General features: G+C 71.7%; 42 protein-coding genes, 2 tRNA genes and 1 pseudogene (1 of these 45 running past the window's edge). 28 read left to right on the top strand and 17 right to left on the bottom strand.

Features of this window, described 5'->3' with window-relative positions:
- A protein-coding gene (locus tag PPSIR1_RS22100; protein ID WP_157595831.1) for a peroxiredoxin-like family protein crosses the window boundary here: on the bottom strand, positions 1–218 show its beginning. Its footprint begins 373 nt before the window's first position; the window shows 218 of its 591 coding nt (coding positions 1–218); its start codon is at positions 216–218; the stop codon falls past the left edge of the window.
- Between the two features lie 34 nt (positions 219–252).
- Between PPSIR1_RS22100 and PPSIR1_RS22095 the strand changes: the two are divergent.
- Positions 253–1,260: pseudogene (locus PPSIR1_RS22095) on the top strand (serine hydrolase domain-containing protein); the annotation flags it as partial.
- Positions 1,261–1,273: 13 nt separating this feature from the next.
- Here the strand turns inward: PPSIR1_RS22095 and PPSIR1_RS43470 are convergent.
- The 3 genes from PPSIR1_RS43470 to PPSIR1_RS22080 form a co-directional block, all read right to left on the bottom strand.
- Positions 1,274–1,912 carry a cyclic nucleotide-binding domain-containing protein gene (locus PPSIR1_RS43470; RefSeq protein ID WP_006973378.1) on the bottom strand — a complete coding sequence of 213 codons (639 nt, stop codon included), beginning with the start codon at positions 1,910–1,912 and terminating at the stop codon, positions 1,274–1,276.
- Positions 1,909–2,613 (bottom strand): AhpC/TSA family protein, encoded by a 705-nt coding sequence (locus PPSIR1_RS22085; protein WP_157595830.1) that lies wholly within the window; start codon positions 2,611–2,613, stop codon positions 1,909–1,911. Before PPSIR1_RS22085 ends, PPSIR1_RS43470 begins: the two co-directional genes overlap by 4 nt.
- A gap of 204 nt (positions 2,614–2,817) precedes the next feature.
- Positions 2,818–3,378 (bottom strand): ATP/GTP-binding protein, encoded by a 561-nt coding sequence (locus PPSIR1_RS22080; protein ID WP_006973376.1) that lies wholly within the window; start codon positions 3,376–3,378, stop codon positions 2,818–2,820.
- A 141-nt stretch (positions 3,379–3,519) separates the two neighbouring features.
- Here PPSIR1_RS22080 and PPSIR1_RS22075 point away from each other — a divergent pair, with 141 nt between their 5' ends.
- From PPSIR1_RS22075 to PPSIR1_RS22035, 9 genes are all read left to right on the top strand, one after another.
- Positions 3,520–6,771, top strand: coding sequence for a serine/threonine-protein kinase (locus PPSIR1_RS22075; protein ID WP_006973375.1), 3,252 nt, complete (start codon positions 3,520–3,522; stop codon positions 6,769–6,771).
- Between the two features lie 115 nt (positions 6,772–6,886).
- A complete protein-coding gene (locus PPSIR1_RS22070; protein WP_045116511.1) occupies positions 6,887–7,603 on the top strand; it encodes a response regulator transcription factor in 717 nt (238 codons plus the stop codon).
- Between the two features lie 151 nt (positions 7,604–7,754).
- Complete coding sequence (locus tag PPSIR1_RS22065) at positions 7,755–8,705, top strand: acyl-CoA desaturase (RefSeq protein WP_232296528.1); 951 nt, start codon at positions 7,755–7,757, stop codon at positions 8,703–8,705.
- A 155-nt stretch (positions 8,706–8,860) separates the two neighbouring features.
- The gene (locus PPSIR1_RS22060; RefSeq protein ID WP_045116510.1) at positions 8,861–9,664 is read left to right on the top strand and encodes a serine/threonine-protein kinase; all 804 of its coding nucleotides are present in this window, start codon (positions 8,861–8,863) and stop codon (positions 9,662–9,664) included.
- A 379-nt stretch (positions 9,665–10,043) separates the two neighbouring features.
- Entirely contained in the window at positions 10,044–11,195 is a 1,152-nt protein-coding gene (locus tag PPSIR1_RS22055) for an imelysin family protein (RefSeq protein WP_157595829.1), read from the top strand.
- Positions 11,196–11,199: 4 nt separating this feature from the next.
- Positions 11,200–12,591, top strand: a complete 1,392-nt coding sequence (locus PPSIR1_RS22050) for a di-heme oxidoreductase family protein (RefSeq protein WP_006973370.1) — start codon at positions 11,200–11,202, stop codon at positions 12,589–12,591.
- Between the two features lie 12 nt (positions 12,592–12,603).
- Positions 12,604–13,719 carry an imelysin family protein gene (locus PPSIR1_RS22045; RefSeq protein ID WP_006973369.1) on the top strand — a complete coding sequence of 372 codons (1,116 nt, stop codon included), beginning with the start codon at positions 12,604–12,606 and terminating at the stop codon, positions 13,717–13,719.
- Between the two features lie 16 nt (positions 13,720–13,735).
- Entirely contained in the window at positions 13,736–15,028 is a 1,293-nt protein-coding gene (locus PPSIR1_RS22040) for an HTTM domain-containing protein (protein ID WP_006973368.1), read from the top strand.
- Positions 15,025–16,329, top strand: a complete 1,305-nt coding sequence (locus PPSIR1_RS22035; RefSeq protein WP_006973367.1) for a hypothetical protein — start codon at positions 15,025–15,027, stop codon at positions 16,327–16,329. The genes PPSIR1_RS22040 and PPSIR1_RS22035 overlap by 4 nt, the downstream gene beginning before the upstream one ends.
- Positions 16,330–16,338: 9 nt before the next feature.
- Here the strand turns inward: PPSIR1_RS22035 and PPSIR1_RS22030 are convergent, their stop codons facing one another.
- Genes PPSIR1_RS22030 through PPSIR1_RS22020 form a run of 3 tightly spaced genes read right to left on the bottom strand, consistent with a single transcriptional unit; the run spans position 16,339 to position 19,047 of the window.
- Positions 16,339–17,142 (bottom strand): LytR/AlgR family response regulator transcription factor, encoded by an 804-nt coding sequence (locus PPSIR1_RS22030; protein WP_006973366.1) that lies wholly within the window; start codon positions 17,140–17,142, stop codon positions 16,339–16,341.
- Complete coding sequence (locus PPSIR1_RS22025; RefSeq protein ID WP_157595828.1) at positions 17,139–18,266, bottom strand: sensor histidine kinase; 1,128 nt, start codon at positions 18,264–18,266, stop codon at positions 17,139–17,141. Before PPSIR1_RS22025 ends, PPSIR1_RS22030 begins: the two co-directional genes overlap by 4 nt.
- A 34-nt stretch (positions 18,267–18,300) precedes the next feature.
- On the bottom strand, positions 18,301–19,047 hold the full coding sequence (locus PPSIR1_RS22020) for a DUF2306 domain-containing protein (RefSeq protein ID WP_006973364.1): 747 nt from the start codon (positions 19,045–19,047) through the stop codon (positions 18,301–18,303).
- Between the two features lie 182 nt (positions 19,048–19,229).
- Here PPSIR1_RS22020 and PPSIR1_RS22015 point away from each other — a divergent pair, with 182 nt between their 5' ends.
- Complete coding sequence (locus PPSIR1_RS22015) at positions 19,230–20,516, top strand: hypothetical protein (RefSeq protein WP_006973363.1); 1,287 nt, start codon at positions 19,230–19,232, stop codon at positions 20,514–20,516.
- 55 nt (positions 20,517–20,571) lie between these two features.
- Here PPSIR1_RS22015 and PPSIR1_RS22010 read toward each other — a convergent pair whose 3' ends face one another.
- Positions 20,572–21,171 (bottom strand): hypothetical protein, encoded by a 600-nt coding sequence (locus tag PPSIR1_RS22010; protein WP_157595827.1) that lies wholly within the window; start codon positions 21,169–21,171, stop codon positions 20,572–20,574.
- Between the two features lie 262 nt (positions 21,172–21,433).
- Between PPSIR1_RS22010 and pyc the strand changes: the two genes are divergently transcribed.
- A complete protein-coding gene (pyc, locus tag PPSIR1_RS22005) occupies positions 21,434–24,895 on the top strand; it encodes a pyruvate carboxylase (protein WP_045116520.1) in 3,462 nt (1,153 codons plus the stop codon).
- A gap of 73 nt (positions 24,896–24,968) precedes the next feature.
- On the opposite strand, the gene PPSIR1_RS22000 is transcribed toward pyc, so the two are convergent.
- Positions 24,969–25,358, bottom strand: a complete 390-nt coding sequence (locus tag PPSIR1_RS22000; RefSeq protein WP_006973360.1) for a RidA family protein — start codon at positions 25,356–25,358, stop codon at positions 24,969–24,971.
- A gap of 49 nt (positions 25,359–25,407) precedes the next feature.
- Positions 25,408–27,102 carry a PPC domain-containing protein gene (locus PPSIR1_RS21995; protein WP_006973359.1) on the bottom strand — a complete coding sequence of 565 codons (1,695 nt, stop codon included), beginning with the start codon at positions 27,100–27,102 and terminating at the stop codon, positions 25,408–25,410.
- A gap of 212 nt (positions 27,103–27,314) precedes the next feature.
- Here PPSIR1_RS21995 and PPSIR1_RS21990 point away from each other — a divergent pair, with 212 nt between their 5' ends.
- From PPSIR1_RS21990 to PPSIR1_RS21970, 5 genes are all read left to right on the top strand, one after another.
- Positions 27,315–28,880, top strand: coding sequence for an SMP-30/gluconolactonase/LRE family protein (locus tag PPSIR1_RS21990; RefSeq protein WP_157595826.1), 1,566 nt, complete (start codon positions 27,315–27,317; stop codon positions 28,878–28,880).
- A 194-nt stretch (positions 28,881–29,074) separates the two neighbouring features.
- Positions 29,075–29,146, top strand: a tRNA-Thr gene (locus PPSIR1_RS21985).
- 104 nt (positions 29,147–29,250) lie between these two features.
- Positions 29,251–29,322 (top strand) — tRNA-His (locus tag PPSIR1_RS21980).
- Positions 29,323–29,452: 130 nt separating this feature from the next.
- Positions 29,453–30,697: a hypothetical protein gene (locus tag PPSIR1_RS21975; RefSeq protein ID WP_006973357.1), complete on the top strand. Its 1,245-nt coding sequence runs from the start codon at positions 29,453–29,455 to the stop codon at positions 30,695–30,697.
- A 9-nt stretch (positions 30,698–30,706) separates the two neighbouring features.
- Complete coding sequence (locus tag PPSIR1_RS21970) at positions 30,707–32,500, top strand: hypothetical protein (protein ID WP_157595825.1); 1,794 nt, start codon at positions 30,707–30,709, stop codon at positions 32,498–32,500.
- Positions 32,501–32,537: 37 nt separating this feature from the next.
- Here the strand turns inward: PPSIR1_RS21970 and PPSIR1_RS21965 are convergent, their stop codons facing one another.
- Complete coding sequence (locus PPSIR1_RS21965) at positions 32,538–33,368, bottom strand: PASTA domain-containing protein (protein ID WP_006973355.1); 831 nt, start codon at positions 33,366–33,368, stop codon at positions 32,538–32,540.
- A 103-nt stretch (positions 33,369–33,471) separates the two neighbouring features.
- A complete protein-coding gene (locus PPSIR1_RS21960) occupies positions 33,472–36,192 on the bottom strand; it encodes an ATP-dependent Clp protease ATP-binding subunit (RefSeq protein ID WP_006973354.1) in 2,721 nt (906 codons plus the stop codon).
- Positions 36,193–36,456: 264 nt separating this feature from the next.
- Here PPSIR1_RS21960 and PPSIR1_RS49505 point away from each other — a divergent pair, with 264 nt between their 5' ends.
- The 5 genes from PPSIR1_RS49505 to PPSIR1_RS21935 all read left to right on the top strand — a co-directional run bounded on the left by PPSIR1_RS49505 (position 36,457) and on the right by PPSIR1_RS21935 (position 40,466).
- Entirely contained in the window at positions 36,457–37,146 is a 690-nt protein-coding gene (locus PPSIR1_RS49505; RefSeq protein ID WP_006973353.1) for a hypothetical protein, read from the top strand.
- A gap of 282 nt (positions 37,147–37,428) precedes the next feature.
- Positions 37,429–38,697 (top strand): vWA domain-containing protein, encoded by a 1,269-nt coding sequence (locus PPSIR1_RS21950; protein WP_157595824.1) that lies wholly within the window; start codon positions 37,429–37,431, stop codon positions 38,695–38,697.
- A 93-nt stretch (positions 38,698–38,790) separates the two neighbouring features.
- Positions 38,791–39,204, top strand: coding sequence for a hypothetical protein (locus tag PPSIR1_RS21945; protein WP_157595823.1), 414 nt, complete (start codon positions 38,791–38,793; stop codon positions 39,202–39,204).
- Positions 39,201–39,656, top strand: a complete 456-nt coding sequence (locus tag PPSIR1_RS21940) for a hypothetical protein (RefSeq protein ID WP_006973350.1) — start codon at positions 39,201–39,203, stop codon at positions 39,654–39,656. The genes PPSIR1_RS21945 and PPSIR1_RS21940 overlap by 4 nt, the downstream gene beginning before the upstream one ends.
- 42 nt (positions 39,657–39,698) lie before the next feature.
- Complete coding sequence (locus PPSIR1_RS21935) at positions 39,699–40,466, top strand: hypothetical protein (protein ID WP_006973349.1); 768 nt, start codon at positions 39,699–39,701, stop codon at positions 40,464–40,466.
- A gap of 44 nt (positions 40,467–40,510) precedes the next feature.
- On the opposite strand, the gene PPSIR1_RS21930 is transcribed toward PPSIR1_RS21935, so the two are convergent.
- Both PPSIR1_RS21930 and PPSIR1_RS21925 read right to left on the bottom strand, forming a co-directional pair.
- Positions 40,511–40,870, bottom strand: a complete 360-nt coding sequence (locus PPSIR1_RS21930; protein ID WP_006973348.1) for a hypothetical protein — start codon at positions 40,868–40,870, stop codon at positions 40,511–40,513.
- 736 nt (positions 40,871–41,606) lie between these two features.
- Complete coding sequence (locus PPSIR1_RS21925; protein WP_006973347.1) at positions 41,607–42,776, bottom strand: vWA domain-containing protein; 1,170 nt, start codon at positions 42,774–42,776, stop codon at positions 41,607–41,609.
- A gap of 250 nt (positions 42,777–43,026) precedes the next feature.
- Here PPSIR1_RS21925 and PPSIR1_RS21920 point away from each other — a divergent pair, with 250 nt between their 5' ends.
- Positions 43,027–45,009: a hypothetical protein gene (locus tag PPSIR1_RS21920; RefSeq protein WP_157595822.1), complete on the top strand. Its 1,983-nt coding sequence runs from the start codon at positions 43,027–43,029 to the stop codon at positions 45,007–45,009.
- The gene (locus tag PPSIR1_RS21915; RefSeq protein ID WP_006973345.1) at positions 44,993–45,697 is read left to right on the top strand and encodes a lipase family protein; all 705 of its coding nucleotides are present in this window, start codon (positions 44,993–44,995) and stop codon (positions 45,695–45,697) included. The genes PPSIR1_RS21920 and PPSIR1_RS21915 overlap by 17 nt, the downstream gene beginning before the upstream one ends.
- Here the strand turns inward: PPSIR1_RS21915 and PPSIR1_RS21910 are convergent.
- The 3 genes from PPSIR1_RS21910 to PPSIR1_RS21900 all read right to left on the bottom strand — a co-directional run bounded on the left by PPSIR1_RS21910 (position 45,694) and on the right by PPSIR1_RS21900 (position 49,670).
- On the bottom strand, positions 45,694–46,824 hold the full coding sequence (locus PPSIR1_RS21910; protein ID WP_157595821.1) for an MYXO-CTERM sorting domain-containing protein: 1,131 nt from the start codon (positions 46,822–46,824) through the stop codon (positions 45,694–45,696). The two genes, PPSIR1_RS21915 and PPSIR1_RS21910, sit on opposite strands and share 4 nt — an antisense overlap.
- A 96-nt stretch (positions 46,825–46,920) precedes the next feature.
- Complete coding sequence (locus PPSIR1_RS21905) at positions 46,921–48,519, bottom strand: vWA domain-containing protein (protein WP_006973343.1); 1,599 nt, start codon at positions 48,517–48,519, stop codon at positions 46,921–46,923.
- 35 nt (positions 48,520–48,554) lie between these two features.
- A complete protein-coding gene (locus PPSIR1_RS21900; RefSeq protein ID WP_045116517.1) occupies positions 48,555–49,670 on the bottom strand; it encodes a serine/threonine-protein kinase in 1,116 nt (371 codons plus the stop codon).
- A gap of 316 nt (positions 49,671–49,986) precedes the next feature.
- Here PPSIR1_RS21900 and PPSIR1_RS21895 point away from each other — a divergent pair, with 316 nt between their 5' ends.
- The 4 genes from PPSIR1_RS21895 to PPSIR1_RS21880 form a co-directional block, all read left to right on the top strand.
- The gene (locus PPSIR1_RS21895; protein WP_157595820.1) at positions 49,987–53,118 is read left to right on the top strand and encodes a serine/threonine-protein kinase; all 3,132 of its coding nucleotides are present in this window, start codon (positions 49,987–49,989) and stop codon (positions 53,116–53,118) included.
- Positions 53,119–53,138: 20 nt separating this feature from the next.
- Complete coding sequence (locus PPSIR1_RS50280; protein ID WP_232296527.1) at positions 53,139–54,500, top strand: ferritin-like domain-containing protein; 1,362 nt, start codon at positions 53,139–53,141, stop codon at positions 54,498–54,500.
- A 14-nt stretch (positions 54,501–54,514) separates the two neighbouring features.
- Positions 54,515–56,977, top strand: a complete 2,463-nt coding sequence (locus tag PPSIR1_RS21885; RefSeq protein ID WP_006973339.1) for a cyclic nucleotide-binding domain-containing protein — start codon at positions 54,515–54,517, stop codon at positions 56,975–56,977.
- On the top strand, positions 56,974–57,671 hold a 698-nt coding region (locus PPSIR1_RS21880), incomplete at its 3' end, for a cytochrome c3 family protein (protein ID WP_006973338.1). The genes PPSIR1_RS21885 and PPSIR1_RS21880, both read left to right, overlap by 4 nt.

Raw genomic sequence — 57,671 nt, 5'->3', positions numbered from 1 at the left:
ACGGCGACGAGCTGGGCCCCGGCGGCCTCGAAGTCGCCGAAGGAGTCGCGCAGCGCCCCGGCGTAGTGGCGGCACAAGATGCAGCCGAAGTGGCGCAGGTGGATGAAGACCACGGCGCGCTCGGCCCACAGGTCGCCGAGGCGATGGGCCTCGCTGTCGGCGTCGACGAGGGTGATGTCGGCGAGCTCGGTCAGCTGCTCCGGCCTGGTCGCAACCACGGGCACGCCGTGAAGGTAGCACGCTCTCCGGGGCCTCGCCGTGGGCCTGGTCCGCGACGGGGAGGTCCAGATGAGCGCGGCCTACGGGTGGTCACAGCTCGGCGAGCTCGAGCCCATGACCGTCGACACCCCGATCTTGCTGTCGAGCGTGAGCAAGACCTTCATCGGGGTGACCGCGATGATGGCCGTCGAGGACGGGGTGCTCGAGCTCGACGACCCCCTCGGGGCGCACCTCGACTTCGCCGTCGACAACCCCAAGCTCGACGGCGAGACCATCACCGTGCGCGACGCCCTGACCCACAACACGGGCCTGCGCGACACCGGCGAGTACGACGACAGCTACGTCGTCGGCGATCCGAGCGTGGGCCTGGAACGCTTCGGCGAGGGCTACGTGACCAAAAAGGGCGAGTTTTGGCGCAGCCGCAATTTTAGCCGCAGCTGGCCGGGGACGCGCTTTCGCTACAGCAACGTCGGGGCGTCCCTGGGCGCCTTGGCAGTGGCCGAGGCCGAAGCGCTCGAGTTCATGGACCTGGTCCGGACCCGGGTGCTCGAGCCCCTGGACATGGACGACAGCGCCTACCTGCTCGCCGAGCTGCCCCGGGAGCCGGCCGTGCCCTACGGCGGCACGACCAAAGCCGGGCGCTTCGAGCCCTGGCCGCAGTACGGCTACCCCACCTACCCCGACGGCATGCTGCGCTCGAGCGCCGACGACATGGCGCGCTACCTGGCGATGATCGGCGGGGGCGGGCGCCTCGACGGCGTCGAGCTGCTCCCCGCCGCGCGCGTCGACGAGATGCTCACCGTCGACGCCGGCGCGGGCACGGACGAGGACGGGCAGTGCGTGGCCTGGGCCATGCGCGAGGTCGACGGCCGGGAGCTGTTCGGCCACAACGGCGGCGACTTTGGCTCGACCACCGAGCTGTGGCTGGACCGCGAGGCGGGCGTGGGCGTGGTCGTGCTCCTGGCCGCGGACGTGCCGGACTTTCGGGCCCTGGTCGAGCTCGAGATGGAGCTGCTGGACCTGGTCGAGGCGGGGGCCTAGCTCAGGATCAGGATCAGCCCGCGCGCAGCTTGGCGGCCATGTCCGTGCCGAGGATCAGCTGCAAGGCCGCGCGGGTGTCCGGGTGGCCGTCGAGGAACGCGCGCAGCCCCTCGCGCGGCCAGCTGAGCACCTCGACCGCCCTGGGCTCGCCGGCGTTGGCGACGACCCGGGCCGAGGTCGGCTCGCCGGTCAGGAAGCTCATCTCGCCCACGAAGCTGCCGGCGTTCAGCTCGGCCACGCTGCGCTCGCCGACGAGGACCTCGAGGGTCCCGGCCTCGATGACGTGGAGCTGATCGAGGACCTCGCCTTCGGCGACGAGCTGCTCCCCGGGGGCGACGCTGCGCCAGGTCCCGAGCTGCGCCAGGGCGAGGAACTCTCGGGGCTGGAGGGTCCGGAACACGCGCTGGTAGAGCTGCTGCTGGCGCTCGTCGAGGTGGCAGGGCCGGCGCTCGATGAGCAGGCGGACCATCTGGTAGACGTTGATGGCCACGAACACCCCGTTCCAGATGATCGGCGGCCACAGGTCGTTGGCCAGGTAGTAGGGGATGAGCGTGGCGATCGCGACGATCGTCAGGCCGCGCAGCCACAGGATGTCGCGGACCAGGTAGGAGACCAGGAACAGGACGTTGGCGACGTGGACGAGGGCGTTCACAGCACGAAACCTCCGGCGCGTTTGTGTCGAACGACGCGCATGGCCAGGGCCGCGGCGACGAGCTCGGAGCCGTCGACGTTGTCGGCGGTGTAGCGCGCGCGGTAGAGCCAGGCGACGCGCCCTTCGTGGTCGAGGAGCACGGCCCCGCCTTGTTGGGTGACCTCGCCCTGGAGGCCGCGGCCGGGGCGGAAGCCGTCCATGATGGCGACGAGCTGGTACCACCACGCGCGCGGCTCGACGGCGGACCACAGCGAGCGGCGCATGTCGGCGGCGGCGTAGCTGCCCAGGGCGGGATCGCAGACCATCACGACGGCCTTGTCGGTCAGGGCGTGGCGCTGGGCGAAGGCCGCCATCTGCTCGGCGTCGCCGCTGCCGATGAACACCGCGCGCACGCCCAGCGCGCTCAGCTCGAGCACGCGCGGGCTGAGCTCCTCGACCTGGCGGCTGCAGCCCACGCAGGCGTAGTGGCGCAGGAACAGCAGCAGGGCCGGGCCGAGCTCAGGGACTGTGAAGTTTTCACAGTCCCTGTCCACTTTAGCCGTCGCGGACGACGCCACGCCCTCCCTGCCCCACGTCCGCGACTCAGCCCCTGCTTCGGGGTCGGGCTCGAAGGTCGAGCGCAGCGACACCTCCCGGCCGTCCTGGGTGCGGACCCGGGCGTCGAGCAGCGCCGACGGGGCGAGGCTCCCGAGTTCGAGCATCGCCGTCATGATAGCGAGATGTGAATGGCGAGGTGCGTGGAGATCAAGAAGCCATAAAGAGGTCGCCGCGCGCGGTTGATCCCGCCGCCATCGCGGCCATGCTGATCGAGGGAGAGCCAAAGAGCAGTTCAACTCGGCGCGCGGGCTGTCCCGAAGGTGCACGGCCCGCGCGTCGAGTCTTGGAACGCTCTGGACCTACACGACCTACAGCAGCGGAAGCTGGGGCTGGAGGTAGCGGCTGCGCGCCTCCTCCTCGACGATGTCCAGCCAGTGCTCGCGCTGCGCCGGGGCCAGCCGCAGGGCCTGGACGCCGCGCCGGTCGAGCTCGCGGAGCAGGCGGTCGTCGATGGCTTGCTGGAAGGCCGCGTCCGTCGAGCGCATGCCGTCGGGCTTGAGCTCGGCGACGACCGGCACGTAGATCAGCAGGTCGTAGGTCCGCAGCCACGAGGCGACGAGGGTGTCGAGGGCGTCGTCGCGCCCGCCCGCGACGAGCAGGTAGACGTAGTTGTCGAGCACGCTGCGATCGCACAGGACCACGGGGTGGCGCGCGGCGGCGAGGAGCTCGTCGGCGATCTGCGTGTGCAGGATCCACGACTGCGCGGCGACGTTGGTGTCCTCGTTGATGCTCAGGGGGCAGCGCCGGGCGACCTCGTGAACGATGTCGAGGACGTAGTCCTGAGCCTTGAGTCGGGCGGCGAGGCCGTAGCAGAGGGTGGTCTTGCCGACCCCGTGGGTGCCGATGAAGCCGAGCTTGAGCTCCTTCACCCGCGGAGCCTACCAGCCTCGAGCAGGGGAGTTGCCCGTTCGAATGCGCGGGTTCGGCGCGGGGGCCTTTGTCTGTCCACGGGTCCGAGCGCAGCGTACCCTCGAAGGGCACCCGCCGATCGGGATCGGGGTCGCGCCGCCATGTCCGGAGAGGATCTCGAACGCACGCTCCTCCTCGAGGAGCACGAGAGAGCCCAGCGGGGCATCCCCGACTACGTCCCGCCTTCCCACGACGCCTTCCAGCTGGGTCGCTACCGCCTGCTCGAGTGCATCGGCGAGGGCGGCATGGGCTCGATCTTCCTGGCCGAGGACCCCGAGCTCGACCGCCACCTCGCGGTCAAGGTCCTGCACACGCCGGGGCGCGGCAACGCCCCGACCCGGCTGCTGCGCGAGGCCCAGGCCATGGCTCGCCTGTCGCACCCGAACGTCGTCGCCATCTACGACGTCGGCCGCATCGGCAGCGAGACCTTCATCGCCATGGAGTACCTCGGGGGCGGGACGCTCCAGACCTGGCTCGAGGCGCGGGACCGGAGCTGGGGGGAGGTGCTCGCCATGTACATGCGCGCCGGCCAGGGGCTCGCGGCGGCCCACGCCGCGGGCCTCATCCACCGCGACTTCAAGCCGGCCAACGTCTTGCTCACCCTCGAGGGCGTCCCCAAGGTCACGGACTTCGGCCTCGTCCGGGTGACCGAGGCCGCGCGCGAGCTCCACGACGCGGCGGCCCCCGAGCTCTACCGCGAGCTCGAGCGCAGCCCCTCGGAGAAGGTCTCGAGCTCGCGGATCGGCAAGGCCCTCGCCCTGCGCCTGACCCGGGACGGGGCGACCCTGGGGACCCCGGGCTACATGGCCCCCGAGCAGTTCCGGGGCCAGGTCGCGGACGCGCGCAGCGACCAGTTCTCGTTTTGCGTGGCGCTCTACGAGGCCCTGTGCGGCGCGACGCCCTTTGGCGGCGACAGCACCCGCTCCCGGGCCAAGGCCGTGTTGAGCAACGATCGCCTGCCCTGGCCCCGGGATCCGGCGCGCCCCATCCCCGACTGGATCGAGCCCATCCTCGACCGCGGCCTCGCGTTCGAGCCCGAGCGTCGGTGGCCGTCGATGACCGCCCTGCTGGACGCGCTCACGGGCGATCGGAGCCGGCGACGGAAGCAGCGACGGCGACGGGCCATCGGCGTGGGCGCGAGCGTTGCGCTGTGCGTCGGGATCGGGCTCGGCTTGGGCGTCCAGCGGCGGGCCCAGCGACGCGCCTGCTCCCGCGACGCGCACACCGTGGCCGGGCTGTGGCGCGACGGCCAGGCCGATCTCTTCGCCGCCCTCGAGGCCGGTGGGCCCCGCTACGCCGAGGCCCACAGCGCCCGGGTCATGGCCGCGACCGCCAATTGGGTCGAGCGCTGGGCCCGGGTCCGGGAGCAGCACTGCCTCGAGCGCGCCGGCCTCGGGGTCTCGGTGGAGGCCCTGCCCGCGACCGCGCAGAGCCGCTGCCTCGACAGCGACCGCGAGGCCTTCGCGGCGCTGCTCGAGGTGTTCGGCGAAGCGGGGCAGCGCGAGGGCGTGGCGGCCCACGCCCTCGAGGCCGTGGAGGCCCTGCCCCCGCCCGAGGACTGCGCGGCCCTCGACGGGGAGGTGCTGGTCGAGGAGGCCTGCGCCCCCGGGCTGTACCGCTCGCTCCACCGGCTGCGCATGCTCCAGCTCGCGGGCCTGTTTCACCAGGGCGCGCGCTTTGGGGCGAACTTGCTCGCGGATCCCGAGCTGCGCGCGTGCCCGGAGCTGCACGACGACGTCCGCGTGATCGCGGCCCAGCTCGACCACGCCCTCGATCGCCTCGACGAGGCCGACGCGGGCTTCCGCGCGGCCCTGCACTCGGCGGGGGTCCGCGACGATCTGCCCACGACCCTCGACGCGACCCTCGGCCTCGCCCGCGTCGCCGAGGCCCGCGAGCAGCCGGAGCTCGCCTTGTTCATGCTCGAGCTCACGGCCGTGCTGGTCGAGCGCCTCGGGAGCCCGCCCGAGCGCCAGGTCGAGCTGCACATCCACCGGGCTCGCTGCCAGTTCAGGCTCGCCGATCCCCAGGCCGCCGACGAGGAGCTGCGCGCGGCCCGGGCTCTGCTCGACGAGTTCCTCGGGGAGCAGCACCCCCTGCGCATCGAGTGGTCCTTGCTCAGCAGTGATCTCCACCACCTGCGCGGAGACTTCGACGCCGCCATCGCTGACTCAAAGAGCGCCCTGAGCCTCGCCAACGCCCTCTACGGCCCGGACCACCCCACGGCCCTGCGCGCCCTCAATGCGATGAGCTCGGCGCTGGACGACATCGACGGAGAGGCCGCGCTCGCCGTCCAGCGCCGCGCCGTGACCATGGTCGAGCACCTCTACCCCCTCGAGCACCCGCGGAACCTCGAGTCCAAGCTGGCCCTGGGCACGGCCCTGGCCACGAGCGGCCGCGCCAGAGAAGGGCTGGAGGTGCTCGCGCAGCTCATCGCGACCTTGGAGGCGATGGACGACCCGGACTCCCTGCTCTTGTCTCGGGCCCTGATCAACCGCGCCTACTTGCTCCGCTCCGAGTTTCGCTACGCCGAGGCTCGGCGCGCGCTGCTGCGGGCCGTCGAGGTGTCCGAGGACCCGGCTGGTCCCTCGCGCTTTTCCCTCGGCTACAGCCTCGCCTTGCTCGGCGACGTCCAGGGGCGGACCACCTCCCTCGACGAGGGCGCGGCGACCCTGGCCCGCGCGGCGGTGCTGCTGCGCGCCCTCGACCCCCAGCACCCGACCCTGGCGAGCCTCGGCGGGGACGCGGGCGCCCTCGAGCTGCGCCGCGGTCACCCGCGCGCCGCCGCCGATCACTATCGAGAGAGCCTGGCCATCGAGCGCGCGAGCAAGGGCGAGCACAGCCCGCGCCTGGCCCACTACCTCATCGGCCTGGGCCGAGCCTACGCCGCCCTCGGTCAGCGCGACGAGGCCCTCGCGCAGCTCGAGCGCGCCCGCGAGCTCAGCGGGCGCGAGCTCGACGAGCGGACGGCCCGGCTCGCGCGGACCAACGGACTGGGCCGCTCGATCGAGGCTGCCCTGCACGCGCGCGCGCTGATCGAGCTCGCGGCCTCGTTGCTCGAAGGCGGCGCGGGCGAGCGGGGAGACGCGGCTCGCGCTGCGGAGCGCGGACGTGCCCTCGAGCTGAGCACGGAGGCCTACGCCATGCGCGAGAGCGTGCGCGATCCCGTGCGTCGGGCGGAGCTGGTGTTCGTGCACGCCCGGGTCTTGGCCGCCCATGGCCAGCGTGAGTCGGCCCAGCGTGTCGCGGGCGAGGCCGCCCAGACCCTCGAGCACGCGCCTTCGAGCTGGATCGACGTCGAGCCGTTGCAGACGTTGATTCGGGACAGCCAGCTGCTGCCGTCGAGGTCGCGCTGAGTTTGGCGATCCACACGCCGACGCGACGGATGACCCATGCGCGAAGTTCTGATGACGTGACAAAGACGCGCGCCCCTTTGCAATCTCCCGGGCTTCGCGCCAAGCTCGGCCCGCCATGTCCAACGGCTCTGCGCGACTGTTGGTCGTCGAGGATGACCGCAACCTCGCGACCGGGCTCAAGCTGAACTTCGAACTCGAGGGCTACACCGTCGATCTGGTCCACTCGATCCGGGACGCGGGCGCGCACCTGATCGAGTCGGGCAAGTACGCGGCGCTGATCCTCGACGTCATGCTCCCCGACAACGAAGAGGGCGGCTTCGTCCTGTGCCGCAAGCTCCGGGACGCGGGCGACTTCACGCCGGTGTTGATGCTGACCGCCCGCGACCGAATCAGCGATCGCGTCCGCGGCCTCGAGGCGGGGGCGGACGATTACCTGGTCAAGCCCTTCGAGCTCGACGAGCTCCTCGCGCGGGTGCGCTCGCTGCTGCGGCGCCGGGGTTGGGAGCAAAAGAGCAGCGAGGGCCCAGCCGAGCGCGTGCACATCGGCGACGTGGAGATCGACTTCGCGGCCCGGGTGACCGCTCGCGGCGGCGAGGAGCTCAAGCTCACGGCCCTCGAGTACGACCTGCTGCGCTACTTCATCGAGAACCCCAACCGGGTGCTCAGCCGGCAGGAGCTCCAGGAGAAGGTCTGGAAGCTCGACAACTATCCGAACTCGCGGATGGTCGACAATTTCATCCTCCGCCTGCGCAAGCACCTCGAGCCTTCGCCCAAAGAGCCGCGCTACTTCGTGTCCGTGCGCGGAGCGGGCTACAAGTTCGTACCCGAGTGAGCGATACGATCCGGCGGCGTGCGACGGCGTTCACGGTGAATCGAGCTCATTCGCGCGAACACCGGCCAATAAACGCTGATCTGACCGTCGCAGACACAACCGAGACACGCTCGGGAAGGGCCCGAGACGGGTCTGGTGGCAGGCTGATCCCGTGGATGCAACCACGAATTCCGTCGGCCTGACCGATGTGTCCCAGGCCCCGAGTGACAGCCAAACCAGCACGTTTCGCCTGTGGCTCGTCGGCGCCCCCTTCATCATCCTGCACTTCGTCCCTCTGCTGGCCCTGCTGCCCGGCATCGAGGTTCGCCCCGTCGACTGGGCGCTGTGCTTTGGCCTCTACTTCATCCGCATGTTCGCGGTGACCGGGGCCTACCACCGCTACTTCTCGCACCGGACCTACAAGACCAGCCGGGTGATGCAGTTCATGCTCGCCTTCCTGGCCCAGACGAGCTCGCAAAAGGGCGCGCTGTGGTGGGCGGCGCACCACCGGCACCACCACAAGTACTCGGACATGCCCGAGGACGTGCACTCGCCGGTGCAGCGCAGCTTGTTCTACGCCCACGTCGGCTGGCTCTACGACAGCACCGAGGGCACGGACTACTCGAAGATCAAGGACCTGGCGAAGTACCCCGAGCTGGTCTTCCTCAACCACTACTGGTGGATCCCGCCGGCCGCCCTGGGCTTTGGCTGCTGGCTGGCGCTGGGCTGGTCGGGCCTGCTGATCGGCTTCGTGCTGAGCACCGTGTTCCTGTGGCACGGCACCTTCACCATCAACTCGCTCTCCCACGTGTGGGGCAAGCGCGTCTACGAGACCTCGGACGACAGCCGCAACAACTTCTGGTTGGCGCTGATCACCCTCGGTGAGGGTTGGCACAACAACCACCACTACTACCAGGCGAGCACCCGCCAGGGCTTCCACTGGTGGCAGCTCGACGTGACCTACTACATCCTCAAGGCGATGAGCTGGGTGGGGCTGGTCTGGGATCTGCGCGAGCCGCCCCCGGAGGTCGTGGCGGGCACCTGGCGGCCCAACAAAAAGCGCAGCCCCAAGGCCAAGGCGGCCGCCAGGGCGCAAGCGGGCGCTGAGCGCGCTGCGGCCTGAGTGCCACGGCTTCATCGGCACCTCGCGGACAGGCTCGCGGCGGCTCTCGGGCCCCGCGGGCCTCGCTCTTTGGTGGCCCCCATCCGCCGCGAGAGCGCATAAATCGTCCTTGCCAAGCGACCGGACTGGGCTCAATCTCGGGGGCTCGACCGTCCATGGTTCGCGTTGGCCAACGACTTGGAAAGTACCGCCTGAAGCGTCGCGTCGCGCGGGGAGGCTTCGGCGACGTGTTCGAGGCCTACGACACCATCGAGGGCATCTCGGTCGCGCTCAAGGTCCCCCTGGGCACGGTGACCGAGGCGCACATCGAGGACTTTCGTCGCGAGGTGCGGATCACCGCCAAGCTCGACCACCCCAACATCTTGCCGATCAAGAACGCCGACTTCATCGAGGGCGTGTTCGTGATCGTGCAGCCGCTGGGGGAGCAGAGCCTCGACGATCGCATGAGCCGGCGGATGACCTTCGTGCAGAAGATGAACTGCATCGAGCAGCTGCTCGCGGGCCTGGCCCACGCCCACGAGCGCGGCGTCATCCACTGCGACATCAAGCCCGACAACATGATCCTGTTCGCCGACGGTCGCCTGCGCCTGGCGGACTTCGGCATCGCCAAGTTCGCGCGCAAGACCGTGCAGGGATCGGCCTCGGGCTCCGTCGGCTACATGGCGCCGGAGCAGGCCCTGGGTCGACCCTCGGCCAAGTCGGACGTGTTCTCGGCCGGCCTGGTCCTCCACGAGCTGCTGACCGGCAAGCTGCCCAAGTGGCCGTTCGAGTGGCCCTTTGAAGAGGGGCGCCAGCGCATGCGGACGCACCACCCGGACCTGCGCGAGCTCGTGCGGCGCAGCCTCGAGGTGTCGACGCGCAAGCGCTACGCCGACGCGGCGGTGATGTACCGGGCCTTTGGTCGGGTCAAGCGCAAGGCCCTGCGCCACGCCGAAGAGCGGCGCGCTCGCAAGCGCTGAGAGTTCTTTTTTGCCCCCGCGGGCGTCTCGAACCGGGGACGCTTCGTCGCTGCCGCTCCTCCTCTTTGGCTTGTCCTCAATGGGGTTCGTACCTGCGAGGGGGCATGCGGTCGCCCCCGCGAGCGGGGGCGTTGTTTGCCGGGGGTGAGGGGCGCTCGAGCGGCCTCGAGCGGTCTCGAAGAGAAGGGGCAGGCGGTTCTTCCTCGACCCTTTGAGCGTGGTGGATCGAGTGAGTGACTAGGTTCCCGTTTCGGGGCGGGCGATCTCAAATTGGATGATAACGAGAGTCTTTTTCGGTGTTTTTGTGCGAATATTTAGCGCTGTACCTCGATTAAATCTCTTTCAATTTGACAGTGAAATCTAATTTCAATATCAGGCGATGGTGACCGCTTCGATCTCACGCTTGCTGATCTGCTCTGCCTTGCTCCTTGGTGCCTGCTCCACCGACGAGCCGAGCGACACCCCCCTGAGCGCCGACGAGGTCGCCCCGGTGGCCGAGAACTACGCCGACATCGTCGCGGCCAACTACGCCGACGCGCGCATGACCGCCGAGGCCCTGGCGACCGCCATCGACACCTTCGTCGGGGATCCCAGCGAGGCCAACCTCACCGCCGCGCGCGAGGCCTGGCTCGCCGCCCGCGAGCCCTACGGCCAGACCGAGGTGTTCCGCTTCTACGACGGGCCCATCGACAACCCGACCGACGGTCCCGAGGGGCAGCTCAACGCCTGGCCCATGGACGAGGCCTACATCGACTACGTCGACGGCATGCCCGACGCCGGCATCATCAACGACCTGGCGACCTACCCCGACATCACCCCGGAGCTGCTCGCCGAGCTCAACGAGGCCGGGGGCGAGACCAACATCTCCTCGGGCTACCACGCCGTCGAGTTCCTGCTGTGGGGCCAGGACCTGAGCGCCGACGGGCCCGGGGCGCGCCCGGCCACGGACTACCTCACCGACGGCAACGGCACGGCCATGAATCAGGACCGCCGCGCGGCCTACCTACAGGCGGCGGTGACCTTGCTGATCGAGGACCTCGAGGGCCTCGAGACGGCGTGGGCCGGCAGCTACCGCGACAGCTTCGTGGGCGAGGCGCCCGAGGAGATCGTGCGCCGCATCCTCCTGGGCATGGGCAGCCTCAGCGGGGCCGAGCTCGCCGGGGAGCGCATGGAGGTCGCGCTCGAGACCCAGGAGCAAGAGGACGAGCACTCGTGCTTCAGCGACAACACCCACCGCGACGTGGTGACCAACGCCCTGGGCATTCAGAACGTGTACCTGGGCCGCTACGGGGCCCTCGACGGGCAGAGCGTCTACGATCTGGTCGCGGCCCGCGACGCGGATCTGGCCGATCGCCTGCGCGATGAGATCGCCGCCAGCGTGAGCGCGGCCGAGGCCATCCCCGCGCCCTTCGATCGCGCCATCGTCGACGACGTCGAGTCGGTCCAGGCGACCATCGACGCCCTGCGCGTGCAGGCCGATTCGATCGCCGACGCGGCCGCGCTGTTCGACATCAACCTGGCCCTGGAGTAGCGCCGTGTTGTCTCGCCGCCACATCATCTGGGCCTCGCTGTTCGCCTGCGCCTGCGCCGAGCCCGAGCCCGGCTCTGGGATCGACGAGGCCCTCGCGGGCGGCGGGACCACGGTCTTCGATCAGGGCTCCCGAGCCTTCTCGCTCTCGGCCCGAAACATCGAGGACGAGCACCTCTCGGGCTTCTTCGTCGGCAACTCCTTTTTCAACAAGAACTGGGTCATCGCGCCGGCCTCGACCACGGCCCGCGACGGCCTGGGGCCGACCTTCAACGCGACCTCGTGCTCGGGCTGCCACTTCCGCGACGGCCGGGGCCGGCCGCCGCTGAGCGCCGACGAGCCCATGCTGTCCATGCTCTTGCGCCTGTCCATCCCGGGGCAGGCCGAGGACGGCGGGCCCTTGCCCGAGCCCAACTACGGCGGGCAGCTCCAGCCCCAGTCCATCCCCGGCGTGCCCGCCGAGGGCCGGGCGGTGGTCAGCTGGACCGAGCTCCCCGGCACCTACCCGGACGGCGCGGCCTACTCCCTGCGCGAGCCGAGCTACGCCTTCGAGGACCTCGCCTTTGGGCCGCTGGCGGACGAGCTGCTGTTCTCGCCCCGGGTCGCGCCGCACATGATCGGCCTGGGCCTGCTCGAGGCCATCGACGAGGACACCATCTTGGCCGCGGCCGATCCCGACGACGAGGACGGCGACGGCATCTCCGGGCGGCCGAACTATCCGCTGGACCCGATCTCGGGCGAGCACCTGCTCGGGCGCTTTGGCTGGAAGGCCAACCAGGTCGGTCTGGTCCAGCAAAACGCCGGCGCCTTCGCGGGCGACATCGGCATCACCTCGATGGTGCACGGCGAAGAGAACTGCCCACCACCTCAGGTGGAGTGCGCGAGCGCGCCGACGGGGACCGACGCCGAGGGCCCGGAGCTCCAGGACGACCTGCTCGACGCCGTGACCGTGTACAGCCGCCTGCTCGCGGTCCCGGCCCGGCGCGAGATCGACGACCCCGAGGTCCTGCTCGGGCGGGAGCTGTTCCGCGACGTCGGCTGCGACGGCTGCCACACCCCGATGATCGTCACCGGGACCCTCGCGGGCTTCCCCGAGGTCAGCGAGCAGACGATCTTCCCCTACACCGATCTGCTGGTCCACGACATGGGCCCCGGGCTGGCCGACGGGCGCCCGGACTACGACGCCGACGGCTCGGAGTGGCGCACGCCGCCGCTGTGGGGCGTGGGCCTGTTCGACGTCGTCAACGACCACGCGCTCTACCTCCACGACGGACGGGCCCGCGGCCTCGAGGAGGCGATCTTGTGGCACGGCGGGGAGGCCCAGGCCAGCCGCGACGCCTTTACCGAGCTCGACGCCAGCGACCGCGCGGCGTTGGTGCGCTTTGTCCATAGCCTCTGAGAGCCAGCCCCCATGCCCACGCGTCGCACCCTGATCCTCGCGCTGACTCCCGGCCTCGGGCTGGGCTTGGCCGCGGCCGCGCTGCTCGTCCAGCAAGGTTGCGCCGAGCCCGAGCCCGACCTGCGCCCGGCGATGCTCGCCGACCTCGGCCCCTCGGCCCTGCTGCCGCCTCTGGCTCAGGCCCGGGAGCGGGCGGCGGCCTTGTCTGCCGCGACCTTGGCGCTGTGCGAGGCGCCCGACCCGAGCACCCTCGACGCCGCGCAGGCGGCCTGGTGGGCGCTGCGGGAGCCGTGGCGTCAGTTTCGGGCCTTGCCGTTCGGGCCCCTCGTCGACGAGGGCTTCGACAGCGCCGTCGACTTTTGGCCCGCGCGCCCGTCGAGCATCGAGGGCGGCGTGACCGGAGGCTCGAGCACGGTCGAGGAGGTCGGTGCCCTCGGCGTGGCGAGCAAGGGCCTGCCGGCCGTCGAGTACCTGCTGTGGGACCCCGAGGGCGGCGACGAGGCCGTGCTCGCCGCGCTCACGGCCGAGGAGCCGAGCGGGGCCCAGCGCTGCGCCTACCTGCACGCCGTGGTTGGCGACGTGGGCGTGCAGCTCGAGGCCCTCGAGGCGCAGACCGAGAGCTTCGCGGACACCCTGGCCACGGCGGGCTCGAACGCGCGCTACCCGACGGTCAGCCTGGCCGTCGACGAGCTGCTCAACGCCGCCATCGCCGGGCTCCACGACCTCAGCGAGCGGTCCATGGGCAAGCCCCTGGGGCTGTCGACGGCGGAGCCCGACCTCGAGCAGCTCGAGTCGCGCTTTTCCGATCGCAGCCGCGCGGACATCCTCGACGCCCTCGCGGGCTTCTCGGCCTTTTACCTCGGCGGGGCCGACCGAGACGGCGAGGGCTTCACGGTCATCGTCGCGGCCTCGAGCGCCGAGATCGACGCGGCCGTGCGCGCCGACCTCGACGTCGCCCTCGCGGCCGCTGAGGCCCTCCCCGACCCCTTGCGCACGGGCCTCGACACGGACCCGGCCGCCGTCAACGCGGCCTGGGAGGCGATCCGAGCGCTGCGCCTGACCCTGGCCGCCGACGTCGCGGGGCTGCTCGGCGTGACCGTCTCGCTCAGCGACAACGATGGCGACTGAGGGGGAGGCAGGGCGCGTGGACGCGGCCAGCTTGGTCGCCCTGCGCGTGATGGTGGGCGTGCTCGTCAGCGTGTCGGCGGGGCGCTACTGGGCCAAGGGCTGGATCGACAGCTTGCTGCTCGCGCCGCGCTTTCACTTCCCCTATCCGGGCTTCGAGTGGGTCCCGATCCCCGGTCGGCTCGGCTGCCACCTGCTGTTCGCCGCCGTGTTCGTGGCCGGGCTCGCGCTGGCCTCGGGCCGAGCCACGCGGGCGAGCGCGGCGGTGGCCTTCGCGTGCTTCACCTGGCTCGAGCTCATCGACCTCAGCTACTACCTCAACCACTACTACTTCCTCAGCTGCCTGCTGCTGACCTTCGCGCTCGCGCCCCCCGACGCGGACGCCGACGGTCGAGCTCCGCGGACGACCCTGGATGTCGTTCGGGTCCAGGTCGCGGTGGTCTACGTGTTCGCGGGCGTGGCCAAGATCGGCGGGGACTGGCTGCTCGCCGGGCAGCCGCTGACGATCTGGTTTGGCCGCCACGCGGACTGGGTCGTCCTGAGCTTGCCGGTGGGAGGGTGGCTGGCCGATCCGCGCGTGGCCCTGCTGGCCTCGTGGGCGGGCATGGTCTTCGACCTCTGCGTGGTCCCGGCGCTGTGCTGGGCGCCGACGCGGGCCGTCGCCTACCTGGCGCTGCTCGCCTTCCACGGCCTGACGGGGTGGCTGTTCCCCATCGGCCTGTTTCCCCTGGTGATGATCGCGGCGGCGACGGTGTTCTTCGAGCCGGACTGGCCGCGGCGTTGGTGGCCGGCGAGGGCGTCGACGCCCGACGACGCGGCCCGCCCCGCGCCGCCGCACCCTCTGGCCACCTGGGCCCACCGCCTCGCGTGGCTGAGCCTGGCCGCGCAGGCGCTGCTGCCCTTGCGCCACTGGCTCTACCCCGGCCCGGTCAACTGGACGGAGGAGGGCGGACGCTTCGCCTACCGGGTCATGCTGGTCGAAAAGGGCGGGGCGGTCGACTTTCGCGTCGTCGATCGGCGCTCGGGGGCGCGCTGGCGCGTCGACCCCAGCGAGGAGCTGACGGTCTTGCAAGCCAAGATGATGAGCACCCAGCCGGACATGATCGCCTGCTACGCCCGCCACCTCGCCGCGCGCCTCGAGCACGAGCGCCCTGGCGCGGAGCTGGCGGTCTACGCCGACGCCTTCGTCGCCCTCAACGGCCGCCCGCGGGCGCGGCTCATCGACCCCGACTTCGACCTGACCCAAACCCAGCCGGGGCTCGCCCTGCGCCCGGCGCCCTGGATCCTCCCTGCCCCGGAGTTCGCCCCATGACCGCGCTCGAGACCCTTCGCATTTTTGTTCACCCACGTCGCGGCGCCCTGATCGCGTGCCTGGCCGTGTCCGCCCTCGCGTGCATCGACGAGGGCGGCGAGGCGGGCGACGAGAGCGTCGTGGACGAGGTCGCGCCGGAGCTGGGCGACACGCCGCTGCCGGCCTGCGACGCGGCCTTGTTCGCCCACGAGCAGCTCCTCGCCGAGCTCGCCCTGCCCGAGCCGGACGTCGAGTACATCGCCCAGCTCTACCGGGGCGAGGACACGGACCTGTCGGGGGAGTCGCCGATCCCCGGGGGCTCGCCGCTGCAGCGCTGGGTCCGGGAGGTCGACGCGCGCCTGGGTCGGGTCGAGGGCGGCCTGCTCGTCGACGACGCGGCGATCGAGGGGGCCATCGACCTGGCGCCGATGATCGACGACGTGGACGAGCGGCGGCGCCTGCTGCTGACGATCCGCGACGTCCTGCGCTTGGTCGCGAGCCTCGACGTGCGCGCGCGCCTGGCCACGGTCGCCGACCAGCTCCCCGACCCCCAGCGCGACCCCGCGCTGACCTTCGCCGAGTGGGACACGGCGTGGTGCTACTGGGGCGGCGTGCTCCGACCGCTGGCCGCGGAGGCCGGGAGCGAGCCGGCGCTGGTCGAGAGCCTGGGCAGCTGGGAGACGATCATCGTCGACGCCTTCGGCTCGGGCCACGCCGGCATCCTCGGCCCCGAGCAGGCCTGGGCCCCGGACGAGTACGCGACCAAGGCGAGCAAGCAGATCATCGAGAAGACGACCTTCACGACGATCCACCGGGTCCTGCTCGCCCGGGCCAGCGCGGCCCAGGGGGGCGATCAGGCCGCGGCCGACGAGGCCCTGGGGCTGCTGCGCGTGCTCGAGGACCGCGTCCTCGGGCGCAACTCGCCGGCCGTCCCGGCGATCGAGGCCATGCTCGAGGGGGAGCTGCCGAGCGTCGATCCGGCGTGGATCGAGGCCGAGCTGGCCGTCGCCTTCGTCAAGCGGGCGCGCAAGTACTGCGACGAGGCCGTCGTCGCCGGGACCCTCGGCACGCCCGACGGGGTCAAGGGCGCGTGGGAGGGCATCGTCTACACGGCGGTGGTCTTGCCGGTCATGGAGCAGCGCCTGCCCGGCTTCGACGCGGCCGCGCACATGCAGCTGTGGCTCGACTACCTCGCCGCCGTCGAGGCCGAGGACGGGGGCGCGGCGGTGGCCTTGACGCAGGAGCTGGTCGCGGTCAACTGCGCGACCCAGGCCGAGCTGGGCATCGCCGCGTGCACGGCGAGCGAGGACGAGAGCGAGTAGACGGCGCGCTCACAGCCCGAGGCGGCGCTTGATCTCCGCGACCATGCGCCGGCTGACGGCGACGCGCTGGCCGTCGCGCAGCTCGAGGGAGGTCGCGCCGGCTTCGCTGTGCACGGCGCGGACCCAGCCCAGGTCGACGAGCTCCGAGCGGTGCACGCGGACGAAGCCGTGGGCGCCCAGGCGCAGCTCGAGCTCGCCGAGGCCCTCGTCGAGGACGTGCTCGGCCCCGCCGTGGTGGAAGCAGGTGTACTTGTCGGCGGACCAAAAGCGCCCGATCTCGGCGAGCTCGAACAGGCGCACGCTGCCGCCTTCGCGGGCGGCGATGCGCGGCGGGGTCGGAGAGGCGGGGGCCGGCTCGGCGGCCACGAGCCGGCGCAGGGTCGCCTGGAGCTCGTCGAGCTCGCTGGCGCCCTCGCCCTTCGCCGAGGCGTCTCGCTGGGCCTCGATGCGTGTCCGGGCGCGCTCGAGCGCCAGCTGCAGGCGCTCGCGCCGGATCGGCTTGAGCAAGTAGTCCGCCGCCCCGACCTCGAAGGCCGCGAGGGCGTGCTCGTCGAAGGCGGTCACGAAGATGAAGGGCGGCAAGCTGGCGTGCTGGGCCAGGGCGAGGCCGTCGAGGGCGGGCATCTGGATGTCGAGGAGGACCAGGTCGGGCTCGAGCTTGGTCAGCTGGGTGAGGGCCTCGACGCCGTCGGCCGCCTCGCCGACCACCTCGATGGCCTCGGCGCCGTCGTTGGTCAGGCGCTCGAGCATGCGCCGGAGTCGTCGGCGCGCGGGGGCCTCGTCGTCGACGATCAGCACGCGCAGGGCGGTCACGGGCGCACCTCGCTGGAGGTGGGGCAGGATTCGAGGCGGGCCGGCATGGACAGGGCCGCCCGGTAGCCGCCGCCTTCGACCACGCCCGCCTCGAAGCGCGCGGCCTCGCCGTAGAGCAGGCGCAGGCGCTCGCTCAGGGTGCGCAGGGCCGTACCCGTGCCCTCGCTGCCCGTCGAGCGAGGTGTCGAGCCGGGCCCGTCGTCGCGCACCTCGAGCGCGATCTGGTCGCCGACGCGGCGGGCCTGGAGGCGCACGGTCACCGGCGTGCGGCTGCGCGAGACCCCGTGCTTGACCGCGTTCTCGACCAGGGGCTGGAGGCTCAGCGGGGGCACCCACGCGCCGGCCTCGACGCCCTCGTCGAGGGCCCACTCGACGCGCAGGCGCTCGCCAAAGCGCAGACCCTCGATGGCCAGGTACTCGCGCACGCACTGCAGCTCGTCGGCTAGCGGCACGGTGCTCGCGGCGTCGCGCTCGAGGGTGTAGCGCAGCAGGTCGGACAGGCGCTCGACGGCGTCGACGGCCGCCTCGGCGTCTTCTTCGATGAGCGCCGCGACGGTGTTGAGGCTGTTGAACAGAAAGTGCGGGTTCATGCGGCTGTGCAGGGCGTCGAGCTCGGCCTGCAGGGCCTCGCGCCGGGCCTGCTCCTCGCGCAGCTCGACGGTGCGAGCGTGGGCGCGGAGGCGGTCGTAGGTCACCCCGATGGTCGCGACCGCCGCGGCCACGGAGCCGCCGATGGCCCACATGCCCCAGCGCATCGCGCCGCGGTCGAAGGTCGCAAAGGTGCCGAGGACCAGGAAGGTCAGCTCCGTGCCCACGAGCACGCCCAGGAGCACGAGCAGGCCGTAGTGGAGGTTCCAGGGCAGGGACCAGCCGCGGCGCTCGGAGACCACGAGCAGGGTCTGGATGGAGCCGCCGATGCACAGCGTCGCGCACAGGTTGACGATGTAGGTGATCCCCCAGTCCGAGCCGCTCGTGCCCGCCCGGAACACGGTCAGCAGGGGAGGGACGAGCACGTAGATCCACCAGGCCTCGCGGAGCTCCTGGCGGATCAGGGCCGGGAGCCGGGCGCGCTTGGTCGGGGACTCGGCGCCCTTCGAAGGCGCGGCGGTGGTTGGCGCAGGCATGGGCGCGGCGTGCATGGCCATGGTACGGCGGCCCTCAGCGCATGCCCAGCTCGCGCTCGGTCGAGCGCGTCCAGCCGACCGAGGCGACCACGCCCGCGACGACCGGGAGCAGCCAAAAGGCGATGTCGAAGGCGTGCTCCGAGGACGCGTAGCTGCGCAGGGTGAACGCCGAGAACGCGGTCAGGGCCGCCGTCGCGCCGCCGAGCATGGCCTGGAGGTGACGGATGATCCACGCCTTGTTCTCGGTGCTCGAGCGCCAGATGGCGCGGGCGTCCCCGAGGCCGCCGGAGAAGGCGAGGGCACCAAAGGCGATGAACAGCGCCATGCCGAGCTTCAGCCCGAGCAAGGTGAGGGCCAGGCCAAAGCCGAGGGTCAGGGCGTAGGCCAGGTGGTCGCCCACGCCCCGCCAGCCCCCTCGGCGCCCGCCGGACTTGTTGCGCACGGCCGCGACGCCGTGCCAGACCGCGGCGCCGGACATGACCCCGACGGTCGCGAAGAACAGGCTGAAGCGGCGGTAGCTCTGGGTCATGGCGGCGATCTGCTCGGCGCTCCGGGGGCCCTCGGGGGGCTTGACCGTCAGCGGGATCGTGGCCCAGGCCAGGGCCAAGAGCGCGCCCGTGACCGCGACCACGGCCATGGCGACGGTGAACACCCAGCCGGCGCGGGCGTGGACCCGCCCGCCCTTTTTGGCGATCAGCGGCACGGCGAGGACGAGCACGGCGGTCAGCCCGGCGATGGCGTGGACGGCGAGGTTGATGTCGTAGGCGAGCTTGATGGCCACGGCTAGACCATGGCGGGCTCTCGGGGGCGTGCTCGCGGCGTCCGACGAGCGGCTGGCGCTCCGGCGCGAGCGGTCGACGGTCGGGCGCGAGCGGTCGGCGTGGACGGAGCGCTCGCGGGGCCGGGGTTCGCGCACTCGCCCGCTGCGTTGACAGGGGAGCCGGGGCCAGCAAAGGATGGCGCATGTTCGAGCGCCCCTCGCCCTTGCGTGCCCTCGTCGCGGTCTCTTGCGTGGCCTTGCTCGCGCTCGGAGGGGCCTGCGGCCCGAAGGCCGAAGACCTCGAGACCGACGGCAGCAAGGCCGACGAGGGCGCCGCCGATGGGAGCGCCCCGGCGAAGCCCGAAGCGCCGGCGAAGATCGACCCGACCCTCGGCGCCCTCGCGTCGACGGAGTGCCGCGACGCGATGCGAGCCCTCGGCGGCCTCGAGGCCCTGCGCACCAAGGGAGGCCGGCCCGACGCGAAGGCGGCCCAGGCCCACTGGCAGACCCTCGAGCCGTGGGTCAAGGCGATGGATCGCAACCTCGGCCGGGTGCCCGTGCGGACCCAGGGGCGCGACGTGGCCCTCGCGGGTCAGCACGCCGCGCAGATGGGCGCGGCCGAGCGCGACGAGGACGTGCAGCGGGCCCTCGTCGGCCTGACCACGCAGATTCGTCTGGTCGCCTTCCTGGAGGCGCGGCGGCTGCTGACCGTGGCCAGCGACGCCAAGCCCGACGAGGCCCGAGAGCCCGAGCTGCTCGCCAGCCAGTGGGACACGGCCTGGTGCCTGTGGCAGGGGGCCGTGCAGCCCCTGGCCAGGCGCGTCGACGCGTCGCCGACCCGCGGCGGCGAGGACTGGGAGGCGACGATCACCGCCGCGTTCACCGAGGGCCGGGCGGCGATCGACGGCTCGACCCACGACCCGGCGATCACCATGGCCCGGCGCCAGGTGATCGAAAAGGGCAGCTACGCCCTGATTCATCGGCTGATCCTCGATCGCGCCGCGGCGGGCGAGGACCCCACGGGGCCCTTCGAGGCCGGCGCGCTCCTCGATCTGCTCGAGGACCGCATCGAAGACCGCAACGGCCCTGGGCTCGCGCGCATGCGCAAGGCGGTCTACGGCCCCGTCCGCGATCTCGAGGTCGCCGAGCTCGAGCGCGACCTGGCCGTGGCCTTCATCAAGCGGGCTCGCAAGTACTGCGACGAGGCCGTCACCGGCGGAAGCCTCGGAACCCCCGAGGCGATCAAGGGCGCGTGGGAGGGCCGCATCTACTCGCAGGTGGTGATCACGACCATGGGCCCGGCGCTGAGCGACGCGGGCTTCGACGCCGACGCCTACCTGGCCGACTGGGACGACTACATCGAAGCGGTCACGGCCGCCGACAGCGAGGCCGCGGCCGCCATCTCGGCGCGCCTGGTCGAGTGGAACTGCGCCTACCAGGACCGCCTGGAGATCGCGGCGTGCACCTCCTCGGCCAACGAGACCGAGTAGGGGGGACGTGGCGATGGCCCGCCAGAGCCCGGGCGCCCAGGCTCTGGCGAGGTGCTCAGCCCTCGATGACGTGGCAGCCGCCGCAGCCGAAGCCGTCGGGGTTGTCCATCGAGAAGGGCTCGTAGCCCAGGGTCGCCGCGGCGGTGTCGGCGACCTCGGCCATCGGGCCCATGAAGGTCATGCCGTCGATATAGGCCGGGTCCCAGTTGGCCGCGTCGGCGAAGCTGATCGGGGTGGTCGCCGGCATCGCGAAGGTGCCCCCGCCCAGGTCGTCGCCGTGGCAGTCGGCGCAGCTGAAGTTCTCGTAGAGCACGGGATCGATGCCCTGCATGATCGGCGCGATCGTGGGGACCATGCAGGCCGCCATCCAGGCCGACTTCCACTGGGTATCCATGGCGATGTCCCAGGCGTCGACGTCACAGTCGATCATCGGCGCGCCGGTGTCGGTCTCGGTCTCCGCGTCGGCGGTGGTGTCTTCCGTCGTCTCGGCGTCCGTCGTGTCTTCGGTGGTGGTGTCGGTGCCGTCCTCGGTGGTCGAGTCGGACTCGCTCGTGTCGTCGCCAGCGGTCTCGCCGACTTCGTCATCGCCACCGTCGTCGGCGGGGCAGGCGACGAGGATCAAGGCAAGGGGGAGGTACTTCACACGTTCCAGCATGCTGCGATGCTACGGCAGCCGTCCCATCCATGGGAAGGATTGCGGAGTCCCGGCGATCTCCCGCAATGTTTCGGGACCATCGAACGAAAGTTCCGATGAGACGTCACGGGTGAGGGGATGGGTGGGCTCGGGGGCAGCCGCGAGGGCGGGGCCCCGGAGCCTCCCGAGAGTCCCCGGGGGCTGCGATCGAGTACGGCCCACGTGAAGGCCATTCCACGCCACACCCTCGCAAAACGCCGGTTTGAACTTCTACACTCGGCCCGTGCCGAACCGCCAGATCCGCAAGCTGCTGTGCGCCAACCGAGGTGAGATCGCCATCCGAGTGTTTCGGGCGGCGACCGAGCTTGGGATTCGCACCGTGGCGATTTTCAGCCGTGAGGACCGGGTCCACCTGCACCGCTACAAGGCCGACGAGGCCTACCTCGTGGGCGCGGGCAAGAGCCCCGTCGCGGCCTACCTCGACATCGACGGCATCATCGAGATCGCCAAGCAAAACCACGTCGACGCCATCCACCCGGGCTACGGCTTCCTGTCCGAGCGCGCTGACTTTGCCCGGGCCTGCGAGAAAAACGGGATCCGCTTCGTGGGCCCGAGCGCCGAGGTCATCGAGGTGCTCGGCGACAAGACGCGCGCGCGCGCCCTGGCCATCGAGGCCGGGGTGCCCGTGGTCCCCGGCACGGACGGGCCGGTGGCGAGCTTCGAGGCCGCGGAGGCCTTCGTCACCGAGCACGGCTTGCCGGTGATCATCAAGGCGGCCATGGGCGGCGGCGGCCGGGGCATGCGGGTCGTCCGCGAGGCCAGCGAGCTCGCCGAGGCCTTCGAGCGCGCGCAGTCCGAGGCCGAGGCGGCCTTCGGCGACGGGACCGTGTTCATCGAGCGCTACGTCGACCGGCCCCGGCACATCGAGGTCCAGATCCTCGCCGACGGGAGCGGCGAGGTCATCCACCTGTTCGAGCGCGACTGCTCCGTGCAGCGCCGCCACCAAAAGGTCGTCGAGACCGCGCCGGCGGTGCACCTCGACGAGGGCGTTCGCGAGGCCCTGACCCGCGACGCCGTGACCCTGGCCCGGCGCTGCGGCTACCGCAACGCGGGCACCGTGGAGTTCCTCGTCGACGGCCAAAACCGCCACTACTTCATCGAGGTCAACCCGCGCATCCAGGTCGAGCACACCGTGACCGAGCAGGTCACCCTCGTCGACCTGGTCCAGACGCAGATCCGCGTGGCCGGGGGGGCGACCCTCGCCGAGCTCGGCCTGCGCCAGGACGCCATCGAGACCCGCGGCTTTGCGATCCAGTGCCGGGTGACCACCGAGGACCCGCTGGCCAGCTTCCAGCCCGACACCGGGCGCATCGAGGCCTACCGCTCGGCCTCGGGCATGGGCATCCGGATTGATGGAGGCTCGGGCTACGCCGGGGCCAAGGTCTCGCCGCACTACGACTCGCTGCTCGCCAAGGTCACCGCTCACGCCCTGACCTTCGAGGGCGCGGCCGCCAAGCTGCACCGCGCCATGGCCGAGTTCCGCATCCGCGGGGTCAAGACCAACATCCCGTTTTTGCAGAACGTCCTGCGCCACGACACCTTCGTCGGCGGGGACGCGCGCACGGACTTCATCGACACCACGCCCGAGCTGTTCCAGTTCCCGCGCCGGCGCAACCGGGCCCAGCGAGTGCTCCGCTTCCTGGGCGAGGTCGCGGTCAACGGGCCCACGGTCTCGCCGGCCTCGGACGCCGCGCCCGGCCCCGACCCGGTGCTGCCCGAGGGCTTCATCGAGGATCACGGCCAGCGGCCGCCCGAGGGCTGGCGGCGGATCCTGCTCGAGCAAGGGCCCGCCCCCTTCGCCAAGGCCGTGCGCGCGCACGAGGGCCTGCTGGTCATGGACACGACCTGGCGCGACGCTCACCAGTCGCTGCTCGCTACCCGGGTGCGCACCCGCGAGCTCGCGGCCATCGCCCCGAGCACGGCGCGGATCCTCGCGCCCTGCTACAGCCTCGAGATGTGGGGCGGGGCGACCTTTGACGTCGCGCTGAGGTTCCTGCGCGAGTGCCCCTGGGATCGGCTCGAGCGCCTGCGCGCGCTGGTCCCCAACATCCCCTTCCAGATGCTTTTGCGGGGGGCCAACGCCGTCGGCTACACCAACTACCCCGACAACGTCGTGCGCCGCTTCGTCCGCCTGGCCAAGCAGCGCGGCGTCGACATCTTCCGGGTGTTCGACTGCCTCAATTACCTCGACAACCTGCAGCTGGGCATCGACGCCGTGGGCGAGGCCGGGGGCGTGATCGAGGCCTGCCTGTGCTACACGGGCGACGTCAGCGACCCGGGGCGGACCAAGTACTCGCTGCAGTACTACGTCGACCTGGCCGGTGAGCTCCACGACCGCGGCGTGCACGTGCTGGCCATCAAGGACATGGCCGGGCTGCTCAAGCCGGCGGCCGGTCGCCAGCTCGTCGGGGCCTTGCGGGAAGCCTTCCCCTACCTGCCCATCCACGTCCACACCCACGACACCGCGGGCACGGGCGTGGCCTCCATGCTCGCCTGCGCCGAGGCCGGGGCCGACGTCGTCGACCTGGCCCTCGACGCGATGGCTGGGCTGACCTCGCAGCCGTCCATGGGCGCCGTCGTGGCGGCGCTGCAGAGCGGCGAGCGGGACACGGGCCTCTCGCTCGAGAAGGTCGGCGGCCTCAACGGCTACTGGGAGCAGGTCCGGGGCCTCTACGCGCCCTTCGAGTCCGGGCTCAAGAGCGGCAGCGCCGACGTCTACATGCACGAGATGCCGGGCGGGCAGTACACCAACTTGCAGTTCCAGGCCCGGGCGCTCGGGCTCACGGGGCGCTGGCCGGCGATCAAGCGGGCCTACGCGGCCGCGAACCGCCTGCTCGGCGACATCATCAAGGTCACGCCGAGCTCCAAGGTCGTCGGCGACCTGGCCCAGTTCATGGTCCAAAACGACCTGACCGAAGAGGACGTGCTCGCCCAGGCCGAGACCCTGTCCTTCCCGCGCAGCGTCGTCGAGTACTTCCAGGGCTACCTGGGCGTGCCCGTGGGCGGCTTCCCCGAGCCCCTGCGGACCAAGGTGCTGCGCGGGCAGCCGGCCCTCGAGGGCCGCCCCGGGGCGAGCTTGCCGGCTCTGGACTTCGAGGCCCTCAAGGCCCAGCTGAGCGCCAAGTGGGGCGCGCACATCCGCGACGTCGACGTGGCCTCGGCCGCGCTCTACCCCAAGGTGTTCGCCGAGTACATGGGCTTTCGCCGGGACTACTCCGACGTCTCGCTGCTGCCCACGCGCAACTTCATCGCGCCCATGAGGCTCGGCGAGGAGATCAGCTTCGAGATCGAGCGGGGCAAGCTGCTGATCGTCAAGCTGACCGCGCTCGGCGACGTGCGCGAGGACGGCCTGCGCGAGGTCTTCTTCGAGCTCAACGGCCAGCCGCGCTCGATCCTCGTGTCCGACGCCTCGGTGACCACCGAGGTCGTGACCCGCGAGCAGGCCAAGCCCGACGACGAGCGCAGCGTGGGCGCGCCCATGCCCGGCGTGGTCGTCGAGCTGCGCACGCAAAAGGGCGCGACCGTCGAGCTCGGCGACGCCCTCGTGGTGCTCTCGGCCATGAAGATGGAGACCATCGTCGCCGCGCCGGCGGCCGGGGTGGTCCAGCGCGTGGTCGTGGCGGCGGGGGACTCCCTGGCGGCGGGCGACCTGCTCGTGGAGCTCGCGCCTGCGCCCGAGGCTTGAGCTCTGCTTTGCCCCCACAGGGAGCTGTGGGGGCGGGCCCTTCGACTATCGGGACATCCGCTTGTGGTGCCGCCTAGCCGCAGAGCGCGACGGCGTCGATCTCGACGAGCACGTCCTTGGGCAGGCGCGAGACCTCGACGGTCGCGCGGGCCGGGGGCGCCTCGTTGAAGCGCTCGGCGTAGATGCCGTTGACCGCGGCGAAGTCGTCCATGCTCTTCAAGAAGATGGTGATCTTCACGGCGCTGTCGAAGCTCGCGCCGCCGGCCTCGAGCACGGCGCCGAGGTTGTCGAGGACCTGCCGGGTCTGGGCCGCGACGTCGCCCTCGCCGACGAGCTCGCCGGTCTGGGGGTGGAGGGCGACCTGGCCCGAGCAGTAGAGCATCCCGCCCGCGCGGATCGCTTGGGAGTAGGGCCCGATCGCAGCCGGGGCGCGGTCCGTGGCGATGACTTCTTTGGCCGTCATGGCCGCCGATGTTGCCCGACCCGCGCCCCGATTGACAATCGGGAATCGACTACTCGCCGAGCTTGAGGATCAGCGCCGTGGCCAGGGCCGGCTCGCCGTTGCCCGAGTCCGGGTACATCAGGCGCATGTCGTAGGAGCTGTTCGGGTCGGGCTTGTCGATGAGCACCAGGGGGTTGGCGTCGGGGGCGGTGTCGGCCTCGCTCGCGCCCGAGTTGGCGTCGATGATCTCGAGGTCGATGTTCATGTTGGGGTCGTGGGCGACGCCGGTGAACACGGCCGACTGCGGGTCCAGCTGGAGCCCGCGCTGGCGGATGGTCTCGCCGGGGTAGAGCACCGTGCCCGACAGGGCCCAGTCGTTCTCGTGGAACACCAGGCCGCTGCCGAAGCCCATCTCGATCACTTTGCTCGAGGCCGCCGTGGCGTTGTCGAGCAGGCTCTGGAAGGCGCCCTGGAGGATGTCCGTGTCGATGCGCAGGCCGCCCTCGCGCATGATCACCATGGCCCCAAATTCGTCGCTGCCGCCAGTCAGGACCAGGCGGATCTGGTAGCCGCCGTCCTCGGGGGCCTGGAAGCTCACCGCGGGGTTGTTGTCGTCGGCTTGATCGACGGCGACCTCCTGGCCGCTGGGGCCGGTGATGATGATGTCGAGGTTGGCGGTGTCCGTGGCCCCGGTCGCGAACACGGCGTACTTGGCCCCGGCCTCGAGCGGGCGGTTGAGGGAGTGGGACTGCCCGTTGCGCAGGTAGCCGGCGACGACGGTGCTGGCCTTGTCGTCGAAGCCGTAGTTGGAGCTCTCGTTGACGCGCTGGGCGACGAGCAACACCTGCTCGAGGGCGTGGGCCATGAACGAGCCGGGGCGCCAGACCTCGGCGTCGACGCCCAGGGACAAGTCGACGGAGGCCACGCCCGCGGCCTCGCGCTGCTGCTGCTGCTGCTGGACCTGCTCGCGGCTCGGGCCGGTGTAGCCGCTGCCGTCGGACTCCTCGACGCGGACCACCTGGGTCTCGTGGCCGTCGACCCAGTTGCGCTCGGGGATGGGCGTCATCATCAGCTGCAGCGGGGTGAAGCAGTCGAAGAAGGCCTGGTTCTCGTCGAGGCAAGAGTCGAGGTCGCCCGTGGACGTTCCCGAGGCTTTCTTGCGCGACGCGTCGAGGCCCGCGCCGACGCCCGTGGTGGTCTCTTGGCCCGCGATGCCGCCCTCGACCGAGACCTGCTCGGCGAACACGAAGGCGCCCACGCTGAGGGTCGACACGTAGTGGGTGGCCTTGGCGCAGTCGGGATCGCCCTTGGGGATCTTGAACGCGCCCATGAGCTCGTAGGCGCCGATGGTGACGTAGTGGAAGTCGACGGCGTTGCCGGCCTTGAGGTAGCCCTGGAAGCGGGCGTAGTTGACCGGGACCTTGGCCTGGAGTTCAGCCTCGTTGCTGATGTGGATGGTCTCGACGCGGCGGCCGGGGGCTGCGTGGTACTTGTACTCGGCCGGTACCGGGCAGTTGATCCACTCCATCGTGTTGGGCTTTTTGGGGTCGTAGGCCACCAAGAACACGTTGCGATGCAGCTCGACCGTGTTGTTGATGTGGTGCAGCTCGCTCTCTTCGAAGCCAAAGAGGTTGATCGTCGGATGGTTGTCCGCGACGAGGACCATCACCTTTTGCTTGGTGCAGCCCGAGCCAGCGACGAGTCCGGCGAGGGCGAGGGGGGCGGTCCAGCGCGTCAGCTTTTGCAGTCGAGAAAGGGGGCGCATCGGTGCGGCGACGATAGCACTCTGCGCAAAGTCCGTGCGGACGACCTCTCTCGATTCAGCGGGCGTTGGTCGGGGCTCGGGCGCGCGGGGGAGCGCGGGCTTCGGAGTGGGCTGAGGCCGGGACAGCGGCCCTGCTAATCTCTCGGACCTGGAACAGCGGGGCGCCCGCGCGGGCGAAGTCGCGCTGTTCATGCAAAGGAAGTTGGATCTCCGTGCACCCACATCTCGCCCCTGTCCTCTCCCTGTCCCACGTCTGCACGCATCGCTTCGCCTCGACCCCGCGTTGGCTCGGAGCTGGCCCGGCGGTCGGCCTCGCCGTGGTCGCGGCCCTGGCCTCGGGCTGCTCGGTCACCGTCAACATCGTCGATGAGGACAGCGAGACCGACTCCGAGGGCAGCAGCGACGACGAGGTCGGGACGACCGAGACCACGGAGACGGACACGGACACCACCGAGTCGAGCTCGGAGACCGCGGACACGAGCTCGGAGACGGGCGAGCAGGCGCCGAGCCTCGGGGGCGACTGGCAGCCCGGCGCGGGCGTGGTCCAGGGGCTGTGCGGGGGCGAGGTGTTGATTCGGCCCATGCTCACCGACCCCGTGGCGATCGCCGACCTCGGGGAGGGCGAGTACCTGCTGAGCTTCACCAGCGGCTGCGACCTGAGCTTCACCTGGGAGGCCGAGCTGGGCGAGGCCGTGATGACCCCAACCACCTGCCGCATCGACGCCGAGGGCGAGCCCGGGATCCTCGACGCGACCTACGGCGCGTTCACGCCGCGGGGCGCCGACCCGAGCGCGGACGAGGCCGAGCTGCTCATCGCGTACACCGTCGACGTGGGCAGCTGCGAGCTCGAGTACGACGTCCAGCTGACCCTCGACGCGGGCCCCGAGCCCGTCGAGGAGCTCGCCGCCTTCGTGCCCGGGGACTTCCTCGAGTCCGTCGAGCGCGACCTCGACGGCAACACCTGGATGGTCAACCGCGGGCCCTCGGGGACCGGATTGTTCCTGCACGAGGGCGGGCAGCTGTTCCTGGTCGCGCAGTACCCCGCGGACACGCTGGGGACCATCGTCATCGACGAGCTCGGCGACCTCTACGGCACCCTGGTCGCGCCCGAGGACCCCAACGGCGAGCGGGCGATCATCGCCGTCGAGGACGGGATGGTCGTGCCCCTGGCCCTCCTGCCTCAAGACACCCTGCCCAACGGCATCACCGCGGACCTCGACGGGAACCTCTACGTCGCCGACAGCCTCGGCAAGGTCTGGCGGCTCGAGCCGGGCTCGAACACCGCGGAGATCTGGGCCGAGGACCAGCCCCTGGTCCAGGAGCCCGGGGGCTTCCCGGGCCCCAACGGCATCAAGATCTTCGAGGGCGAGGTCTACGTCTCCAACCCCTCGCAGCTGTCCATGGTCCGCACGCCCATCCTCGACGACGGGAGCGCGGGCGAGTCCCAGCTCTACGCCTACGGCGTGGGCATCGACGACTTCGCCATCGACGTCGACGGCAACGTGTGGGGGACCACGCACCCCTTCAACGGCCTCGTGCTCGTGCGCCCCAATGGCGAGGTTCGCCTGCTGCACGACAAGGACGACGACTTTTGGGGGCCGACGGCCGCGATCTTCGGGCGGGCCGAGGACGACCTGAACAACCTCTACGTCGTGACCGACGGCAACGCCTTCGGCTCGGTGCTGCCGCCTCACCTGAGCCAGTCGATGGAGGTCTCCGCGCCCAAGCTCTTGCGCCTCGACGCCGGGGTGATGGGCGCGCCGATCCCCGGCGATTGAGTCGTGGACGTGGGGCAGGGAGGGCGTGGCGTCGTCCACGACGATTGAGACAGACAGAGGGTTGGCCAAACTCGGTTTGGCCGACCCGCTGAGCGGTGAAGATTTTTTTTGGCCCTGCCTTGACCGGGCAGGGCCCTTTGCTATCTCTATTCGCGTAGGTAGTGGGGCGGGTCCCTAGACCCCCGCCCGTCCACGCTGGCGTCGTCCAACGGCAAAGACGCTGGTTTCGTAGTCCAGAAATGTCGGTTCGATTCCGTCCGCCAGCTCAACCCCCTGAAGCCTCGGTGAGCATCATGTCTCGTCTCTCCCATCCCCTCGTTCGCGTCCATATCGCCCGGTTGACCCGGAGCGCGCTGACGCGCAGCACATGGGGAGCGGAGCTCGGTGGTTGAGTAGCGGATTGTGATTCCGATGGCCGCGGGTTCGAATCCCGTCGCTCCCCCAATGGAAGAGGAGCCCTCGTCGAGGGCTCCTTTTCCATTGGGGCCTCTTCTCCGGCCCTCGGTGTCGGAGCCAATCGCCCTGAGCACCGTTGCGGTTCGGGGGCGTAGGTGCTTTGCTGGCGCCGGTCCATGAGCACGCTGCAGACCACGCTCAGCCCGCACCTCGGCCGCGCGACGAAGATCGTGCTGATTCACCGGCGCAGCTCCGAGTTCCGCATGCGCGGGGTGTGGGAGGTGCTGCTGATGCTGTTCGCGCTGCCCTTCGTGGTCGTCTACATCCTCGGCGTCGGCATCCTGATGATCGGCGGCGGGGCCTTTGGCGGAGGCGGCGGAGGCTTCGAGTCGGACGGCGGGGGAGGGGGCTCCGGGCGCTCGTCGGGGAGCGGGCGCGGCGGGGCGGAGGTGAAGGTGTCTCGCTTTCGCCGCTACTTTGCGACCCTCGAGGTCCGCCTGCTCGACAAGGCGGGGACCTGCCTGGCCCAACACTCGACCCGCATCGACGACGCGGGGCAGGCCGATCGCTTCGTCGCCGAGGTGCTCGAGCTCGCCGCCGGGGCGCGCTTGCTGGTCGAGGAGCGGGCGGCGGTGTCCGACGACCCCCACGCGGCGGGCCTGCTCGCGGCGCACTGGTACGGCGGTCGGCCGCTGATGGCGGCGCCGCAGACCCGGAACGTGGCGGAGCTCGAGGAGGCCCTGGCCCTGGGCGGCTTCGTCGTCGAGCGCGACGGCAGCTCGGTCGTCATCTCCCGCCAGGACAAGATCATCGAGTTCGGCGCGGCCTTGTTCCAGCTCATCCTCGTGCCCGCGCTCATCGGCCTGGGGGCGCTGGCGTTCACGGCCCAGTTCGGCCCCTTCGCGCCCTTCGTCGCCGTCGCGCTGATCCCCATGGCTCTGGTCGCGCTCGTGGTCAAGTGGGCGGAGGTCAAGACCTTCCTGCTCGAGATCATCGCGGGCTTGCTGTTCGCCAAGGAGCGCCACCGCCTCGAGCTGCGGCCCGACGGGGTCCACTACCGCGGGCGCGTGCTGTGGTCGATGCAGCGCATGAGCACCAAGGGCAGCGCGCTGATCGGCCTGCAGCTGCGCGGGACCCTGACCCACGATCGCGCCGTGGACTACGAGCCGGCGCACATCTACCTGGTCTCGCAGCAGGGCACGATGGTGCTCCCCGAGCGCTTCGCTGGGAACCACGGGCCGCTGCTGCACGCGTGGTTGCTCGCGGTGCTCGGGCAGCAGCTCGAGGCCCAGCGCGCGGCCGACCCGAGCTCGCGCTGCGCGTACTGCGGATCGCTCTACGACTGGGCGACGACGCCCAACTGCCCGGGCTGCGGCGCCGCCCATCCCATGGCGCACGCGCCCGCCTGGTCCCCTGGCTAGACTTCGTGGGTGCGTGCGCTGGCGCGTCGGTTGAGAGCCTTCCCCAGGTCGCGGCTGTGGCCGCTGCTCGCGGCGTTGCTCGTCGTCGCGCCCACGCTGAGCGCGGGGCTGGCCCTCGACGACGTGCTGATGCGGGTCCGCCTGGTGGGCGCCGACACGCCCTGGGGCGATCCGGCGTGGTGGGAGCTCTACACCTTCGCCCGGCCGGAGCTCAACGCCGAGCTGCGCGACGCGGGGCTGCACCCGTGGTGGTCCGACCTCGGGGTGAAGATGCGCTTTTTCAGGCCGCTGTCGGCGGCCACGCACGTCCTCGACTACACCCTGTGGCCTGACCGCCCCGGGCTTCACCACGGGCACAGCGTGCTCTGGTACCTGCTGTGCGTCCTCGCCGTGCGCGGGGTGCTGCGCCTGGCATCGGGCGTGGCCGACGAGGAGGTCCGCGAGCGTCGGGCCAACCTCGGCGCGCTGATCTTCGCGATCTCGGCGCCGCACGTGACCACCGTCGCCTGGCTCGCGGCGCGCAACACCCTGATCGCCTTCGTGCTCGGCTGCGGAGTGATCGCCCTGCACATCCACGGGCGTCGGCAGGAGCGGGGGCGAGGGTGGTGGCTCGCGGGGGCCGTCGTGTTGACGGCGATCGGGCTGCTGGCGAGCGAGGCGGCCTTGGGCGCGCTGGCCTACGTGGGCGCGTGGCAGCTGTGCGCCGACGAGGGGCCGCTGCGTCGGCGCTTGGCGGCGCTCGTGCCCTACGCCGGCGTCGTCGCGGTGTGGCGGGCGCTCTACGTGCGCGCGGGCTTTGGCGCGGCGAACACGGGCATCTACCACGACCCGAGCACCGACCTTCCCGACTTCCTCCGAGCCGTGGCGACCAACCTCCCGGCGCTGTTCTCGTGCCGCTGGGCCCTGGTCCCCGTGGACGGCTGGGTGTTCGCGCCCTCGGCCCTACACGCGGCGGCGGCGGCCCTCGGCGCCCTGCTGTGCCTGGGCCTCGCAGCCTTTGCCTGGCCCCTGCTCGCGGGCGATCGCCGGGCGCGGGCGTGGGCGCTCGGCTCGACGCTGGCCCTGCTGCCCTTCGCCGCGACCATGCCCATGGATCGCCTGGTGTTGTTCGCGGGCCTCGGCGCGGCGGCTGTGCTGGTTGAGGTTGGGACCGGGCTCGGGGACGCGGGCTGGGTCGCCGAGACCCCCGCGCGTCGCCGAGTCGGGGCCGCGCTCGTGGTCGTGCACCTGATCTTCGCCGGCCCCTTTGGTCTGCTCCGCGCGCTGACCCTGGGCCCGGGCATGGCGATGATGCGCAGCGGCTACGCCCAGGCGCCGCGGGACGAGGCGGTGCCCGAGCAGACCTTCGTCTACGTCCTCGGCACCTTCCACCGCGTCCACTACACCACCCTCATGCGCGCCGCCGGGGGCGAGGCGGGGGTGCCCCGGCGCGCGGTGGTGCTGTCCTCGATGTTTCAGGGCGCGACGATGTACCGGGTCGACGCGGACACCCTCGAGGTCGCGCCGGAGGGGGGCTTCATGGCCGTGGACATGGACCGCATCCACCGGCGCGACGCCGCGGGCCTGGCCGTGGGTGATCGGGTGCGCTTGCCCGAGCTCGAGATCGAGATCCTCGAGCGCACGGACGACGGGCGCCCGTCTCGGGCGGCCTTCCACTTCGACCGGCCCCTCGAGGACCCCTCGCTGCGGTGGTTGATCGTCGCCCCCGAAGCGGCGGGGCCGCTGCCCTTCGGCGCCGAGACGCAGGCCTTCGAGCTCCCGGCGATCGGCGCGACGGTGGTCGTCGAGGGCGTCGGGCCCTGAGCGCTCGAATCAGCCGGCTCCGATCAGTCCGTTCCGGTCAGTCTGGGGCGACGACCACGAGGTTGACCGCGCTGCCAGGCTCGACCATGTTGCCGGCGCCGGGGCTCTGCGAGAGCACCCGCGAGTTGCCCAGCTCTTCGTGCTCGCGCTCGGTCACCTTGCCGACGACCAGCCCGGCGTTCTCGATCTTCGAGCGGGCCTGCTTCAGCTTCATGCGCAGCACCCGGGGGACGGGGACCTCGGCGTCCTCGCTGCCCCCGGTCTCGCCGGCCTCGGCTGCGCCCGCCTCGGCCGCGACCACGAGGCGGACCAGCGAGCCCTTCTCGGTCTTGCTGCCGGCGTTGGGCTCTTGACGCAGCACGCTGCCCGGGGGCTCGGCGGAGGCCTCGGTGGTGTGGGCGGGGACCTCGAAGCCGGCCTCGACGAGGGCCTCGGTGGCCTCGGTGGCGTCCTTGCCGAGCACGCTGGGCACGGTGACCATCTCGGGCGCGGCGGCCACGACGACGCGGATCTCCTTGGTCTGGAGGGGGGCGCCGCCGGCGGGGATCTGCGAGAGGATCGTGTCGGCCTCGACGCTGGTGTCGACGCGCTGGCTGTCCTCGATGATCACGATGCCCTGGGCGCGCCACTGCTCCCGAGCCTCGCGCAGGTCGAGGCCCTGGAGGTTGGGCGCGGTCAGCTGGGCGCTCTGATCCGGCGGGGGCTCGGCGCTGGGGGCCGGCGTGGCCTCCTCGACCTGCGCCCGAGGCCCGCGCTTTTCTTGGAGCTTGAGCATGGTCGGGCCGAGGGTGAACAGCACCACGACCGAGGTCACGAGGGAGATCAAGAAGATCTTGAGGTAGTCCTGCACGCCGCTCGTCGATTCCATGGTCGGGGGTCCAGCCAGGCGTCGCCGTCGAGGCGCGCGCCCGTTCGCGCAAACAGGGTAGCGCGACGACGGGCGCGGCGAAACAAAGCGGCTGTCGGGGTGTTCAGCTGACCGAGCGCAGCGCCTTGGCCGAGCGCAGGCCCACGCGCAGCTGCTCCGTGGCCTCGTCGTACTCGACGAGCACCGTGTCTCCGGCCACGGCCTCTCCCGCGAGCAGGGTCCGCGCGAGGGGGTCGAGGATCGAGCGGCGGATCAGCCGGGCCAGCGGGCGGGCGCCGAACTCGGCGTCGTAGCCACGCTCGGCCAGCCAGCGGCGGGCGCCCTCGTCGAGCTCGAGCTCGAGCTCGCGCTGGGCGAGGCGGGCCCGGAGACCGCGCAGCTGGACCTCGAGGATGGCCAGCATGTCCTCCGCGCGCAGGGCGTGGAACTGGAGCACGCCGTCGACGCGGTTGATGAACTCGGGGCGGAAGTGCTGGCGCAGCAGCGCCTCGCGCTGGCGCAGGAAGTCCGGCTCGCTCAGCTCGCCCGTGGCCACGGCGCCCGCGAGCTGGGAGCCGATGTTCGAGGTCATGATGATCAGCGTGTTGCGGAAGTCGACCGTGCGGCCCTGGCTGTCGGTCAGGCGCCCGTCGTCGAGGACCTGCAGCAGCAGGTTGAAGACCTCGGGGTGGGCCTTCTCGACCTCGTCGAGGAGCACGACGGAGTAGGGCTTGCGGCGCACGGCCTCGGTCAGCTGGCCGCCCTCGTCGTAGCCGACGTATCCGGGGGGCGCCCCGATCAGCCGGGACACGGAGAACTTCTCCATGTACTCGCTCATGTCGATGCGGACCACGCTGCGCTCGTCGTCGAACAGGAACTCGGCGAGGGCCTTGGCGAGCTCGGTCTTGCCCACGCCCGTGGGCCCGAGGAACAGGAAGGAGCCCATGGGGCGCTCGGGGTCGGCGAGGCCGGCCCGGGCCTGGCGGACGGCGGCGGACACCGCCTCGATGGCCTCGGCCTGGCCGATGACGCGCTCGTGGAGCTTGGCCTCCATGGTCAGCAGCTTGGCCTGCTCGCCCTGGAGCATCTTGGCCACGGGGACGCCCGTCCAGCGGCTGACGATCTGGGCGACGTCGTCGTCGGTGACCACCTCGCGCAGGAAGGAGCCCTCGCCCTGGGCGCGGTGCAGGGCCTCCCGGGCCTGCTGACGCTGGAGCTCGAGCTCACGCAGGGTCCCGTAGGTCAGCTCCGAGGCGCGCTCGAGGTCGCCGGCTTGCTGAGCCCGCGCGGCCTCGGCCTTGGTGTGCTCGAGGGCCTCGGACAGCCGCTTGATCTCGGCCAGGTGCTCGCGCTCGCTCTGCCAGCGCCCGCGCAGGCCCGCGGCCTGCTCGCGCAGCTCGGCCAGCTCGGCCTCGACGCTCGCCAGGCGCTCGCTCTGGCGCTCGCTCTTTTGCTGGGCGCCGGCGCTCTTGGTCGCGCGCTGCCCGAACACCGCGTTGCCCCCGCTGGCGTCGAGCTCCCGGCTCAGGGCCTGGCGCTCCATCTCGAGCCGGGTGATCGCCCGCTCGAGCTCGTCGATGGGCAGGGGCACGCTCTCGATCTCCATCTTCAGCCGCGCCGCGGCCTCGTCGATGAGGTCGATGGCCTTGTCGGGCAAGAAGCGGTTTTGGATGTAGCGGTGGCTCAGCTGCGTGGCCGCGACCAGGGCGGCGTCCTCGATGCGGATGCCGTGGTGGGCCTCGAAGCGGTCCCGGAGCCCGCGCAGGATCGACACGGTGTCGTCGATCGAGGGCTCGTCGATCATCACCGGCTGGAAGCGGCGCTCGAGGGCCTTGTCCTTCTCGATGAACTTGCGGAACTCGTCGAGGGTGGTCGCGCCGATGCAGCGCAGCTCGCCGCGGGCCAGCGCGGGCTTGAGCATGTTGGCCGCGTCCTGGGTGCCCTCGCTGCCGCCGGCGCCCACGAGGGTGTGGAGCTCGTCGATGAACAGCAAGATCTTGCCGTCGGCGCTGGCGATCTCGTCGAGCACGGCCTTGAGCCGCTCCTCGAACTCGCCGCGGTACTTGGCCCCGGCCACGAGCGCGGCCAGGTCGAGCTGGAGCAGGCGGCGGTCGCGGAGGGACTCGGGCACGTCGCCCGCGGCGATGCGCAGGCCGATGCCCTCGGCCAGGGCCGTCTTGCCCACGCCCGGATCGCCGATCAGCACGGGGTTGTTCTTGGTCCGCCGCGACAGCACCTGGATGGCCCGGCGAATCTCCGCGTCGCGGCCGATGACCGGGTCGAGCTTTTGCGAGCGGGCCAGCGCCGTCAGGTCGCGGGTGTACTTGTCGAGGGCCTCGTAGGTGCTCTCGGGGTCCTGGGTGGTGACCCGCTGGCTCCCGCGCATCTCGTCGAGGGCCGCGCGCAGCAGCTCCCGGGACGCGCCGAGCTCGACGAGCACCTTGGTCGCGAGGGCGAACTCCGAGCGCCCGCCGAAGCCCTTTTTGGGCTCGGGCAGCATCGCCAGCAGCAGGTGCTCGGTGCTCAAAAATTTGTCTTGCAGGGCCTCGGCCTCGCCCGCGGCGCGGTCGAGGGTCGCGGCGAGCTCCCGAGACGCGCCGAGCTGGCCCCCGGCGACTTGGGGGCGCTTGGCCAGGGCGTCGCGGATGGCTCGCTCGGCGGCGGCCCCGTGGACCCCGGCGCGCTCGAGCAGGGGCCGGGCCAGCCCGCCCTCTTGCTGGAGCAGGGCCTGGGTCAGGTGCAGGGTCGTGACCTCCGGGTGGCCGAGCTCGCGGGCCATCGCCTGGGCGTGGGCGAGGGCGTGGCGGGTCTTGACGGTGGACTGTTCGGCGTTGAATGCGGGCATGCGATCTCCTTGCGCTCGTCCGAGCGCGGGGCGCCTCGACGCCTCCTCGAGGGAGCTCGGGGCGTGGGTGCGGGGGCGCCGTACGGCTCCGTGAGGCTTGGAGCGGGTCGAAGCGCCGACTCGCCCAACCTGGGTCGCCTGCGCCGGGCCGCAACCCCTGCCAAGTCCGAGGGAGAGCAAAAGTGGGTGAGCTAGCGCGCCCCGACGCGGGGAGAGGCGCGGAGGATTTGCGCCGAGCCCTGGCACCATCCATGCTCGGCCTTCGTGGTGCTCGAGACCCTCCTCGCGGCTGTCCTGAGCGCCGGCTCAACCTCGCCCGAAGCCGAAGCGGCTCCAGAAGCCGAAGCGTCGCCCGAGCAAGCCGAGGCAGCGCCCGAAGTCGACGCGGCGCCCGAGGAGGCCGAAGCGGCGTCCGAGGTCGAGGTCGAGCCCGAGCCCAAGGTCGAGGTCGAGCCCGAGCCCGAGGTCGAGCCCGAGCCCGAGGTCGACCCTGGCCCGCCGACGCTGCCGCCCGGTCCGCCTGGGGGGTACTGGTCCATCGCCGAGAGCCACGAGCGCGCTGGCGAGCCCAAGGACGGCGAGGAAGCTCTGACCATCGGTTCCGTGCTTCTCCCCCTCGGGCTCATCCGCGGGGGCGCGGGGGCCATCAATGTCTGGATGGCGGGACGGCCGGACCTGTGTCCGGCGTCGGATGAAGCGGGTTGCAACTCTTTCGCGGCCTTCGGCTGGTCCGGCGTCGCCGAAGGCGGGCTGATGGTCGTCACGGGGATCGTCTACCTCGCGATTGGTGCCAGTCAGAAACAGGCACATCAGCGGTGGAAGTCGGGTTCGGCGCGGCGATTTGATGCGGATTGGCAACACGTTCGCGTCGACGTGGCGCCGTGGCTCGCCAAGCCCCTGCCAGGCCGCGGCGTCGCTGCGGGCGGAGGGCTGCGTTTCGACGTTCGATTTTGAACCGAGACTCGAATTCCCAACGTCACACATTCCAATTCAAACCCCGAGTGAATGACGTTTTGCTACCGCCCAAAGCAGGACAGGCGAGAGCCGATCGGGTATGGTTGGTTGTCGGCGGTCCCCCAAAAACCCTGCTGTGTCGCCGATTTTTACGTGACGCAAATTCGCTCGGAAATCTCCAGCTGACCGGTGTCTAACCCACCGGCGCCCCCCCGTGCTGAGCGACCACGCGCCTCGATTTCGACTCAAGGAGCCTTCAAGACAATGAACCGTAGCCTGCTCATGTGCCTCACCCTTCCCATCGCGGTCGCGCTCACGGCCTGCCCGAGCGACGACGGCTCTGGAAGCGGTGCCGACGAGAACGATAGCGACACTGGCATCGGAAGCCTGGGGACGGAGTCCTCCTCGGGGGACACCACGGCCGGCGACACCACGGCCGACGACACCACCACGCTCGACGAAGACACGACGGCCGACGGTACGGCCGAAGAAGAGTCGTCGACGACCAGCGACCCGAACTGCGGCGAGGTCTCGATCGTCCCGACCTACGTCCCGCCCCAGGTCATGCTCGTCGTCGACGCGTCGGGCTCCATGGTCAACAACTCCTGGGACCACGACCTCGACCCGAACACGCCCCAGGTGACGCGCTGGAACACCCTGCACGGCGTGGTCAGCACGGTCATGGATAACTTCGGCCCCGCGATGTACGCCGGCATCCAGCGCTTCCCCTCGGAGGAGGCCTGCCCCGACGCCACGCCGATGAGCTCCAACTGCTACAACTCCGGCTCCTGCATCGTCGGCACCCAGCCCGAGGTCGGCGTGTCCCTCGACAACGGCGCGTCCGTGATCGCGGCCATCCCCGGGCCCACGGCGGGCAACACCGAGATCGTCGGCGGTACGCCGGCGACCAAGGGCATGAACTCGGCGGTCAGCCACCTCGAGCAGCAGCCCGAGGCCTTCCCGCGCTACGTCCTGCTGATCACCGACGGCGCGGCGAACTGCGACCAGGCCCTGTCCTTCCCGGACTACATCGAGCAGTACGACGAGACCCTGCCGACCACGGTCCAGGCGGCCTTCGACGGCGGCATCACGACCTTCGTCGTCGGCATCGACATCGAGGACATGCTGCAGGGCGTGGGCACCGACGGCTCGCCCGAGGCCAACCCCTTCGAGCGCCTCAACGACGTGGCGATCGCTGGTGGCGCGCCCAAGAACGAGGGCATGGACCTCGAGAAGTTCTACAACACCACCAACCAGCAGGAGCTCCTGGACGCCATCCAGGCCATCCTCGGCGAGGTCACGGACTGCACCATCGACCTGACCATGACCGACGAGGGCCCGCCGGACGAGAGCCAGATCCCCTACGTCACCTTCACGGCCAACGAGGAGCTCGTGCCCTTCCTCGAGGACCCCGCCGACTGCGACACCATGGACGGCTGGACGTGGATCGAAGAGGGCCTGATCATGACCTTCTGCGGTCAGTACTGCGAGGACTTCAAGAACGGCATGGTCAGCTTCGACGGCGAGTACGGCTGCCCGCCCGCCGGCTGAGCGCCCAGTCAGCAGCTCTGGGCGAGCAGCCCAGGCCCGAGGGAGGGGACCGAGAGGTCCCCTCTTTTGTTTGGCATGTGCGATAGTTCGGCCATGGAAGAGACCAGATCGACGGCGATGGATCTCGACGAAGAGGCCGTGGGCCTCGTCGAGCGCCTCGGGAAGTGGCTCCGCGTCACCGGCAGCATCCAGCTCGCGCTCGGCAGCATCGGCTTGGTGCTGATGTTCCTGACCATGGGCTGCGGGATGTTGGCGGCGGGCCTCGAGGGGGCGGGCCTGGCCATGCTCATCACCTTGCTGCCCTTCGCCTTCGTCGCGGTCTACGTGCTCCAGGGTCTGCGCACGCAGACCGCGGGCGAGCAGTTCAAGAACCTCGCCCTCGAGCCCGACGTCGACTACCTCGAGCTGGCCTTCGCGCGCCTCAAGGTCGTGTTCCTCATCGACGTGATCCTCGGCGCCCTCTACTTCGGCCGCGTGGTCTTGCAGCTGTTTGGGGGAGAGCTGTGAACGAGCCCGAGCACAACCCCTACGCGGCGCCGACGAGCCACGACGCGACAAGCGGCGGCCCGGCGGTCAACTTTGCGCTCTCGGACGAGCAGCGCCAGCTCATCGCCAAGGCGGCCCTGTTTGCGATCATCGCGGGCGGCCTGAACATCTCGGCGACCCTGCTCTCGCTGCTCGGCGACGGCATCAACGCGTCGATCTTCACGGCGAGCAACCTGGTGATCGTCGGGCTCATGGGCCTGGTCCCCGCGTTCATGATCGTGGCGGGCGTCTCCCTGCGCCGCCTGGCCAAGGCCGACGACGATCGCCAGGGCCTGGTCTCGGGCCTCCGGGCGCTGCACGTCGCCTTCCTGATCAAGGGCACGGCGATGATCATCGTGGTGTCACTGGGGCTCCTGACCATCCTCGCGGTGTTCCTCGGCTTGGGTCGAGGCCTCGGCGACATGATGTTCTGAGCGCCCGGGAACAAGCGCCGCCCCCTGTGGTAGGAGGCGGGCGTGACCTCGGACAAGCGGGCCAGCCTCGAGCGCTACGACGCCGACCAGGTCGGGCTCATCCTCGAGCGCGCGGCGGAGCTTCAGGCCGCCAAGGGCTCGGCGATCTCCCGACGCATGTCCATCGACGAGGTCGAGGCCATCGCCAGCGAGGCGGGCATCGACGCCGCGCTCGTGCGCCAGGCCGCCGGGGAGCTCGCGCGGCCCAAGCCCGAGGCGCAGACCCACAACGCCTTCATCGGCGGCCCCTCGGCGCTGCGTTTCGAGCGGCGCCTCGAGGGCGAGGTGTCCGAGGCCTGCTTCGACGAGATCGCCCACGAGATTCACCTGACCCTGGATGAGCCGGGCACCGTGACGCGCTCGAGCCGGAGCCTGGCCTGGCGCACCAACGTCGCCTCGAACACGCCTGGGCGGCGCATCAGCGTGTCGGTGTCGACGGGTCGGGGCGAGACCTCGATCCGCGTGGACGAGCAGCTGCAGACCCTGATCGGCTCGATGTTTGGGGGCATCCTCGGGGGCGTGGGCGGAGGCGGCATGGGCCTCATCGTGCTCCCGGCGATGTGGAACCCGGCGCTGATCCCCGTGTTCATGGTGGGCTGGATGGGGGCGAGCTACGCCCTGGCTCGAGGGCTCTTCCGGCGCCAGTCCAGGCGCCGCGCCGAGGCCCTGCAGGCCGTGTTCGAGCGGATCGTGACGCTGTGCGAGGACGATCTCTACGCCAAGCGCCGCCTTTTGCCAGCGTCGGAGTCCGGTCCCGAGTCGGACTCCTGAGCGGCGAGGGGCGGCGCTGCGTCGGTCGTGTCAGCGGCGGAGAGTCAGCACAGCGGGGTGCGCTCGTCGGCCGCGCGCGAGCTGTCGTGGGAGCTGCTCACGCCTTCGTAGGCGCGCATGATGAAGGCCCGGAGCAGCTCGTAGGTCGGCCCGTAGATCTCCGGCTCGCGGCTGGCCGCGAACTCGAGGGCCATGCAGGCGTCGGCCAGCCGGGGCTCCTCGCAGCGCAACAGCAGCTGCACCTCCGCCGCCGCGCGTCGCGCATTGGCGTTCACCGTGCCCCCATCGCGCTCGCGCTCGTGGATCTTGAGCTCGATGTAGGGAAAGCTACCCTCCTCGAACACAGTCCACAGGGACTCGAAGAAGGCGTTGGCGTGGAGGCGAACCTGGTCGGTCAGAAGCATCGGCTGAACTCGGGACGGGAACCAATGGTGGTGTGTGGTTCCGTGCCGTGCTGATCACGACTCAGCCATTGATATTTCTCACTTAAAATGTGGCCGAGAGTGACATCGAGGGCGGAAAAGCGAAGAGACGGCCTGAGCCGCCTCTTCTGAGTGTGTCTCGAACGTGGTGGCAACATCCGAAGCAGGCGGCCGAAGCTGCCGCCCGCAGAATTAGTGGCCCATGATGCCCGTGATCGTCATCGTTTTTTTCGAACTTGCCGCCAACGCCGTTAGAGGGGGCCTTCCGAGCGCTCTCACCAGATCCTGAAAGTGGGAGGTCAGTCGCACGCGCGTTGCTCGCATGTGCGAAGACCTCCCACCTTGGAGCGACCATGCCCCCGCTCGCGGGGGCGACCGCATGCCCTCTCAGAGGCACGAACCCCATTGCCCCACGGCCATGGCGGAGGAGCGGGCAGCGACGAAGCGCCCCCTGTCCCGAGAGGCGACTGTGGGGGCAAAGCAGTAGTCAGAGGCTGTGAATGAATCCACAGCCCCTGACTATTTTAGCCGTCGTGGACGACGCCACGCCCTCCCTGCCCCACGTCCACGACTCAATGACTGTCCACGCCCCCGCTTGCGGGGGCGACCACGGGCCCTCTCACAGGCACGAACTCCATTGCCCACCAAGCCAAAGCGGAGGAGCGGACAGCGACGAAGCGCCCCCGGTCCCCAGCTCCCTGTGGGGGCAGAACAGAGCTCAGGGCTGGGGCGGGCAGGCGAACTCGGCCGTCACTTCACCCTCGGCGAGGAGCAGGTCGCACGAGGCGTTGCACAGCTCGATCTGGGTGAGATCTTCGCTCGTGTAGATCCACCCGTCGCCCTCGTCGCAGCTGTCGAGGCGGGGCAGGTACTCGCCGTCGATGGCGATGTAGAGCTCGTCTTCGCTCACCGGGGCCTTGCCCAGCTCGATGCCGCAGCTGACCGACGCGGCGATCTCGTCGAGGGCGGCCGTCAAGGCCTGGGCGTCGCCGGCGTCGTAGAAGCCGACCTCGCCGTCGCTGCGCGCGACCCCGCCGGCCTCGGCGACCTCGTGGAGCTTCTCGCGCGGGTTGGTGAAGGGGTGCTCGCTGCTCTCTTGGATGTCGATGCCGACGACGTAGGTGGGGATGCCGGCGCGATCCCAGGCGTCGGCGACGACGAGGGGCAGGTCCTCGTCGTACTGCGAGAACTTGGTGATGTCGTTGGCGCCGGCGGAGCAGTTGGCGGCGCCGTCGGTCACGAGGATCATCGCCGCCGGGCGGCCGTCCTCGAGGGCCTCGAGGTGGGCGAGGGCGGTGGCGATACCCGCGGCGGCCGGGGTCGCGCCGTGCAGGTCGGTGTCGTCTGCGGCGGGGATGGCCGCGAGCAGGGCCTCGGCGTTGCCGAGCCCGACGCCGACCTCGGGGACCTCGTTGACGGGGCAGGCCCCGTCGAAGCTCGACTCGGCGTCGACCGAGGGAAACAGGGTCAGGCCCAGGCTCATGCCGTCCTGGTACTGGTGGCCGACGGTGTCCACGGTGTCGTGGAGGCTGTGCCAGCGGGTCACGTCCTCGGTGTCGGGGTTGCCGTCGTCGTCCCAGGCGTTGACGACCATGCTCCGGGACTTGTCGAGGACGAGCACGACGTTGGGCGGGATGTTGTTGACGGTCGCGGTGGTGGTCTCGCAGGTCGGCATGCCCTGGTCGCCCTCTTCGCCGCCGCTCTCCTCTTCAGAGGTGCTGTCTTCGAAGCCCCCCTCGTCCTCTTCGCTGATGCCGGTCTCGTCGCTGATGCCGATGCCCTCCTCCTCCTCGCCGAAGTCCTCCCGCGGGTCCACGCAGGCGGACATCAAGGCGCCGCAGGCCGCGAGGGTGAGCAGGGAGGTCAGGGACAGTCCACGTCGCGTCATCACGCCCTCGTCATGAGCAAGGTCCAGGCCACATCTCTCGGCGTCGCTGATCGCCCCGCGATCGGGGCTCGGGCCGATGCAAAATGCGCCAAGATCGATGCAGCGACGCGTTCTCGCCCCTGCTCCAGATCGGTTTTGTCGGTTTGTCTCCACGGGCGGCGGCCGCGAACGGCAAGGGTCATCGCCAGGGCTCAGGCCAGCCATGGCTAGGACAGCGGTCGCGGCAAAAGGGGACAGCTATGCTCGGGGCGTGTCCTCCTCCTGGGTCAGGCGAGCGGTGTTCGGCGTTTCCATTGGGCTCGGCTTGGGCGCGTGCAAGGCGGGCGATCCGGGCGTCGAGCAGCCGAAGCAAGGCGCGGAGCTCGAGGCGACGGACGAGGCCAGCGCCGCGCGACCCTCCGAAGCGAGCGCGCCGCAGCCGAGCGAGCCGCCCGAGCCGGGCCCGCCGGCGGCGCTGCTGCTCGACGATCCCGAGCTCATGGCCACGCTCGAGGGCGCGGGCCTGAGCTTCGCGGCCTTGCTCCACGAGCACCCCGACGCCGTCGTGACCGCGGACTACGGCGCGGGCCCCCTCGAGGCCATCGCGCGCAGCGTCGACGCGACCATCGCGGCCAACAAAAAGGAAGACCCGGAGCGCACGGGCGTCGGCTTGCGCTACGTCCACCGCCAGTTCGATCCGGACTGGCTGCGCGCCGAGGACACGCGCTTCGAGCTCATCGCCGTGGTCAACCGCATGGATCGCCACGCCTTCGTGGCCGCGGACGCCCCCGATCGAGGGGAGCGCGGGGCGATGGGCGAGACCCGGCTGCTCTACCGCCTGGCCTACACCCGAGAGCAGCGCGGGGTCGACGTGGACTCGCGGCTGCCGATGACCGTCAACGTGGTCTACTGGCAGCCCGCGGCGGCGAGCCACGCCGAGGCCCTGGCTCGCTGGCAGCTCGATCCAACGCTCGAGGGCGCGGCGCTGGGTGAGGCCTTGCGGGCCGAGGGCGCGCCGCTGAGCGCCGACGCCCTGAGCCTCGCGCGCCTCGAGGCCGTGGAGATCAACGTCCAGACCGAGCGCTGGCCGGCGACGATTCGCCCGGACATGGCGGGCCACGCCGAGTACCTGCTGCAGGTCTTCCACCGCGACCCCGAGGCGCGGGCGGGCTGGCGAGCGGTGCCCCTCGAGAACGTCCCGGCGGTCGATCGGCTGCGCCGGCGCGACGGGGAGCGGGCCGAGCTGCTCGCCTGGCTGCTCGCGCCCGAGCAGCGCGAGGCCCTCGACGGCGGCACGCTGGTCATCCCGCCGCGCTTTTCGACCACCGCCTCGACCTCGGTGACGCCGCGGGGCCTGGCCCGCGTGGCCAACCGGCCCTTCTCGCAGCTGTTCTCCGAGTCCGACTTCGCCGACTACGACTTCGAGGGCATGGCCAAGGTGCGCACGGCCAAGGCGGCGCTGCGTCGCCTGGACGGGCTGAGCTGCCAGGGCTGCCACGAGAGCCGGAGCATCGCGGGCTTCCACCACCTCGGGGTCGAGCGCGATCGAGCCAAGCGGGTCGACGCCCTCGCCGTGGCCACCTCGCCGCACCTGCAGGGCGAGCTCGAGCGGCGCGCGGCGTGGACCGAGGCCGTGCTCGCGGGCGAAGCGGGCAGCGAGGTCCGGGAGCTGTCCGAGTACGAGCGCGGGCGCGGAGCCTGGGGCAGCCACTGCGGCCTGGGCGATCCGGGCTTCGCCGACTGGACCTGCGACGCGGGCCTGACCTGCCGGGACCTGGGCGACGGAGAGCTCGGCACCTGCCTCGAGGAGCGGCGCGGGACCGCGGGCGGCGTGTGCGAGATCGGGACCGTCCGCTCCAAGGCCGACCACACCCGCGATCGCGTGCGCCGGCTGCCCGCCGAGGACCAGCCCAGGTGCGTCAGCGGGCTGATCTGCAACGAGAACGCCGTGGGCTTCCCCGACGGCATGTGCACCGGGGGCTGCGCGGGCGCGGCCGAGGACGAGACCCGGGCGTGCGGGGTGATCCCCAACCTCATCGACTTCAACAACTGCCTGGCTGCCAAGCGCCCCTTTGCGACCTGCATCGTCGAGACGGTCAACCCGGCGGGCATGCGCGAGTGCTCGGCGGACGCGCCTTGCCGCGACGACTTCATCTGCGCCCGCTCCCCCGAGGACGAGCTCGGCGAGGACGCGGGCGCTTGCCTGCCGCCTTACTTCCTGTTTCAGTTGCGCGTCGATGGCCACCCCAAGTGAGCCCATCCCCCGGCCCAAGCCCTCGGCTCGCGCCGAACTGCGCGGGGTCGGGCGCGGGCTGATCACGCTGCCGACCCTGGCCCGGGGCTGGTCGGAGCTGCCCCGCGGGGAGGGCCGGCCGGTGCTGGTGCTGCCGGGCTTCATGACCAGCGACCGCAGCACCGTGGTCCTGCGCGCCTTCTTGTCGCGCCTGGGCTATCGGGCCTACGGCTGGGGCCTGGGCCGCAACCACGGTCAGGTCGGCGAGCTGCTCCCGCCCGTGCTCGCGCGCCTCGAGGCCCTCGCCGAGCGCCACGGTCAGCCCCTGGGTCTGGTCGGCTGGAGCCTCGGCGGGGTGATCGCCCGGGAGAGCGCCCGGGCCCAGCCGGGCCGAGTCGCGCGCGTGGTGACCATGGGGACGCCGGTGGTCGGCGGGCCCAAGTACACCGCCGCGGCCGCGCGCTACGAGCAGCGCGGGGCCGACCTCGACGCCCTCGAGCGCCACGTCGCCGAGCGCAACGCCGTGCCCATCCCCGTGCCGATCACCTGCATCTACAGCAAGCGCGACGCCGTGGTCTCGTGGCAGGCCTGCCTGGACCCCAACCCCGCGAACGCGGTCGACTACGTCGAGGTCGACCGCGAGCACGCGGAGCTGGGTTTTTCGGCCGAGGTGCTGCGGGTCGTCGCCCAGAGCTTGGCGCGATCTTAGCTCCGGCGCCGACGCAGGGTCGTGAGCCCCAGCAGGCCCAGGAGCGACCACAAGGCCGCGCGCCCCGGACCATCCTCGGCCTCGGTCGAGCAGTTGCAGCCGTCTTCGAGGAGCTCGCCCTGGCTCGGCCCGTCGCCGGTGTCCCCCTCGGTGTCGCCGACCTCGTCGCCGATCTCGTCGCTGTTGCCCTCGTCCGACTCGGACTCGCCCGCGGACTCCCCGGTGTCCTCGGGCTCCGGCGGCTCCCAGCGCGGGAAGGCCAGGTCGATGGTGTCGAAGCTGATCTCCTCGTCGACGACGGGCAGGTCGATGGGGATCTCGATGCCGCCGACGTCGTACTCCGTGAACAGGATCTCCATGACCAGGTTCGGGTAGATGATCAGGATCGGCATGGTCTGGAGCAGGCAGTGGGCCTGGGCGGGGAGCACCAGGTCCTCGTCGAGGCTGCCCTCGCCCGGATCGATCGGGAGGCTCTGACCCTCCTGGGTGAACTCGACGACCTCGCCGCCGGGGGTCGTGACCTCGATGCGGTTGCACTGCAGCTGGGCCTCGATCTCGACGAAGAGATCGATGTCGAGGTTGCCCTCGGCGACGACCACGTCGGGGATGATCGGGACCGAGACGAGGGTGAAGGCGCCGCTCTCATCGGAGATCATCGCCGGGCGGTCCGGGTTGCCCTCGAGCAGGTAGGGCGTGAACATCTCGATGGCCTCGACGCCCCAGTCGTAGGGCCCGAGGATGTCCGACTCCCACTGGGCGATGCCGACGTCGAACTTGACGCTGGCCTGGAGCTCGAGGCCGACGTCGTACTCGAAAAAGCCCGCCTCCTCGTCGCCCTCGAAGCGCAGGGACTCCGTGCGCCAGTCGTAGTGGGCCTGGCCCGGGAGCGAGATGGTGATGCTGTTGGCCGCGTCGGCGAAGAAGCGCATCTGGACCGGGGAGCCCCCGGGGATCCAGCCGGTGTCGACGGCGGCGTCGTCGAAGCCGAGCAAGAGCAGCTCGAGGGCCGGGAAGAACTCGGCGCTCTCCTCGGGGCCCTCGGCGTGGGCGGGCGCGACGACGGTCAGGGTCGAGGCCGCGAGTGCGAGGCAGGTGAGGGCGGCGCGGGTGCGCAAAAGACAAGCCATGGCCGGAGTCTACAAGAGCGACTCCTGCGTTTGGCCCGGTCTGGGCTCGGCCTCGGCGCGGTTTCGGCGCGTGCGCGACTTCGTTGGAGGGTCGAGCTACAGACTCAGCAGGTCGGCCTGTTCGGCGTTGCGCCGGACCTGCGCCTTGGCCGGGCGACTGGTCGCGGGGGCGGGCTCCGCCGCGGCATCTTCGAAGGCTCCCGACGCGCCCTCGAGCACGGAGGCCTGGTCGTTGAAGGCCTCGTCGAAGTCGCGGTTGAAGGGATCGATGAGCCCGCCGCTGGCCTTCTTCTTGCGGGTCTTGCGGTGGCGCTCGCGCACCGTGCCGAGGTGCTCCTCGACCAGGCGCTGGGCCTCGTCGGCGCGGCCGAGGGCGAACAGCGCGTTGGACTGCTGCAGGGTCTTGGCGGTCTCGCTCTTGGTCAGGCGCGCGAGCACGATGGCATCGAGGGGCGAGACCTCGGCCGGGGTCGCGGTCATGACCGTGGCGAGCTCGCCGAAGCACTCGCCGGGCTCGCGGGTGCTCAGGTCGTCATAGCTCAGCGAGACGTGGGCGAGGGGCCGGCTGCCCTCGGGGCTGGGCGGGACCTCCAGGCGCATCAGCAAGGTCTTGTCCTCGCCCGCGCTGAAGGTGCCCATGGGCACGATCACGCGGCGGTCGACCTGCTGGTAGCTGCGGTCGAAGACCTCGACCACGCGCACGCCCGGGGCGAGCTCGACGATCACCTGGCCGTCCTTGGCGATGGCCTGGATCAGGCTGTCGAGCTCCTGGTCGAAGATCGCGTCGAGGTTGGAGCCGGTCTCGGAGAAGTAGTGGCGGCCGTTGGCCTCGCGGGCGATGGCCGACATCAGGACCTCGTTGTAGTCGACGTCGACGCCGATCGAGGAGATGGACACGCCGCGGTTGCGGGCCTCTCGGGCCAGGCGGCGGATGCCCGGCTCGTCTCGCACGCCGCGGTTGGCCTCGCCGTCGCTCAGCAAGAGCATGCGGTCGATGCCCGGGCGCCGGCCCTGGAGGGTCTGGAGGCCGGCCTCGACCCCGCAGGAGACGCAGGTGTTGCCGCTGGGCCGCGAGGCCACGCCGACGCGCAGGTCCGAGATGACGCGGTCGCGGTTGCGCGCGTCGAGGGTGGTGACCGGGACGATGGTGTGGGCCTTGGTGTTGTAGCTGACCACCGAGACCGTGTCGCCGTCGCGCAGGCGGCTGATCATCCCGGCGGCCGCGTCGAGGGCGTTGCGCTCGCGCTGGCCCTTCATCGAGCCCGAGTGGTCGATGACGATGGCGAGGTTGAGGGGCTCGGCGCTGGTGCGGGCGACGGCGTCGCGGAAGTTGCCCCGGGCGTCGAGGGTGTTGGAGCCGGCGGCGCTCAGCTCGTTGCGCACGTCGACGTAGAGGAAGGTCTCGCCCCGGGCGTCGGCGAGCATGCGCCCGTGGCCGACGCGGCCCTCGACCATGAGGGTCTTGCCGGCGAGGAAGGTCGACTGGTCCAGGGGCGGCGCGTCGGCCTCGACCTTGGTGTCGCCGCCGTCGGCGGTCGGCCCTGGCTCTTCGGCGGCGACGGGATCGGTGTCGCTCGCGTCGGCGTCGCTGGCATCGGCGACGACCTCGTCCGCGGGCGCGGTGATCTGCCAGACCGCGGTGCTGGTCAGGGTCATGGACAGGGCGGCGAGGGCTCCGAGGGTGGTGATGCGCATGGTGTCCTTGGTGTCCTTGGTGGTCCTGGGTGCGGTCAGGCGGTGAGCAGCCGGACGAGGTAGGTGAGCAGGCCGGCGGCCACGGTCAGGCCGGCGAGGATCATCGCGGCCTTGGTGTTGGCGATCTCTTTGGGTCCGCGGGAGGACTCGACGAGGGCGACGGTGTCGAGGCGCCGGGCGGTGTCCTTGGCTTTGAGCTCGACCTTGGCGCTGGCGCTCGCGGCCGGGGCGGGCGTGGGCGTGGGCGTGGGCGTGGAGGTGACGCGAGCCTCGGTCGTGCTCGAGCGCTCGTTGTCCTTGGCGGGACCCGGCGCGGCGGGGCAGAACACCTCGAGGCGCTCGCGGACCTCCGCGGCGCTCGCGGGTCGAGCCTTGGGGTCCTTCTCCAGCAGCTGCTCGAGCAGGGCCTCGACGCCCCGGGGCAGGCCGCGACGGGCCGCGTCGGGCAGGGGCGGCGCCGGCTGGGTGCACAGCATGTCGAGGAGCTTGCGCGGCGACTCGGACTCGAAGGGCAGGCGCCCGGCCAGGGCCTCCCACATGATCAGCCCGAGGGCGTAGAGGTCCGAGGCCGTCGTCAGGGGCTGGGCGTCGATCTGCTCCGGGCTCATGTACTGGAGCGTCCCGACGCTGTGGGTGGTGTGCGGGCTGGCGGCGGCGAGGACCTTGGCGATGCCGAAGTCCATGACCTTGAGGCCGCCGTCGTCGAGCAGCATCACGTTCTCGGGCTTGAGGTCGCGGTGGATGATCGGCTCGTCGCCGGCGTGGGCCGCCTCGAGCCCCGCGGCGATGCGCGCGGCGATGCCCACGACGGTATCCCAGGGCAGCCCGGCGCTCCCCGCTTCGCTCATGCGCGCGCGCAGGGTCTGGCCTTCGAGGTACTCGAGGGCCATGACCAGCTCGCCGTCGACCTCGGTGCAGTGCAGGCAGCGGACGACGTGGGGGTCATCGAGGCGCGCGAGGATCCCCATCTCGTTGACAAAAGCGCGGCGCCCCGACTCGCTGCGGGCGAGCTCGGGGCGCAGGATCTTCAGGGCGACGCGGCGACGGGAGAGGCGCTCTTCGGCCTCGTAGACCTTGCCCATGCCGCCCTCGCCGATGAGCCGACGGATGAGGAAGTCGCCTACGCGACGGGCTTCGGATGACTCGGACATGCTGGCTGAACCCTCTTCACCCTCCCCTTCTTTGTACAACACCAGGGACGGGGTGGTGTCCTCGGCCTCGGCTCCAGCGCGCGAGTTCGCCCGGTCGGGGGAGGCGTCGGCGGCGGGGAGGGGCAGCAGGGGGGCGGCCATCGAGGGCCGCAACGGCCGGTCCGGGTGATCGACTTGCACCGCTGGCGATCAAATTATCCGAGTCGAAAGCCTTCGCCCCCAGCCGGCGTTTCCGGCCGGCGTGCACGAGGACAGGGACGGCGACGTGGCGAGCTCGGCCTTGCCGGGAGAGCGTGAGCTTGGGGACACTGAGGGCGTGGCCGTGGATGAGGCGGGTCTGAGCGTCGAGGCGCTCGAGGACGGGCGCGAGCGCTGGCGGCTCCCGGCGGTGGCCGACGAGGATGGTCGATCGGTCGAGCTCGAGCGCTGGCTGACCCTGGGCCGGGCGGGCGTCGGGGGGGTCGTCGAGCTGGGTAGCGACGCCGAGGGGCCGTGGCTGATCCGTGCCGGCTTCGAGGGAGCCCGCCTCGCCGATCGCCTGAGCACGCGGGAGCCCTGGCCCCACGAGCAGGCCGTGGGTGTGGTCCGGGGCATCGCCGCGCTGCTCGTCGCGGTCGAGGCGGTCGAGATCGTTCCGGGGCTCATCGAGCCGACGGCGATCGTGCTCGCCGAAGGGGACGGGCAGCTCTCCCCACGTTGGCCCGCGGACGCGGGGCTGCGCCAAAGCGCGCTCGGGCAAGGGTCGGCGGCGGTGCCGGTCGTGACCCACCTGCCCCGGCAGTGGCTGACGCCGAGCGTCGCGGCCGGGCGCGCCCCGACGGCGGCCGACAACCGCTGGCTGCTCGGCCTGATCCTCTACCGCATGCTCGCCGGGGAGAGCCCGCTGGCGGGGCTGGGCCTGCGCAGCGCCATCGATCGCCTCGAGAGCGGGGTGCCGCCGCTGCCCGAGTCCATCGCGCGCGGGCTCCCGCCAGGGTTGCACAGCGGCCTGCTGCGCCTGCTCGACGGCGATCCTCAGCGCCGCCCAGCCTCGGCTCAGGCCATCGTCGAGTGGCTCGACGGGCTCGGCGAGTCGAAGCGGGCGGAGCCCGAGCCCCCTCCGCTCGAGCCCGCTCCGGTCGCGGCGCCCGAGCCCCCCCCGCCCGCGCGCGCCCTGGCGACGGGAGCGAGCTCGCGTCGTCGCGCCCGTCGAGGGCGGCCGCTGCTCTTCGTCGCGGCGGCGATCGGCCTGGGTCTGATGGGCTCCGCGTGGATCGTGAGCCTGCTCGACGGCGCCACCGAAGACAGGGCGAGCGATGCGTCCCCGGAGCCGTCCGCGAGCAAGCCGACCATGCCCGCCCGCGCCCCCCTCGACGCGGCGCACACCAGCCCCGAAGACTGCGCCAGCTGCCACCCGCGCCAGAGCGCCGAGTGGAAGCGCTCGGTCATGGGCCACGCGTCGAAGAGCCCGCTCTTCCAGGCCCTCGAGATCCTCATCCAGGAGCAGGCCGGGCGCAGCGACGACTGCCCGGGCGGCGCGGGGATCTTGCGCGAGGCGGACCCGCGCACGGCCTGCCGCGACCCCAATACGAACCTGGCGATCACCGGGGCCGGCGGCGCGCTGTGGTGCGCCAACTGCCACACGCCGCGGGAGAACCTGCTCGCGGCCCTGCCCGCGTGGGACGGGCTCTCGTCGAGCTCGCCGACCCGCCGACCGCTGCGCGACCTCCAGCCCGAGTCGACCTCCGAGGGCATCGACTGCGGCTTTTGCCATCAGGTCCACGGCCCCGTGGCGGCCGGGCTCAACCCGACGCCGGGGACCTTGCCGGGGGTCTACGCCGGCAACCCGAGCTGGCTCGACACCGCGTCCGGGCGGGTGTTCTCCATGCGCCCCGAGGACGACCTGGGTCAGCCGGGCATCGCCAACAGCGGCTACTCCCTCGACCCCGACGGCTTCCTCGCGCCCACGGATCTCTCGGCCCTCGACGCCGAGCTCGTGCCCGGCGAGGTCCACCGCCGCACGCCGCCGCAGGCGAAGGCCTACCTCGAGTCGAGCGACTTTTGCGGGGCCTGCCACGACGTGCGCCTGTTCGGCAACGACGCCGTGGCCACGCCCGCGACGGGGCAGCACTTTCGGCGCCTGCGCAACGCCTACAGCGAGTGGCGGGACTGGGCGAGCCTCGAGCGCGCGGCGGGGCGCGAGCCGGCGGACTGCCAGGACTGCCACATGAGCACCTTCCCGGGGGTGTGCGTGCCGGGGGACCCCGCGGCTCCGGTGGCGGGCGAGGTCGACATCACGGCGCTGCGCCGGGCCTGCCCGCCGGGGACCCACTTCGAGTCGCGCTCGCCGGGGGAGTACGCCGACCTGGGGGTCGTGGCTGCGGCCGTCAGTGAGCCGGGGACGGAGCAGGCGGCAGGACTGAGCACGCACTACTTCTCCGGCGTCGACATCCCGCTGACCCCGGAGTTCGACGGGCGCTACATCGATCAGCCCGAGCTCGACGTGCTCGGCATTCCGCTGGGCGGAGACCAGCGCCGCGACCTCTTGCTCGGGCGCAGCTTCCACTTCGATCTCGGCCAGGCGCGGGTGCTGGGCCGCCGCCTCGAGCTCCCCGTGGACATCGAGAACACCGGCGCGGGCCACCAGATCCCCGCGGGCTTCTCCCAAGAGCGCGAGTTTTGGGTGCACCTGCGCATCACCGACGCGCGCGGGCGCCTGGTCTACGAGGTCGGGCGGGTCGGGGCCGGCGACGAGGACCTGCGCGACAAGATCTTCTTGGCGGTCAACGTCGACGATCGGCTCCGCGACGAGCAGGGCCGACCGCTGGGCATGTTCGGGGCTGACGTGGTCGACGGGCCGGACCACCCGCAGTGGCAGGCCCTCGACGGCAACCCCGACGATCCCTTCCGCCGACCGGCGCCCACGCGCTTTCGCGGGCGCGGCCTCATCAATCTGCAAAATGGTTTCCTGCGCTGCGTCTCGTGCATCGGGGTCATCGACGCCGAGGGCCGCTGCCAGGCCGTGGGCGCGGCCCAGGCCGCGACACGGGCCGCTCGCTACACCGACGCACCCTCAGACCCGGACACCGGCGCGTGCCTGTCCAACCTCGCCGGCGAGGAGGCGCTGTTCGAGACCTACTTCCCCGTGGGCTCCCTCGACGCCCGGCGCGGCGTGGTCGAGGGCCCCGACGCGATCATCGACGTGCGCTCGGCCCCGCCGGGCGTGCCCCTGCGCTGGACCTACGAGCTCGAGCTCGGGGCGGGCATCGAGGGGCCGCTGACGGTCGAGGCGAGCCTGCTGTTCCGCGCCTTCCCGCCCTTTTTGGTCCGCACCTTCGCCGACTACGAGGCCCTCCAGGCCGCCCGCGGCCTGCGTCCCTCGGGGCCCCTGGTCACCCACGACATGCTCGATCGCCTCGAGATCGTCGAGATCGCCACGGTCACGCGCACGGTGGCGCTGACCGACTAGCGGGTGGGATGATGGCCCGGATGAACACCGAGACCTTCGAGCGTGCGCTGGCTGCTGCGGCGCGGTTGACCTGCTGCGCGGCGCTGCTGGGCGCGGGCGGGAGCTGCCGCGGCGGGCACAGCGACGCGCCAGACGACGTCAGCGAGCACTCCGTCAAGCCGCCGCCCGCCGTCGTCGTCGAGTCGAGCGCCGCGGATCCGAACAACGCCGAACAGCTCGCCGCCTACCGGACCTCGCGCCTCGACGCCTGCGCGGCCATGATCGACCAGGAGTTCGCGCCCTCGGACATGAAGCGGGGCGAGAACCCGGAGCTTGCCGACTGCTGCGCGCTCGTCGGGGAGGCGCAGCAGGTTTACTGGGAAGATCGGCGCAAGCGCGAGGAGGGCATCAAGGGGGGGCTCGACGAGCCCGTGCCCGGGTACGCCGAGGGCTGGATGATGCGGGGCTACCACTGCTGCCAGATCAACGCCTGGGACGGGCCCGAGTGCACGCCCTGGGGGCCCCCGACGCCGCCGAGCCTCGAGCGCGGGCACGAGCAGCGCTCGCCTCGGGCCTCTGTCCTCGATCTGCGCGTCGCCGCCAGCGAGCAGGCCCGGCTCCGCTTTGGCCCCGCAGGGCTGCGCGCGAGCCCGGCTTTGGCCCGCCGCGCGCGGGCGACCTGGCTGGGGCGGATGATCAACGAGCACGGCTCGGCCGAGGTGTTCGAGGGTCTCGCCGCGCAGTTCGACGCCCTCGAGCGCAGCGAGGGCTTTCGCCTCGACGCGCGGGCGCGCGGGCGACTGCAGGGCTTCGCGGCCGAGGAGCGCCGCCACGGCGCGCTGTGTGGGGCGGTCGTCGAGGGTCTCGGTGGACGAGCCCGCGCCCCCGCCAAGGCGGACGAGTCCTTCCCCGCGCACCCCGACGCGCGCACGCCCATCGAGGCCGCGCTGCGCAACGTGCTGAGCATCGCCTGCGTCGCCGAGACCGTGGCCGTGGCGCTCATCGGCGCCGAGCGGCTGACCATGCCGGAGGGCCCCCTGCGCGGGTTGTTGACCGAGATCTACGCCGACGAGTGCGGCCACGCGAACTGGGGCTGGCGCGTGCTCCCGGACCTGCTCGCGCGGGGCTCGGCCGAGGACCCGCAGCTGCGCGCGCGCTTGGGCGTCTACCTGCGCCGGGCCTTCGCGGAGCTCGAGCACCACGAGCTGGCCCACCTGCCCGTGCGCGCGACGAGCTGCGCCGGCGTCGGCGAGCCCTCGACCGGCGAGGCCGCCCTCGGGCTGTGCGAAGGCAGCGAGGCCCGGCGATTGTTCTACGCGACCGTCGAGCGCGTCATCCTCCCCGCCCTCGAGCACCACGGCCTGCCCGCGCGAGCTGCCTGGCGCGAGCGCGCGTTGGCCTGATCCGAGCCCGCCCCATGTCCGCGACCTGGCCCGACTCCCTGTTCGCCGCGCCCTTGCTGCGCGGCCTCGACGAGGGCGGTCGCAGGGCCATCGAGGGGGGCGGGCAGCTGCGCAGCTTCGGAGCGGGGGAGGCCGTGTTCACGGCCGGGACCGTCAGCGACGATCTGTTCGTGGTCGTCCGCGGGGAGGTCGAGCTGCTCGCCCGGCCGCGCGCGTTGAGCTCGGAGGTCGAGCTCGAGGCGCGGCTGGTCCGGGTCGCGCGGGCCGGGGAGACCTTCGGCGAGGAGGCGGCCCTGGCCGCGGACGGCCTGCGCAGCCTCGACGCCCGGGCCAAGACGGCCGCCGAGGTGGCCGTGATCCCGGCGGTCTTGTTTCGCCGCGCCCTCGGCCGCAGCGGCCGGGACCTCCAGGAGGCCTCGCCCGAGCAGCGCCTGCTCCGGCGTCAGGCCACGGCCAACCTGCTCGCCCAGGTCCCGCTGACCGCCGAGCTCCCCGAGCTCGAGCGCGAGCGCTTGCTCGACGCGGCGGTGCCCGAGTTTCGCGCCCGCGGCGAGACGATCTTTGAGCGCGGCGATCCGCCCGACGGCCTGTGGCTCATCGCCGACGGCCTGGTCCAGCTGCAGAGCCCGGGCATCGACGGGGAGCCGCGGGTGCGGGCCTACCTGCGCGCGGGCGACGTGTTCGGCGACGCGGAGCTCCTCGAAGGTCGCGCGCGCGCGCTGACGGCCGTGGCCATGGGCCACTCCCAGCTCTCGCGCATCGAGGTCGGGGCCTACCGCGAGCTCGTCGATCGCCACCCGGCGCTGCTCGAGGCCGCCCGCCGGCTGAACGAGCGCCGCGACGCCCACGAGGCCGCGGCGCTGGCCCAGGCCCCGAGCACGACCCGGCACGCCTTCCAGGACCTCTACCGCATGCAGATGGCGCGCTCGCTGCTGACCATCGACCAGGACGCCTGCGTGCGCTGTGGTCACTGCGCGTGGAGCTGCGCCGAGGTCCACGGGGTCGCGCGCCTGGTCCGGCGCGGGGACAAGGTCGTCACGCGCTTGAAGGTCGTCGATCAGCCCGACGGCGCGGCCCAGCCGGCGGCGCGGGAGCTGCTCCTGCCCAACTCCTGCCAGCACTGCAAGAACCCCAGCTGCATGCTCGACTGCCCGACGGGGGCGGTGGGCCGCGACCCCGAGGGCGAGGTGTTCATCCGCGAGGAGCTGTGCACGGGCTGCGGGGCGTGTGCCAAGGCCTGCCCGTGGGAGAACATCCGCATGGCGCCGCGAGGGCCCTCGTCGGCGCAGCAGCGCTGGGGCGAGCCGCTGCGGGAAGCCGCCGAGCGCAAGGGCATGGACCTGCTGGCCATGTTCCCGGAGGTGGCGACCAAGTGCGACTCGTGCCGGGCCTACGAGGCGCCGGCGTGCGTGCAGAGCTGCCCGACCGAGGCGATCGTGCGCCTCGAGCCCGAGCGAGACTTTGGCGAGGTCGCGGCCTTTCTGGGTGTGGACGCGCCCGATGACTCCGAGGAGGGCCGCGGCGCGCTCGGGGCCCAGCTCTCGGCGCTCGCGTGGCCCCTGGCGCTCACGGGCCTGGGCGCGGCCTCGCTGATCGTCTGCCGCCTCGCCGTCGCGCTGCACCAGGGCGGCGGGTGGTCGCCGGGGCGCTCGTGGGGATTGGCGGGGGGCCTGGCGGCGGCGGCGGTGATGGGCCTGTTGGCTGCCTACGCCCTGCCCAAGCGCGGCGTCCGACGGTGGATGCGGCCGCGGGTCAAGGGCGCGCGCGCAGACGAGGCGCCGGACCGCGGGCGGGCGCGCTCTCGGGTGCGCCCCCACTTCCGCGCGCACCTGCTCCTCGGCCTCGCCCTGCCGGCGCTGATCCTCGCGCACACGGGCTGGAGCCTGCCCGCCAACGCCTCGGGCCTGCTCGCGCTGCTGGCCTGGATCACCCTCGCGCTCGGGGCCTTTGGCGGCCTGAGCTACGCCTGGATCCCGCCGGCCTTGACTCGCCTCGAGCGTCGCGGCGCCTTGCCGGAGGATCTGGCGACGGAGCGCGAGCGCCTCGAAGATCGACTCCAGCGGGCGCTGTCGGGCAAGTCGGCCGTGCTCAAGGGGCTGGCGCGCGATCACCTGCTGCCCTGGGCGCGGACCCTGGGCGGAGGCGCGGCGATGGTCCTGCGCGGGCAGAGCGTGAGCGAGGCCCGGGCGATGCTGCGCGAGCGGGTCGAGGGCTGGCTGCCGGAGCCGCTGCGCCGCGACGGCCCGCGGCCCCAGGCCCGGGCGGAGGCCCTCGCCGGTCTCGACGCGCTCTTGGACGTGTGCATCGAGCTGCGGGCCCTGACGGCGCGGCGCGTGCTGACGACGATGCTGCGCGGGTGGCTGGGGCCGCACATCTTGCTCACCGGGGCGCTCGGCGTGGCCTTGGTGGTGCACGTCGCGGTCATGGCCGGACCCGCCCTGGCCGGTCTGCTGCCCTGGTTTGGGGGCGCGCCGTGAACGTCGAGCTCGAGCGCCGCCGGAGCGCGCCGGCCCACGAGCGGACCAGCGACGTCACGCGCACCCGGGGTTGGCTCGCGGGGGTGCTCGGCGGGGCGGCGGCCCTGGCTGCGGTGCTCGCCGTGGAGCTGAGCGTGGGCGGGGCGGCGAGCCTCGGGCCTTCGCGGGCCCTCTCGCCGCCGCACACCGAGGCCGGCCTGAGCTGCGAGAGCTGCCACCGCAGCCCGGAGGAGTCGGGCGCGGAGCAGGGCGAGGCGGCGGCCATCGCCGAGGCCTGCGTGGGTTGCCACGGCCCGCACCCCTCGACGCGCCCGGGCCACCGGCGCATGGCCGCCGAGGGTCGCCTGGGCTGCCCGACCTGCCACGCGATCCACGACGGCCACGGCGGCGTGACCCTGACGACTGGAGCAGCGACGACGCGCTGGCGCGACGGCGCGAGCTGGGCCCTGCCCGCGAGCGCGGGGGTGCCGGAGTGGACGGGCGCGCGGCAGCACGTCGCCCTCGTCGAGGTCTCGGCCTGCGCGCGCTGCCACGAGCCGACGCGCAGCGACGACCCCATGGCCTACTGCATCGGCGCTCGACGGCCGGGGGAAGGGCCCCTCGATCCGCGCACGCCCGCGCTGTGCTTCGACGAGCACCAGCCGCTCCTCGACGCGGCCGGGACCGAGCGCGCGGCCGCCTGGGAGCTGGCCCG

This window comes from Plesiocystis pacifica SIR-1 (genome assembly GCF_000170895.1).
In the GTDB taxonomy this organism is placed as follows: Bacteria; Myxococcota_A; Polyangia; order Nannocystales; family Nannocystaceae; genus Plesiocystis; species Plesiocystis pacifica.
This window is presented reverse-complemented; position numbering and strand designations above follow the sequence as displayed.

Coding starts and splice junctions, on each gene's coding strand:
- PPSIR1_RS21925 (WP_006973347.1), bottom strand. CDS start 42,776: ATGACGCGACGTGGACTGTCCCTGACCTCCCTGCTCACCCTCGCGGCC.
- PPSIR1_RS21965 (WP_006973355.1), bottom strand. CDS start 33,368: ATGGAATCGACGAGCGGCGTGCAGGACTACCTCAAGATCTTCTTGATC.
- PPSIR1_RS22035 (WP_006973367.1), top strand. CDS start 15,025: ATGACCGCGCTCGAGACCCTTCGCATTTTTGTTCACCCACGTCGCGGC.
- PPSIR1_RS22045 (WP_006973369.1), top strand. CDS start 12,604: ATGCCCACGCGTCGCACCCTGATCCTCGCGCTGACTCCCGGCCTCGGG.
- PPSIR1_RS22025 (WP_157595828.1), bottom strand. CDS start 18,266: ATGCCTGCGCCAACCACCGCCGCGCCTTCGAAGGGCGCCGAGTCCCCG.
- PPSIR1_RS22000 (WP_006973360.1), bottom strand. CDS start 25,358: ATGACGGCCAAAGAAGTCATCGCCACGGACCGCGCCCCGGCTGCGATC.
- PPSIR1_RS21885 (WP_006973339.1), top strand. CDS start 54,515: ATGTCCGCGACCTGGCCCGACTCCCTGTTCGCCGCGCCCTTGCTGCGC.
- PPSIR1_RS21975 (WP_006973357.1), top strand. CDS start 29,453: ATGAGCACGCTGCAGACCACGCTCAGCCCGCACCTCGGCCGCGCGACG.
- PPSIR1_RS21945 (WP_157595823.1), top strand. CDS start 38,791: ATGGAAGAGACCAGATCGACGGCGATGGATCTCGACGAAGAGGCCGTG.
- PPSIR1_RS21900 (WP_045116517.1), bottom strand. CDS start 49,670: ATGTCCGAGTCATCCGAAGCCCGTCGCGTAGGCGACTTCCTCATCCGT.
- PPSIR1_RS21910 (WP_157595821.1), bottom strand. CDS start 46,824: ATGGCTTGTCTTTTGCGCACCCGCGCCGCCCTCACCTGCCTCGCACTC.
- PPSIR1_RS21905 (WP_006973343.1), bottom strand. CDS start 48,519: ATGCGCATCACCACCCTCGGAGCCCTCGCCGCCCTGTCCATGACCCTG.
- PPSIR1_RS21930 (WP_006973348.1), bottom strand. CDS start 40,870: ATGCTTCTGACCGACCAGGTTCGCCTCCACGCCAACGCCTTCTTCGAG.
- PPSIR1_RS21950 (WP_157595824.1), top strand. CDS start 37,429: ATGTGCCTCACCCTTCCCATCGCGGTCGCGCTCACGGCCTGCCCGAGC.
- PPSIR1_RS22060 (WP_045116510.1), top strand. CDS start 8,861: ATGGTTCGCGTTGGCCAACGACTTGGAAAGTACCGCCTGAAGCGTCGC.
- PPSIR1_RS21960 (WP_006973354.1), bottom strand. CDS start 36,192: ATGCCCGCATTCAACGCCGAACAGTCCACCGTCAAGACCCGCCACGCC.
- PPSIR1_RS21915 (WP_006973345.1), top strand. CDS start 44,993: ATGGCCACCCCAAGTGAGCCCATCCCCCGGCCCAAGCCCTCGGCTCGC.
- PPSIR1_RS22085 (WP_157595830.1), bottom strand. CDS start 2,613: ATGCTCGAACTCGGGAGCCTCGCCCCGTCGGCGCTGCTCGACGCCCGG.
- PPSIR1_RS22075 (WP_006973375.1), top strand. CDS start 3,520: ATGTCCGGAGAGGATCTCGAACGCACGCTCCTCCTCGAGGAGCACGAG.
- PPSIR1_RS22055 (WP_157595829.1), top strand. CDS start 10,044: ATGGTGACCGCTTCGATCTCACGCTTGCTGATCTGCTCTGCCTTGCTC.
- PPSIR1_RS21995 (WP_006973359.1), bottom strand. CDS start 27,102: ATGCGCCCCCTTTCTCGACTGCAAAAGCTGACGCGCTGGACCGCCCCC.
- PPSIR1_RS50280 (WP_232296527.1), top strand. CDS start 53,139: ATGAACACCGAGACCTTCGAGCGTGCGCTGGCTGCTGCGGCGCGGTTG.
- PPSIR1_RS22015 (WP_006973363.1), top strand. CDS start 19,230: ATGTTCGAGCGCCCCTCGCCCTTGCGTGCCCTCGTCGCGGTCTCTTGC.
- PPSIR1_RS22010 (WP_157595827.1), bottom strand. CDS start 21,171: ATGCTGGAACGTGTGAAGTACCTCCCCCTTGCCTTGATCCTCGTCGCC.
- PPSIR1_RS22070 (WP_045116511.1), top strand. CDS start 6,887: ATGTCCAACGGCTCTGCGCGACTGTTGGTCGTCGAGGATGACCGCAAC.